The organism is Pseudomonas sp. MF09150, from assembly GCF_059862355.1.
Genome location: NZ_JCBCUS010000008.1, coordinates 1 through 56,939 on the forward strand (window position 1 = coordinate 1; position 56,939 = coordinate 56,939).

The 56,939-nt window shown below is 63.8% G+C and carries 52 protein-coding genes (1 of these 52 running past the window's edge); 24 read left to right on the top strand and 28 right to left on the bottom strand.

All coding sequences use genetic code 11. The features are described 5' to 3' along the window. The first annotated feature begins 69 nt into the window (after nt 1–69). The 8 genes from AC19YX_RS25895 (at nt 70) to AC19YX_RS25930 (ending at nt 6,567) form a co-directional block, all read left to right on the top strand. Nucleotides 70–681 (top strand): hypothetical protein, encoded by a 612-nt coding sequence (locus AC19YX_RS25895; protein ID WP_500607547.1) that lies wholly within the window; start codon nt 70–72, stop codon nt 679–681. A gap of 10 nt (nt 682–691) precedes the next feature. Further along, nucleotides 692–1,117 (top strand): hypothetical protein, encoded by a 426-nt coding sequence (locus tag AC19YX_RS25900; RefSeq protein WP_500607320.1) that lies wholly within the window; start codon nt 692–694, stop codon nt 1,115–1,117. Nucleotides 1,118–1,590: 473 nt separating this feature from the next. Next, nucleotides 1,591–2,574, top strand: coding sequence for a DUF1852 domain-containing protein (locus AC19YX_RS25905; protein WP_500607321.1), 984 nt, complete (start codon nt 1,591–1,593; stop codon nt 2,572–2,574). A 27-nt stretch (nt 2,575–2,601) separates the two neighbouring features. Beyond that, complete coding sequence (locus tag AC19YX_RS25910) at nt 2,602–3,636, top strand: methionine synthase (protein WP_500607322.1); 1,035 nt, start codon at nt 2,602–2,604, stop codon at nt 3,634–3,636. 113 nt (nt 3,637–3,749) lie between these two features. Next, entirely contained in the window at nt 3,750–4,259 is a 510-nt protein-coding gene (locus AC19YX_RS25915) for a flavin reductase family protein (protein WP_078468630.1), read from the top strand. A 62-nt stretch (nt 4,260–4,321) separates the two neighbouring features. Next, complete coding sequence (locus AC19YX_RS25920) at nt 4,322–4,975, top strand: epoxyqueuosine reductase QueH (RefSeq protein WP_500607323.1); 654 nt, start codon at nt 4,322–4,324, stop codon at nt 4,973–4,975. Between the two features lie 477 nt (nt 4,976–5,452). Continuing rightward, on the top strand, nt 5,453–6,097 hold the full coding sequence (locus AC19YX_RS25925) for a BRCT domain-containing protein (RefSeq protein ID WP_201131554.1): 645 nt from the start codon (nt 5,453–5,455) through the stop codon (nt 6,095–6,097). A gap of 143 nt (nt 6,098–6,240) precedes the next feature. Then, nucleotides 6,241–6,567, top strand: coding sequence for a DUF2388 domain-containing protein (locus AC19YX_RS25930; protein WP_201131555.1), 327 nt, complete (start codon nt 6,241–6,243; stop codon nt 6,565–6,567). Between the two features lie 36 nt (nt 6,568–6,603). On the opposite strand, the gene AC19YX_RS25935 is transcribed toward AC19YX_RS25930, so the two are convergent. Next, nucleotides 6,604–7,665 carry an ankyrin repeat domain-containing protein gene (locus AC19YX_RS25935; protein ID WP_500607324.1) on the bottom strand — a complete coding sequence of 354 codons (1,062 nt, stop codon included), beginning with the start codon at nt 7,663–7,665 and terminating at the stop codon, nt 6,604–6,606. A 124-nt stretch (nt 7,666–7,789) separates the two neighbouring features. After that, nucleotides 7,790–8,254 (bottom strand): phospholipase D-like domain-containing protein, encoded by a 465-nt coding sequence (locus AC19YX_RS25940; protein WP_500607325.1) that lies wholly within the window; start codon nt 8,252–8,254, stop codon nt 7,790–7,792. 191 nt (nt 8,255–8,445) lie between these two features. On the opposite strand from AC19YX_RS25940, the gene AC19YX_RS25945 reads away from it, so the two are divergent. After that, nucleotides 8,446–8,685, top strand: a complete 240-nt coding sequence (locus AC19YX_RS25945; RefSeq protein WP_020297345.1) for a hypothetical protein — start codon at nt 8,446–8,448, stop codon at nt 8,683–8,685. A 149-nt stretch (nt 8,686–8,834) separates the two neighbouring features. Here the strand turns inward: AC19YX_RS25945 and AC19YX_RS25950 are convergent, their stop codons facing one another. Together AC19YX_RS25950 and AC19YX_RS25955 are read right to left on the bottom strand one after the other, a co-directional pair. Then, entirely contained in the window at nt 8,835–9,200 is a 366-nt protein-coding gene (locus AC19YX_RS25950) for an outer membrane protein assembly factor BamE (protein WP_078468626.1), read from the bottom strand. 147 nt (nt 9,201–9,347) lie between these two features. Beyond that, on the bottom strand, nt 9,348–9,713 hold the full coding sequence (locus AC19YX_RS25955; RefSeq protein ID WP_500607326.1) for an avidin-fold protein: 366 nt from the start codon (nt 9,711–9,713) through the stop codon (nt 9,348–9,350). A gap of 200 nt (nt 9,714–9,913) precedes the next feature. Here AC19YX_RS25955 and AC19YX_RS25960 point away from each other — a divergent pair, with 200 nt between their 5' ends. Then, a complete protein-coding gene (locus AC19YX_RS25960) occupies nt 9,914–10,153 on the top strand; it encodes a hypothetical protein (RefSeq protein ID WP_153050169.1) in 240 nt (79 codons plus the stop codon). Between the two features lie 17 nt (nt 10,154–10,170). Here the strand turns inward: AC19YX_RS25960 and AC19YX_RS25965 are convergent, their stop codons facing one another. Continuing rightward, a complete protein-coding gene (locus AC19YX_RS25965) occupies nt 10,171–10,893 on the bottom strand; it encodes an ArsR/SmtB family transcription factor (RefSeq protein WP_421549192.1) in 723 nt (240 codons plus the stop codon). A 122-nt stretch (nt 10,894–11,015) separates the two neighbouring features. Between AC19YX_RS25965 and AC19YX_RS25970 the strand changes: the two genes are divergently transcribed. Continuing rightward, the gene (locus tag AC19YX_RS25970; protein WP_500607327.1) at nt 11,016–12,449 is read left to right on the top strand and encodes an MFS transporter; all 1,434 of its coding nucleotides are present in this window, start codon (nt 11,016–11,018) and stop codon (nt 12,447–12,449) included. Between the two features lie 109 nt (nt 12,450–12,558). Further along, entirely contained in the window at nt 12,559–13,131 is a 573-nt protein-coding gene (locus AC19YX_RS25975) for a hypothetical protein (RefSeq protein ID WP_500607328.1), read from the top strand. A gap of 42 nt (nt 13,132–13,173) precedes the next feature. On the opposite strand, the gene AC19YX_RS25980 is transcribed toward AC19YX_RS25975, so the two are convergent. Then, on the bottom strand, nt 13,174–13,623 hold the full coding sequence (locus AC19YX_RS25980; RefSeq protein ID WP_500607329.1) for a YfjT/YkfB family phage-associated protein: 450 nt from the start codon (nt 13,621–13,623) through the stop codon (nt 13,174–13,176). Between the two features lie 88 nt (nt 13,624–13,711). Continuing rightward, nucleotides 13,712–15,283, bottom strand: a complete 1,572-nt coding sequence (locus AC19YX_RS25985; protein ID WP_500607330.1) for a L,D-transpeptidase family protein — start codon at nt 15,281–15,283, stop codon at nt 13,712–13,714. A 168-nt stretch (nt 15,284–15,451) separates the two neighbouring features. On the opposite strand from AC19YX_RS25985, the gene AC19YX_RS25990 reads away from it, so the two are divergent. Beyond that, the gene (locus AC19YX_RS25990) at nt 15,452–16,165 is read left to right on the top strand and encodes a murein L,D-transpeptidase catalytic domain family protein (protein WP_078468618.1); all 714 of its coding nucleotides are present in this window, start codon (nt 15,452–15,454) and stop codon (nt 16,163–16,165) included. 62 nt (nt 16,166–16,227) lie between these two features. On the opposite strand, the gene AC19YX_RS25995 is transcribed toward AC19YX_RS25990, so the two are convergent. After that, nucleotides 16,228–16,962, bottom strand: a complete 735-nt coding sequence (locus AC19YX_RS25995; RefSeq protein ID WP_500607331.1) for an HNH endonuclease — start codon at nt 16,960–16,962, stop codon at nt 16,228–16,230. A 123-nt stretch (nt 16,963–17,085) separates the two neighbouring features. Next, nucleotides 17,086–17,235 carry a type B 50S ribosomal protein L36 gene (gene ykgO, locus AC19YX_RS26000; protein ID WP_020297337.1) on the bottom strand — a complete coding sequence of 50 codons (150 nt, stop codon included), beginning with the start codon at nt 17,233–17,235 and terminating at the stop codon, nt 17,086–17,088. A gap of 232 nt (nt 17,236–17,467) precedes the next feature. Here ykgO and AC19YX_RS26005 point away from each other — a divergent pair, with 232 nt between their 5' ends. Genes AC19YX_RS26005 through AC19YX_RS26015 form a run of 3 tightly spaced genes read left to right on the top strand, consistent with a single transcriptional unit; the run spans nt 17,468 to nt 21,616 of the window. Further along, the gene (locus tag AC19YX_RS26005; protein WP_500607332.1) at nt 17,468–18,931 is read left to right on the top strand and encodes an efflux transporter outer membrane subunit; all 1,464 of its coding nucleotides are present in this window, start codon (nt 17,468–17,470) and stop codon (nt 18,929–18,931) included. Continuing rightward, entirely contained in the window at nt 18,928–20,046 is a 1,119-nt protein-coding gene (locus AC19YX_RS26010; protein ID WP_500607333.1) for an HlyD family secretion protein, read from the top strand. The genes AC19YX_RS26005 and AC19YX_RS26010 overlap by 4 nt, the downstream gene beginning before the upstream one ends. Beyond that, entirely contained in the window at nt 20,039–21,616 is a 1,578-nt protein-coding gene (locus tag AC19YX_RS26015) for a DHA2 family efflux MFS transporter permease subunit (protein WP_078468614.1), read from the top strand. Before AC19YX_RS26010 ends, AC19YX_RS26015 begins: the two co-directional genes overlap by 8 nt. A gap of 3 nt (nt 21,617–21,619) precedes the next feature. Here the strand turns inward: AC19YX_RS26015 and AC19YX_RS26020 are convergent, their stop codons facing one another. Then, nucleotides 21,620–22,387 (bottom strand): AraC family transcriptional regulator, encoded by a 768-nt coding sequence (locus AC19YX_RS26020; protein WP_020300684.1) that lies wholly within the window; start codon nt 22,385–22,387, stop codon nt 21,620–21,622. Between the two features lie 184 nt (nt 22,388–22,571). Between AC19YX_RS26020 and AC19YX_RS26025 the strand changes: the two genes are divergently transcribed. After that, on the top strand, nt 22,572–23,420 hold the full coding sequence (locus AC19YX_RS26025) for an AraC family transcriptional regulator (protein WP_078468613.1): 849 nt from the start codon (nt 22,572–22,574) through the stop codon (nt 23,418–23,420). Between the two features lie 80 nt (nt 23,421–23,500). Then, complete coding sequence (locus AC19YX_RS26030; RefSeq protein WP_500607541.1) at nt 23,501–24,136, top strand: LysE family translocator; 636 nt, start codon at nt 23,501–23,503, stop codon at nt 24,134–24,136. Between the two features lie 17 nt (nt 24,137–24,153). Here the strand turns inward: AC19YX_RS26030 and AC19YX_RS26035 are convergent, their stop codons facing one another. Beyond that, nucleotides 24,154–26,721: a sensor domain-containing protein gene (locus AC19YX_RS26035; protein WP_500607334.1), complete on the bottom strand. Its 2,568-nt coding sequence runs from the start codon at nt 26,719–26,721 to the stop codon at nt 24,154–24,156. Nucleotides 26,722–27,136: 415 nt separating this feature from the next. Between AC19YX_RS26035 and AC19YX_RS26040 the strand changes: the two genes are divergently transcribed. Continuing rightward, nucleotides 27,137–28,195, top strand: coding sequence for a Rieske 2Fe-2S domain-containing protein (locus AC19YX_RS26040; protein WP_201131565.1), 1,059 nt, complete (start codon nt 27,137–27,139; stop codon nt 28,193–28,195). A gap of 113 nt (nt 28,196–28,308) precedes the next feature. Continuing rightward, the gene (locus AC19YX_RS26045; protein WP_421549440.1) at nt 28,309–29,259 is read left to right on the top strand and encodes a PDR/VanB family oxidoreductase; all 951 of its coding nucleotides are present in this window, start codon (nt 28,309–28,311) and stop codon (nt 29,257–29,259) included. A gap of 3 nt (nt 29,260–29,262) precedes the next feature. Here the strand turns inward: AC19YX_RS26045 and AC19YX_RS26050 are convergent, their stop codons facing one another. From AC19YX_RS26050 to mdlC, 6 genes are all read right to left on the bottom strand, one after another. Then, entirely contained in the window at nt 29,263–29,976 is a 714-nt protein-coding gene (locus AC19YX_RS26050; RefSeq protein ID WP_078468608.1) for a GntR family transcriptional regulator, read from the bottom strand. 137 nt (nt 29,977–30,113) lie between these two features. Then, complete coding sequence (locus tag AC19YX_RS26055; protein ID WP_201131567.1) at nt 30,114–31,367, bottom strand: OprD family porin; 1,254 nt, start codon at nt 31,365–31,367, stop codon at nt 30,114–30,116. 118 nt (nt 31,368–31,485) lie between these two features. Continuing rightward, entirely contained in the window at nt 31,486–32,961 is a 1,476-nt protein-coding gene (locus tag AC19YX_RS26060) for an aldehyde dehydrogenase family protein (RefSeq protein WP_201131568.1), read from the bottom strand. 43 nt (nt 32,962–33,004) lie between these two features. Continuing rightward, complete coding sequence (locus AC19YX_RS26065) at nt 33,005–33,940, bottom strand: ketopantoate reductase family protein (protein WP_500607335.1); 936 nt, start codon at nt 33,938–33,940, stop codon at nt 33,005–33,007. A 25-nt stretch (nt 33,941–33,965) separates the two neighbouring features. Then, a complete protein-coding gene (locus tag AC19YX_RS26070; RefSeq protein ID WP_078468604.1) occupies nt 33,966–35,357 on the bottom strand; it encodes an MFS transporter in 1,392 nt (463 codons plus the stop codon). 84 nt (nt 35,358–35,441) lie between these two features. After that, nucleotides 35,442–37,028 (bottom strand): benzoylformate decarboxylase, encoded by a 1,587-nt coding sequence (gene mdlC, locus AC19YX_RS26075; RefSeq protein ID WP_078468603.1) that lies wholly within the window; start codon nt 37,026–37,028, stop codon nt 35,442–35,444. A gap of 126 nt (nt 37,029–37,154) precedes the next feature. Between mdlC and AC19YX_RS26080 the strand changes: the two genes are divergently transcribed. After that, on the top strand, nt 37,155–38,051 hold the full coding sequence (locus AC19YX_RS26080) for a LysR family transcriptional regulator (RefSeq protein ID WP_078468602.1): 897 nt from the start codon (nt 37,155–37,157) through the stop codon (nt 38,049–38,051). Here AC19YX_RS26080 and AC19YX_RS26085 read toward each other — a convergent pair. From AC19YX_RS26085 to AC19YX_RS26110, 6 genes are all read right to left on the bottom strand, one after another. After that, nucleotides 38,048–39,376 (bottom strand): MFS transporter, encoded by a 1,329-nt coding sequence (locus tag AC19YX_RS26085; protein WP_500607336.1) that lies wholly within the window; start codon nt 39,374–39,376, stop codon nt 38,048–38,050. The two genes, AC19YX_RS26080 and AC19YX_RS26085, sit on opposite strands and share 4 nt — an antisense overlap. A gap of 1,323 nt (nt 39,377–40,699) precedes the next feature. Continuing rightward, nucleotides 40,700–42,478, bottom strand: a complete 1,779-nt coding sequence (locus AC19YX_RS26090) for an acyl-CoA dehydrogenase family protein (protein WP_500607337.1) — start codon at nt 42,476–42,478, stop codon at nt 40,700–40,702. A gap of 59 nt (nt 42,479–42,537) precedes the next feature. After that, the gene (locus AC19YX_RS26095; RefSeq protein WP_500607338.1) at nt 42,538–43,779 is read right to left on the bottom strand and encodes a thiolase family protein; all 1,242 of its coding nucleotides are present in this window, start codon (nt 43,777–43,779) and stop codon (nt 42,538–42,540) included. Continuing rightward, the gene (locus AC19YX_RS26100; protein WP_500607339.1) at nt 43,776–45,659 is read right to left on the bottom strand and encodes a feruloyl-CoA synthase; all 1,884 of its coding nucleotides are present in this window, start codon (nt 45,657–45,659) and stop codon (nt 43,776–43,778) included. Before AC19YX_RS26100 ends, AC19YX_RS26095 begins: the two co-directional genes overlap by 4 nt. 149 nt (nt 45,660–45,808) lie before the next feature. After that, nucleotides 45,809–47,257, bottom strand: a complete 1,449-nt coding sequence (locus tag AC19YX_RS26105) for an aldehyde dehydrogenase (protein ID WP_500607340.1) — start codon at nt 47,255–47,257, stop codon at nt 45,809–45,811. Between the two features lie 107 nt (nt 47,258–47,364). Next, on the bottom strand, nt 47,365–48,195 hold the full coding sequence (locus AC19YX_RS26110; protein WP_010567568.1) for a p-hydroxycinnamoyl CoA hydratase/lyase: 831 nt from the start codon (nt 48,193–48,195) through the stop codon (nt 47,365–47,367). A gap of 208 nt (nt 48,196–48,403) precedes the next feature. Between AC19YX_RS26110 and AC19YX_RS26115 the strand changes: the two genes are divergently transcribed. After that, nucleotides 48,404–48,892, top strand: coding sequence for a MarR family winged helix-turn-helix transcriptional regulator (locus AC19YX_RS26115; protein ID WP_078468597.1), 489 nt, complete (start codon nt 48,404–48,406; stop codon nt 48,890–48,892). Nucleotides 48,893–48,943: 51 nt separating this feature from the next. Here AC19YX_RS26115 and AC19YX_RS26120 read toward each other — a convergent pair whose 3' ends face one another. Then, nucleotides 48,944–50,266, bottom strand: a complete 1,323-nt coding sequence (locus tag AC19YX_RS26120) for an OprD family porin (RefSeq protein ID WP_500607341.1) — start codon at nt 50,264–50,266, stop codon at nt 48,944–48,946. 332 nt (nt 50,267–50,598) lie between these two features. On the opposite strand from AC19YX_RS26120, the gene mhpT reads away from it, so the two are divergent. Continuing rightward, a complete protein-coding gene (gene mhpT, locus AC19YX_RS26125; protein ID WP_500607342.1) occupies nt 50,599–51,810 on the top strand; it encodes a 3-(3-hydroxy-phenyl)propionate transporter MhpT in 1,212 nt (403 codons plus the stop codon). Between the two features lie 584 nt (nt 51,811–52,394). After that, a complete protein-coding gene (locus AC19YX_RS26130; protein ID WP_500607343.1) occupies nt 52,395–52,649 on the top strand; it encodes an Imm32 family immunity protein in 255 nt (84 codons plus the stop codon). A 60-nt stretch (nt 52,650–52,709) separates the two neighbouring features. Here the strand turns inward: AC19YX_RS26130 and AC19YX_RS26135 are convergent, their stop codons facing one another. The 4 genes from AC19YX_RS26135 to AC19YX_RS26150 form a co-directional block, all read right to left on the bottom strand. After that, nucleotides 52,710–55,109 (bottom strand): TonB-dependent receptor, encoded by a 2,400-nt coding sequence (locus AC19YX_RS26135; RefSeq protein WP_078468593.1) that lies wholly within the window; start codon nt 55,107–55,109, stop codon nt 52,710–52,712. 66 nt (nt 55,110–55,175) lie between these two features. After that, nucleotides 55,176–56,123: a FecR domain-containing protein gene (locus AC19YX_RS26140; protein ID WP_500607344.1), complete on the bottom strand. Its 948-nt coding sequence runs from the start codon at nt 56,121–56,123 to the stop codon at nt 55,176–55,178. After that, entirely contained in the window at nt 56,120–56,629 is a 510-nt protein-coding gene (locus AC19YX_RS26145; RefSeq protein WP_421549449.1) for a sigma-70 family RNA polymerase sigma factor, read from the bottom strand. The genes AC19YX_RS26140 and AC19YX_RS26145 overlap by 4 nt, the downstream gene beginning before the upstream one ends. A gap of 140 nt (nt 56,630–56,769) precedes the next feature. Further along, a protein-coding gene (locus AC19YX_RS26150; RefSeq protein WP_500607345.1) for an NADPH-dependent F420 reductase crosses the window boundary here: on the bottom strand, nt 56,770–56,939 show its final stretch. Its footprint extends 493 nt past the window's final position; only the last 170 of its 663 coding nucleotides appear in the window; the start codon falls outside the window, past its right edge; the stop codon is at nt 56,770–56,772.

Sequence of the window (56,939 nt, forward strand, 5' to 3'; positions counted from 1 at the left end):
TCCGACCACGCAAGCGATTTAACTGGCTGTGTCCGATCGAGGTATTCACTCAGCTGATGGGCTTGCAACATGAGGCTCCTGCTTCAATTCAATAACCGTGTTGCACTCAGCTCCTGCAACCGCCCATTGAATAAAGGCGTCATAACACTCACATTGCTGCTCACAGCCTCCACTTCAGCGATAGCTGACAAAGCGAATCCCATTGGTGACTGGTGGAGTGTCTTTAGCACAGGCACGGGCAAAAACAACATAGTGTTTGTCGCCGATCTCACTTCCATGACGCCACGAAGTCAAGCGGCGGATGGGTTTCAGTCAGTAGACGTTAACCAGGTTTTCGCCGACCCAGCCAAGCCATTGGCGGATGTCTATTCAGTTGAAGTCCAGTGCTCCAAGCACAGAGCGCGCTTTCTTAAAGGAACATCAATAGAGAGAACGAGTAACGCACGCCGGGATTTGAAGGTTTCCAATGAATGGCATACGTTGGATGACAAGGCGCTTTTATATACATTTGCCTTTGTGTGTAACCCCCAGGATCGAGTCTTCAACGGCATGCTGTCTTTGGGCAAGTTCGATCAGATGAAAATGCTTGGGATGATCACCGAGTTACAAGCACCGCCAAAGAGCCCATTGGAAGAGTTGGAGCAGATGCTAGACAACCCCCCACCCGCAAAGTCCAGATAAGTTAAAAACCATGACAAATAAATGGGTTAAACCGCTTTCTTTAATACTGGCAATATCAAGCATAATGATCAGCAGTGGCTGTTCCGTCATTGCTCAAAATCGTTGGGAAGGTCGCGATGCCCAAGAGGCGCTGAATTTTTTTGGCAGGCCCGATACGATGAAGGCAACGCAAAGTCCTGACGCAGGCACACTTGTCGTAATGACGTGGTACAAATCATCTCAGTGGTCGACCACTGAAGCGGCCGGCACTTCCTTGACACCGGGAGCGAACGGTTTGACCTATACCGAGTATTACGAGAATGTCGGTCATAGTTCCGACTGCACACTTGAAGCGACGGTCAATAAAGCCAGAAAAATAGTGCTTTTCAAAATTCAGAATGGGGAAATATTTCACGGTAAATGCCAAAATATTCCTTATGTTCCCCCAAGCTTTTAGTATCTTTTATAGGTGCTGAAGGGATATCTGATAAATTTCATCCTTGGCTTTCCCGCTAATCCCAATAATGGTCTGGCGGGACGTCAGAAGTCTTTGCCCAGCTTTGACACGGACATGCCAAGCTCCAATAACTGCAACACTTCCAGTTTGTTGACGTTGGGTCAACGACTCTTATCTCCCGAGCTTTTCTCCTTGAGCTAGCGCACGGACAAGCCCGGTGTTCGTGCGCTCAAACAAAGATCCCGCTCAACTCGGCCACTGCCGTGCCACTCCCCATCTGCGTGACAGGGTCTTTTACGACTGGCTGTACAACACATCATGAATATGGCTAACGATTTAGTGAAATCAATTCATTTTCACTCAAGCATTGGCTCAGCATAAAATACGTCCTAATTACAGACAATACAAATATCACTGAGTATAAAGCCATAAAAACCAATGCTTTACCTCAGAAATTAAGGCGTAAGATTATAATGAGCACAGAATTTACATTTACCATTAAAAGCATTTATTTCGACGAGAATTATCACCCCTCCGAAAATACACGCATCACTACCAACTTTGCCAACTTGGCCAGAGGAAAGAGCCGCCAAGAGAATTTACGCAACACCCTGAGGATGATTGACAACCGCTTCAACGCCTTGGCGCATTGGGATAATCCCAAAGGCGATCGTTATACTGTCGAGCTTGAAATCATTTCCGTCGAGATGGATATCGATGTTGAAAGCAGTGGCAACGCCATCCCCCTGATTGAAATATTGAAAACAAACATCGTTGACCGAAAGACCAATGAACGCTTTGAGGGCATCGTAGGCAATAACTTCTCCTCTTATGTGCGAGATTATGACTTTAGCGTGCTGTTGTTGGGACACAACAAGGATCAGCCAGGATTCAGCACTCCGGATAATTTTGGAGATCTGCATGCAAAGCTATTCAAGAGCTTCGTAAACTCAAACACCTACAAAGACCACTTCAATAAACCGCCTGTCATATGCCTGAGCGTTTCGAGCAGCAAGACCTATCACCGGACTGAAAACCAGCATCCTGTATTGGGTATTGAATACCAGCAAGATGAATACTCCTTGACTGATGACTACTTCAAGAAAATGGGCTTGAAGGTTCGCTACTTCATGCCTGCAAACAGTGTCGCGCCTTTGGCCTTTTATTTTTCAGGCGACTTGCTTAGTGATTACACCAATCTTGAGCTAATCAGCACCATCAGCACGATGGACACCTTCCAAAAGATTTACCGCCCTGAGATTTACAATGCGAATTCAGCGGCCGGAAAATCCTATCAGCCCAGCTTGAAACACCAGGATTATTCATTAACGCTGATTGTTTATGATCGAGAAGAACGTAACCGCCTGGCTATTGAGCAGGGCAAGTTTGTTGAGGAAAACTTCATCAAACCCTACCAGACCGTTCTAGAGCAGTGGTCTGCCAATTACGCGCTTTGACTCATTAAAATCACAAGGTCATTTATCATGAAAAAGCTATTGCCCACCTCCACTGCCGGCAGTTTGCCCAAACCCTCTTGGCTTGCACAACCTGAGACACTCTGGTCACCCTGGAAATTGCAAAATGAGGAATTGATCGAGGGCAAACAGGATGCCTTGCGTTTGGCATTGCAAGAACAACAACAAGCCGGCATTGATATTGTCAGTGATGGCGAACAAACCCGCCAACACTTTGTAACTACGTTTATTGAACACCTCAGCGGCGTAGACTTTGAGAAACGCGAGACCGTTAGAATTCGTGATCGCTATGATGCCAGCGTACCGACGGTCGTAGGTGCGGTGACTCGACAAAAGCCCGTTTTTGTTGAAGATGCCAAGTTCCTGCGGCAGCAGACCACGCAACCCATTAAATGGGCGCTGCCAGGCCCCATGACGATGATCGATACGCTTTATGACAACCATTATAAAAGTCGCGAAAAACTGGCTTGGGAGTTTGCCAAAATCCTCAATCAGGAAGCCAGGGAATTAGAGGCTGCCGGTGTTGATATTATCCAATTTGATGAGCCCGCCTTTAACGTGTTCTTTGATGAGGTGAACGACTGGGGGGTGGCCACCCTGGAAAGGGCAATTGAAGGCCTTAAATGTGAGACGGCTGTTCATATTTGCTACGGCTATGGCATCAAAGCCAATACTGATTGGAAAAAGACTCTGGGGTCAGAGTGGCGACAATATGAAGAGGCCTTTCCCAAGCTGCAAAAATCCAGTATCGATATAGTTTCACTGGAATGTCACAACTCTCATGTGCCGATGGATCTCATTGAACTCATTCGGGGTAAAAAAGTGATGGTCGGGGCCATTGATGTGGCATCCAACACCATTGAAACACCCGAAGAAGTAGCCAATACCCTACGTAAAGCGCTTCAGTTTGTAGATGCCGACAAGCTCTATCCTTGCACCAACTGTGGCATGGCTCCCTTATCTCGCCGAGTTGCACGGGGCAAGCTGAGTGCGTTAAGTGCAGGCGCAGAAATTGTTCGCAGAGAACTCTCGAACCCGTACTGAGCCAAAGTCGCAAGGGGGTGTACAGGGGGGATTGATGCGGTATTGAAGAACTACCGAGCTGCTTCAGGCCTTCCTTGGCACTTTCGAGTTGCACCCAATATTTAGGATCTTCCATGTCAGTTCCTGCCCCCCCTATCGAGCCATTGAGCTTTCGCGAAGCGCTCGGGCACTACGCATCCGGTATCACGGTGATTACCTCACACCTTGATGGAGAGCCGATTGGCTTCACTTGCCAGTCGTTCTATAGCGTGTCGATGAGCCCGCCGCTGGTGTCATTCAGCGTCATGTCGAGTTCGGCCAGCTATCCCAAAATCCGCCAGGCAGGTCGATTCGTCGTCAACATCCTGTCGGGTGAGCAGGTCAGGATTTCCAACCAGTTCGCTCGGCGCGGCACGGACAAGTGGCATGGAGTCGAATGGCAGGAATCGCCGCTGGGCAATCCGATCATTGTCGGCAGCCTGCACTGGCTTGATTGCGAAATTCACGCCGAACACGCCGCAGGTGATCACCTGATCGTGATTGGTGAAGTGAAGGCGTTGAACCTGCAGGAAGCTGCTGCTACGCAGCCATTGCTGTATTTCAAAGGACACTATTGCAACATCGCCGCACACCGCGCGGTTTGAGCGCTGACCTGCCCTCCTGGCCGACAGGCTACCGGAGCACTTTATACCCAGGACACACGGTCATGACAGACATCAAAAGGCCTCAACTGAGCCTTCCCGACGGCGCGGACAAGTTGCTGCTGCACTCCTGCTGCGCGCCCTGTTCGGGAGAAGTGATGGAAGCGATCACTGCCTCGGGTATCGACTACAGCATCTTCTTCTATAACCCGAACATTCACCCTGAGCGTGAATACCTATTGCGCAAGGATGAGAACATCCGCTTTGCCGAAGAGCACAAGGTGCCGTTTATCGATGCCGATTACGATAAAGACAATTGGTTTGAACGCGCCAAAGGCATGGAGCATGAACCCGAGCGCGGCGTGCGCTGCACCATGTGCTTCGATATGCGCTTCGAACGCACCGCGCTCTACGCCTATGAAAACGGCTTCAGTGTGATTTCCAGCTCCCTCGGTATCTCGCGCTGGAAAGACATGAAGCAAATCACCGACAGCGGCATCCGCAGCGCGCAAAAGTATCCAGGTGTCACCTATTGGGACTACAACTGGCGCAAGGGGGGCGGCTCGGCGCGGATGATCGAGATCAGCAAGCGCAAACGTTTTTATCAGCAGGAATACTGTGGCTGCATTTACTCCCTGCGCGACACCAACCACCATCGCAAGGACCAGGGGCGGGACATCATCCGCATTGGCGTCAACTACTACGGGGACGATGAATGATCGCTTCGCGACGTGCCCTGGGTTTGTTTGATACAGCGCCTTATGCCGCAGCCTCAGCAGGCATTCTTGACCTACGAGCGCCCTGAAAAAGGTGCTCAACGATCAGTCCTTCGTTGGCGTGGTGGCGTTTGTTTCCAAGCCTTCACTGGAGCGTTTGGCGTCATCTGAAAAAACGCACATGCAGTGGGTGCTTTGAGGGAGAAACATTGGACATGGAGCTACAAAGGAGCACTCTATGGCCCGATGGCCCGCCTCGTACGGAAGAGAGGGTGCGCTGGTCACTGCAGCGGCTCAAACCCCAGCTCGCCCAATGACCAGATAGCCGGTGATCACCCGCCGGCGTTGAACGGTGCAATCGGGTCGACTCGCAAAAGCGTCAATCGCCTGGACCACCACCGGCCCAGGCAGGATAGGCTTCTGTTTTGGCCCTACAGGGATTTTCGTCGCAACGACATGATATTCAGAAAAGGAGTTCACATGACCGACATTCACAACGAATTCGAACGTAGCAAATACTTCCATGGTTCACGGATAGACAGGCGCTCAGCTGACGCCCTCGTCGGCCTGGCAGCAGGTCTTGCCGCTGACGGCGTGGTCTCAACCGCTGAAGGGTTGTTCCTCAGGGACTGGCTTGAAACCAACCTCGTCCACCTCGATGACCCGGTGATCAACCTGCTGTATTCACGGCTCTCCAACATGCTCCTGGACGGCGTGCTGGATGCCGAGGAATCCCTTGAGCTTATCGGGCTGCTGCAGAGCTTTTCCGGCCTGAGTACCGAAAAGCCGAAGGCCAGTGATCAAACCTTCAGCGCCCCCAACGACCTTCCCTTCAATCGTCCCGAACCCGATCTTGCCTGGGATGGAAGAGTGTTCGTGTTCACTGGAATCATGGCCTACGGGCCGCGAAAAGACTGCCAGCTACGGGTGCAGGAGCGTGGCGGCATCATCGGCGGCGCGGTGAGCCAGAAAATTCATTATCTGGTCGTTGGCAGCATTGGCAATGATCAATGGCGCCATAGCAGCTATGGAACAAAGATCATGAAAGCGGTCGAGTTGAGAGAGGCTGGCAGCCCTATCGCCATCATCGGTGAACAACAATGGCAACGCGCTCTTTTTGGCTGACCCCATCGGGCGGGACCGCGTGAAATGGCTCAAGCGCCCCACCGATCAACCAGCCCGGCCATGTGCCGGGCTCCGTGTTTCTGGCCAGCGCCCTACTCTGCTATCGTGGCGCCCCCAACCAGACGACACGGAAGCATCGAGGAATGGACTTATGGAAACCTTTGGCAGTCGCGCTGCTGGCGTCTATCAGCACTCAAGCCCTGTCGGCGGAAAACAATAACCCGTTCCAGGCTGCTCTGATGATCACCACGGTGATTCCGTTCGTGGTGGTCGCAGGCACCACAGCGGCCACCTCGTACATTCCGGAGCTGTTCAAGCCGGCAAAGAGTGACGCCCTCGCGTTCATTGGTTCGGACGGAGAAATCCGTGGGGCGCAGTTTGAACAAGCCTCTCGCTACTATCGCTCGTCCTTCCCGCCGCCCCTGATGTCTGACCGGCAACTGGCTCTTGCCATCGCGACGTCGTTCTAGAATCGCCGCCGAGACCCGACTCCCGCTCGAGCCCCCTTACCTGGTGTAGGCAGGCGCCGCCAACGCCAATGGCTGGGGATTGGCAATCACCCAGTGCACGGCCAACTCACAGAGACGATCGGTCTGCCCAGCGTCATCGTCCCCTCCGCGCAGAGCGGCAGCCAGCGCCCGAGCCTCATCGATTTCGGCAGCAGGCAACGCCACGGCACTGCCCAGGTGTCCCACCAGGGCCGTCAACATCGCCTTGAAATCCGTATCCCAGTTGGCCGAGCCGTTGTGGTGAATCTCTTGGGAAATACGGCCGCTGATGCGGATCACCTCGCCCTGCACTGTCGCCGCCGCGCCGAAGGATGGAATCAGCAGCGCCCACAATTGCTGATGCTGTTCAAACCAGCCAGTGGCCGTTACCACGATGGCAGACTGCCCGTCATGCACCTTGCGCGAGGCGACCGGAGTAACGTCGAACAGGCGATAGAGACTGGCCAGGCCGGCTTGCGTTGCCTCGAGGTAGTCCGGGTTGAAGAAGGCCCGGTGAAACTCGAATTCACGGCCGATGCGCTCCACCTCGGCAAGCATGCTGTCATCGCGTTGCAGGCCTGCCGCCAACAGGATCTCGGCGATTTTCGCGGTGGCCTCGATATCGGCGTTGCGCGCAGTGACCAGGGCGATATGCAGCACGCTGTGCCCCTGCCGGTTCCTGGCCTCGACATTGGCGCCACGGCGGATCAGGGCAGCAATGGCCTCGGCCTTGTGGCTCTTGGCCGCGGCATGCAACGGCGTGTCGCCCTGGTAATCCCGGGCCTCGATATCGGCCCCCAAGTCCAGCAGCAGATCGACGCCACCGATCCAACTCGTACTGCGATGGTGCAGGGGCGTACGTTGGTAAGTGTCACGGGCATCAATAGCTGCGCCCTGCTCCACCAGCCAGCGGGCCAGCGCGTCAGGACAGTTGTAAAAGCCCAGCGCGGTGTTCTTGCTATAGCCGCCGGTGGCTTCAAGCTCGCACCCTTCGAACACGGCAACCAACTCGGCAAGCGAGCCCTGCTCCAGCAACTGATCGAAATCCTTCGGCAGTGTCTTGCGTTTACGCTTGGCCATGGCGGTGGTCATCATCCTGATCAAAAGGCGGTCATCATAAAACCAAATCTTTCATTGGTCACAGCCATCACTTTGGGGGGCAGGCTCGTGCCAAGCCGTTATCGATATGCAGCTATTGGCGTCGTCACGCTGTTGACCCCAATGCGGTCAAGCCCTGGAGATACGCCGCCAGTTGCCTATGGGCATCATCAGTAACCTTTCCGCTCACGCAATAAGAAAGCTCTTCGTTTTTCCATAAGCCACCCGAGGTGATGTTGGCCGAACCGAGAATTGCGCGATACGAGTCGCCGCTTCGACCGTAATAAAGTTTTGTATGAAGATAGGTGGGTCGCGGCACATTGACGTGTTTCAGTCCGGTCAAACTGGCCAGACTCTTGATGCAGGCTCGCTCGGTGTGCTCACGATTGGTGTACACCGTTATATGTCCCCCTCGGCCTATAGCCTCCCTCATGTGCTTCAACAATGGAGACAAACCACAGGCCTTCATCCAGCCTGAGCAAATGACGATTTGCTCAGACGCGGACAACAGCTTCTTCAACTCACACAGGTGCGACTGCGAGTCTTTTTCCACATTGGTAATCAGACGCAAGAGCGGTTCTCCTGTTCAATCGGGTGCCAATACTACGCTCCTGACCTGAAAAACAATCTCCCGCCGCGGTTCGGCGAAGGCACGGCGGACGACGGCGTCATTCCATTCAAACCGCGACATCACCCGGAAAATGGCGCACCGTGTCCCGTATCCACCAACGCATCACAGACCCACCTTTATCCGGACGTCACATGACACCCAACGCAGAGCGCTATAACCCTTCCACCGACTATGCCGACAAGCTGATTTCGCGCATCGGCCAGACCCCTTCATGGATCGCGAAACGTATTGGCGTGACCGACAAGCGCATTCGCTACATCCTGGATGGCGAAAGGACCGTCAAGGGCGAGACCAGTGCCATTCAGATGACGTACACCGAGCAGTTTGCCCTTGAGTGCCTTGCCGCAGAGGCCCAGGCCAAGAAGAAGTAAGCAGGACTGGCGGGGCCTCGAGTCGCGCCAGGCTTTGCTGATGGCAAAGCCTGGCGCAACGCCCGAGGGTAATCTCGGAAGTCACAGGCACCGGCCCTGGATGCAAAAAGCCCAGCGATAAGCTGGGCTTTTTGTTGTGGCGCAAGCTATTACATCCCGGCTGCATCCAACAGCGCGTTGCCCGACTGACCTGGCGTGCCACCGCCCTTGTAGACGTCCAGCAGCACGCCTTTGGACGACCATTCGAAAATGGTGCTCTCGTTGACGTTGGGGGCAAACGGAAGGGCTGCGATTTTGGTGTAGGGATAAGTCCAGATTTCCTTGCCACCCACTTCAGACTTCTTCGGTGGATGGCCAATGGCGGCAGTCACTTGCTGCTGAGTAGTCTTGCCTTTCTGGAACTGGGCAAGTTGCTGCGACGACACCTGCGTTCCGGAGTTGTAGTCCAGGGCGGCGCAGCCGTGCAACAACAGTGAGGCAGAAACGAGCACAGCAAGGGTGATGCACTTTTTCATTTACAGATCCTTGAAGGGGATAGTCTCGACCTTTGAGACTGGCCGGAAGTCTAAGCAGGCTGGCCAGTTGCCCCAATAGCACAAATGTACTACTCCCCGGGTACCCCCTTGTTGCTGACGCCTGAGTGCTCAGGCGTTTTTCAGCCGCTAGGGAAGCAGCTCCACGTAGCTGGACTCCCCTCCTCCCGTCGCGCCCGACAACCAACCCCAGGTGAAGGCCAGCGTGGTGCGCCCGGCCTGATCAACGCCGACCGTCCCCCGGGACCAGCCGGCCAGAATCTCGCCTTCCGTCGTCAGGCAATGAAAGAGAAGCTCAAGGGTATCCGGGCCGGTCACGCGTCCGACCTGATGCCCCAGGTGGATCCGGCCGCCCTGGTAAGTGCTCGAAATGGCGTTGCCCTCGACCAGGTAATGAAACACCGTGCCGGCCCCGGAGAGCCCCTGGGTGTTGTCCGCCACCGAAAACCGGCGGTTGTGCAAACGTTCGCCGAGTTGAGAAAAGGCCTTATCCATAGAAGTCGCGTCCTGTTTTGATCGAGAGGAGTCATTCCAGCGGTCGCTGATCTTAAGCCATTTCCAGGTACAGCTTTGCCCCCTATGAAATGGCGGATCCAGCGTCCACTTTTACCGGCCCGGCCCCTTGGCGGATTCGCAGCAGATCTATACTTAAAACAGGGAATCGACTTCCCTTTCAAGAACCTAGAGGTGATGTGTTGGGCGGGAATCGTGACGATGGCAAGCAATACCAGGGCGCGCTCTTCAAGGTGTTCGTTTCATCCACCGAGGCACTGGAAATAGAGGACTACATCGATTACTTCCTTAGAACCCGCGGCTATGAGCTGTCCGATTCAAACCGAGACATAATCGCCGCAAAACTCGAGAGAATCCCTGACAGGCCTCACCACACCCTCAACGAACTGGATCGCTGGCTCGACTTCCAATTCAGCGAATAAACCCAGCCGGAGCAGGTTCAATCCGCAGGCAGCCGCGGAGTCTCAAGGGATTGTTGATCGACTCCGAACTGCTCCTGCAACCCGACCCAGCCCTCGGGCGTGACCTGGATCGCCCGGGAGGCTTTCACCCGGCGCAGCCAGCCCCTGGCGCACAGCAGGTTCAGCAACTGCACCCCCAGCGGCCCGGCCAGGTGGTGTTCGCGCTCGGTCCAATCCAGGCATTGCAGAGCCAGGCCACGGCGGCTGGCTTTGACCTGCGTGACGTCCAGCCCCAATTCGGCCAACCAGGCCTGGCCTGAAACGGTGATCAGGAACTGCTGGTCTGGCCCAGGTTCGATGACCCCTCGCGCCTGCAGCGCCTGGGTCATGGCGACGCCCAACTGCCCCGCCAGGTGATCGTAGCAACAGCGGGCAAAACCCAGGTCTCGGGCGTGGCGCCCCGGGGCGAGCGAACGGATGTCGCGGACCGGGGTGATCGCCGCCAGGCTTTCCAGGGCGATGGCCACTTCGGGACTGGCCAGGCGAAACAGGCGATGCCGCCCCTGGGTCTCGACCGCCAGCAAACCTCCGCCCAGCAGCTTGGCCAGGTGGCTGCTGGCAGTCTGCGCGGTGATGCCCGCCACATAGGCCAACTCGCCAGCCGGGAGTGCCTGACCACCCACCAACGCCATCAGCATGGCCGCACGGGCCGGGTCGGCCATCAGGAAGGCAGTGGAAGCAAGGGTCGGGTTCACAGGCATGGTCGGTCTCCAGGGGTGGCCATGGTAGCCCGAACCCTGCCCGGACACTTCGATGCGTGACGAAACGTCCGGCAGCCCTGGGTACTTAGACTGCAAGCCGCCCCCCGTACCGGATCCTGCCCATGGTTGCCCCGACTGATACCCCGCTCCTGCACCGCGCGCGCCATACGCCTGCGTCCGCAATACAGACCGCCATCCCCGTGCCTGCCCAGCAGCGCCAGGTGTTGCTGGCCACCAGCCTCAGCTACGCGCTGATCATGCTCGACACCTCGGTGGTCAACGTCGCCCTGCAACGCATGGCGCTCGGGCTCGACGTGACGGTCAGCGGCTTGCAGTGGGTCATCAGTGCCTACACCCTGGCATTCGCCAGCGCCCTGCTGACGGGTGGCGCCCTGGGTGATCGCTGGGGCGCGCGCAAGCTGTACCTGGTCGGGCTGCTGCTATTCACTTGCGCCTCGCTGGCCTGCGGGGTTGCCGCAAGCCCGGGGATGCTGATCGCGGCGCGTGTCGCCCAAGGCCTTGGCGCGGCGCTGCTGGTGCCTTGCTCCCTGAAGTTGATTCATCAAGCCTGCCCCGACCCACAACAACGGGCGCGCGCCATCGGCCTATGGGCCAGTTGCGGCGGTATTGCGATGGCGGCCGGACCGCTGATTGGCGGGGCGCTGACCCAGTGGCTGGGGTGGCGCAGTATTTTCTTCGTCAACCTGCCCCTGGGCATATGTGGCGTGGTACTGGCCTGGCGCCTGCTGGCCGATCCGCAGGCGCCGCAGGACGTGCGCTTCGACTGGCCGGGCCAGCTCGCTGCCAGCGTCGCCCTGGCCGCGCTGATCGGGGTGTTGATCGAAGGCCAGGCGCCGGGCTGGACGTCGCCCCTGATACTCTCGGGCGCGGCCATTGCCCTCGTGGCCGGCCTGGCCTTTGTCTGGATCGAGGCCCGTTCGCCCCATGCCATGCTGCCCCTGGCGCTGTTTCGGCAACCGATATTCGCCGGCTCGACCCTGGTGTCCGCGCTGTCGGCCCTGGTGTTTTACGGCCTGTTCTTTGTCACCAGCCTCGACTTCCAGCAAATCCGGGGCTATTCGCCGCTGCACGCCGGGCTGGCCTTTGTGCCATTGACCGCAATGGTCGCGCTGGCCAGCCTGCTCTCGCACCGCGTCGTTCGGGCCTGCGGTACGCGCTGGCCGATGTGCGCGGCGTTTGTGCTGTATGCCATGGGGGCGCTGGGGTTGATGCAGGGGGGAAGCCTGCTGAACCTGCTCTCGATGATCGCCATCGGCCTGGCCTCGGGCTTCATTTCGCCGGCGGCCACCGCGCCTGCCATGGAGGCCGTGGCGCCCCAGGCGGCCGGCGTGGCAGCCGCGACCTTGAACACTGCGCGGCAAACCGGGGCAGCCCTGGGTGTCGCGATCTTCGGTTCGCTGGTGACGGCTCTTCCATCCTTTACGACCGGCCTGTCGGCGGCACTGTGGGCCGCGGCGGGGCTTTCGCTGTTCGCGGCGCTGGTCTGGGGCAAGGTCATGGCGCGGGCGGCGCAGCCACGCCGACGCCCTCGATAAGAGCGGATGCGTATTTTGTCTTCGGGGGAGCTGACCGAGCCCTCAGGACTCGCGTATCGTCTCGCCTGCTTTTGGCCACCGCCCAGCCCCTCGTCCAGGTACCCGAAAAATGCACAACCGCCCCCCCCGCCTCATGCTTCTCGGCTTGCTACTGGCCTTTGCCGGCCAGGCTCCGGGAGCCGAGTTGCAGGCACCGAACCTCAATGTGCTGGCCTGGCCACGCATGAGTTCCGGCGAATTGGGCTGTTACCTGGAGAAGACCCTGGGCCACCGCGACCCGCGCTTCAATTGCGCCTTGAGCCATTATCAGGCGCCGACCGACCCGTGCCACGACACTGATCGCTACGACGAAGGTCCGGCGTTTCCCGCGCGCCTGGCCAGCAGAGTCCACCCGCTGGCGACGGACGTCGAGCTGACCTGGGAACACGGGGAGTTGCAGCAACTGACCTTGACCCTCAAGGGCACACTCGACGCCGCCCAGGTGCGCCAGGCCTTTGGCTTGCCCGATACCGAAGGCTCCGCACCACCCGAAGGCGGCCTGCCGGAAAACATCATGACCGCGCACATCGAGTCGTCGCCCGCATCGCTCCCGGGTGATGGTTCACCGGGCTCGACCTCGATCACGCTGACGGGTTTCGAGCATATGGGCGCGGGCGATGTCGAGTGCGACGCCGGGCAATAAAAAGCCCCGCACTTAGGCGGGGCTGATCAGCTTCGGGGGGAGTTACCAGGCTCCGGTGCCACATGGGTTTTCTTTCGAGTTGTAGGGTTTGAGCAGTTTGCTCAGGCCTTTGGTCGGCACCGAGCTGGTCAGGGCGCCGGCCTTGAGCTCGATCTTTTTCGCCTTGCGCATGGCCGCCCAGAACTCCGGGAAGTACCCCGAGCACGCATTGCACTCAACGTAGAACGGGTTGCTGTACTCGACGCCGTCGACGATCACGTCGAAACCACCCTTGTCGTTGTGGGAGTAGAACGATTGGCCGGCGATGGTTGCCGAGCCGCTGACCGGGCTCATTTCATCGTCGGCGTCACAGGCAAAGTTCAAGTAACTGGTGCTTTCATCCCCCGCGAAAAACTCTGTTTTGCCCTGACCCCAACCCGATTGCCAATCCCCTGTTGCGGCACTGGCCGACGCGCAGACCAAAAGGAGAAGCGTCGGTGCAAATAATTTCATGTCCGTTTCCTTGCGAAGCGATGAATTGACTGGGTGATGCCAAAACAACATTACACCCGTTATCAACCCCGCTCCGCAAGTTGAGCCTTCAGGGTTTACCGCCCAGGGCCGCCAGCAGCGCCGCATCCCGCCCGTAGATATCCGGGGCATACAGCAGTTGGCCATAGCTGTCGGCCTGCGCCGTCCAATAGGTGAGCAGGATCGGCACCGGCTTGGCCAGGCGGAACTCATGAGTCAGGCCGGTCGCCAGCAACTCATCGGTACGCGCCCGTTCGGCCGGGCTCAGCAGCCAATCACGCAACTGCATGACCTGCTCGACCCGCACACAGCCCGAGCTGAAGGCCCGCGGCCCTTTGCTGAACAGTGCCTGGCTCGGGGTGTCGTGCAAGTACACCGAAAACGGGTTGGGAAAGCGCACCGCCATTTTCCCCAGCGGATTGCGCGGGCCGGCGTCCTGGCGCAAGAGGATATTGCCCGGGTTGTCCCAGTCGATCTGGTCCGCGGCCAGGGGGTGCCCTTCGCTGTCCAGCACTTGCAGGTTCTGCCGGCTGAGGAAGGTCTGGTCACGACGGATCTGCGGCAGCTTGTCTTCACGCAAAATGGTCGGCGGAACGGTCCAGGTCGGGTTCAGGGTCAGGCGCGTAACCCGGGACTTGAGCAGCGGTGTCTGGCGCTCGGCCCGTCCGACCTGGGTCCGGGTCTGCCATACCGGCACGCCATCCTGGTACACGCTCAACTGCGCCGCGGCGACGTTCACCAGCAGGCTGGTGGGCTCCAGGTCCTGGGCCAACCAGCGAAACCGCTCGAGGTTGACCCGCAATTGCCCACGGCGCACGGCCGGGCTGATGTTCAGCTCATTCAAGGTGCCCTGCCCGACCACCCCGTCGGCCTGCAGCGAATGGTTGAGCTGGAAACTCTTGACAGCGTTTACCAGCTCCGGCCCATAGGCGTTATCGTCCGTGGCCAGGGGGCTGCTCAGGTAGCCCTCGCTGAACAGCCGCTGGGCCAACGCGGGAACCCGCGCGTCCTGCATGTCCGGGCGCAACAACGGCCCGCTGGCCAGGGGCTGCCACTGGGGCAGCGGCAGTTGGCGCTGCTCGGCATACAGCTGGCGCAGGCGCTGATAAAGCTCGATGCCCGGGCGCGCCTGCTGGAATGCGCTGGCAAGGTCCGCAAGCCCCGGAGCAGCCAGCGCCAGGAGCTCGGCCTCACGCTCGGCGGGCGCCTGGCTGGCGTGCCACAGCGGCTCGAAACGCGCCTGCGACAAACGGCCGTAGTGCAGGTCCTGCAGGGCCTTGAGATATTGCCGGCTGGTATCGAGTTCGGCACACCACGCGCCGGGGGTCGCCGCATCGGTCGGCAACGGGTAGCTGGCCGGGTCGAGGCCGTCATCGGCCAACTGCTGCAATTGTGCCTGCAAGGCCGCCACGCGTCCGTCGGCGGACCAGATTTCAAGGTCATTGTGTTGCTGGTAAAACGCCTGCAACAGGCTTCGGGTCGGCCCGTCCATCTGCACAGCCAGGGCCGGGCACGCGAGGGATAACTGGGTGAATGCCGACTGCACAGGGCTGGTGGGATCGACTATCGGTTCGTCGGCGGTCGCGACCAATGGCGCAGCGAGCAGGCAAAGGCTCAAGTAACATGCGGTTTTTTTGAACAACTGCTTTACTCCAAATCCATGGCCGTCATAGGACGGATCAACCTCGGCAACCGTTGCCGCGAACCAGCAGGCCAAGCGTAGCAAGCGCTGGCGGGGGAACCACAGAATGTCAGGAGCCAACGCAATGGTAGGGACTCTTTTTACCGACCGCTATACAGACCGCTTCCCATGCTGATTTTTCTGCGCCGCCTGGGCCTGGCAGCGACAACCCTGGGGGCCATCTGCAGCCCCGCGTTCGCCGTCGGCACCCCAAGCCCGATGATGTTCAACAGCCTCGCCCACGCCGCCCCGGAACTCAATCCACAGGCCCTCAAAAGCGCCCTGAGCGCCATGCAGTGCGCGGTCAACAGCGGTGCCCGCCAAGCCCGGCACCTGGCCGTCATCGACTACTCGCAACCGTCCACGGCACGCCGCCTGTGGATCTTCGACCTGCGTAAAAAGACTCTGGTGCTGCGCGACCTGGTGGCCCATGGGCAGAAGTCCGGGGAAAATTTCGCCACGCAGTTTTCCAATCGCCTGGGCAGCTATCAGTCCAGCCTGGGCCTGTTCCGCACCCAGGAAAGCTATGAAGGCAGCCACGGTTATTCGCTGCGCATGGACGGCCTGGAACCGGGGTTCAACGACCGGGCCCGTGATCGCGACATCGTGATTCATGCCGCCGACTACGTGAACCCGCTCTGGAGCCAGCGCCAGGGCCGCATCGGCCGTAGCCAGGGTTGCCCGGCGGTGCGCCCGCAAGTGGCGCGCCAGGTTATCGACAAGCTCAAGGACGGCCAGTTCATGTTTTCCTGGTACCCCGACCAGCGTTGGCTCAAGTCCTCGGCCTACCTCAACTGCCAGCCACGCCAGGTGGCGAGCATCGTCAGTGCCAAAGGCGGTTGAGGCCACCGGCGCGCCCACAAAAAAGCCCTGCAGTGCCAGGGCTTTTTTACGACTGGACGTCCTCAGGGCTTGAATACCTCGCGCCGGTGGTAGGCCAGGTAAACCGCCTGCTGCGGATTGAACGGCGTGGGCGTGAGGTCGCCATGCAAGTGCCAGGCGCCCAGCACTTCAGCGGCCTGGGCCGACACCCGCAACTCGCCGCTGTCTTCGAACGAAATCCAGCCCCGGTCAAATAGCCGGTCGACGTGGGGGGCGAGCATCAGCCCGTTATTGCCGTCGAGACGCTCGGTGTTATTGCAGTCTTTCCAGGGTTTGATATGGCTGGCGATAAGGAAGTTTTTCGCGCTCACCCCGGTCAGCCGGCAGCGCGGCTCGATCTGGAGCGCTCGCTGGCGAAACAGGTCCTGGCCGATGCGGGAGCGGATCAGGCGCTGTTTCTCGGTGGCGCTAAGACGGGGGTCCTGTTCGATCTGACGCTGCTGCTCATCAGCCAGGGCCTGGTCACGGATGTCCTCGGCGGCCGCTGCCTGCTCGGCTTGCTCTGGGCTCGGTATCCGGGGCTGGGCCCGGAAAAACGACACCTCGCGGCGGGTAAAATCCACTCGATCTTTAAGAAAGCCTGCGTCCAGCCATTGCTTGGCCTGGGGCCGCTGAGGGTCATTGATCCAGGCGGTATGGGTCTCGGTGTAGTCCGGCAATTCGAAACCCAGCATGTTTTCGATCTCGGTGAAGGTCAGGGTCACCGAGTCGGTGCGCAGGGCGTTGAAATAATCGCCAAGGGGCTGGTATTTGCTCACGGGAAACCTCCATGTCGGAAACAGCCCGCAAACATACGACAAGCCAGCGCCCCGAGAAAGCAGCCTGTGAGGCATTGAGCAGGGAGCGTTGACCCAGGACGAATGCCTGGGGCCGATCGCGGCTCAGCCTTTGTTCTTGTTTTTCGCCCCGCCCTGGCGCGCCTTGAAGCGCGGGTTGGATTTGCAGATCACATAGATCCGCCCGCGACGCTTGACGATCTGGCAGTCGCGGTGACGATTCTTGGCTTCTTTGAGGGATGAAAGCACTTTCATGGTGATGCTCCTGAGGGGGCTTAAAAATATGTAATAACATATCATAATCAGCAATAAGAATAATTATCAACTCCTGAGTTGCAACCCCCATCAGCCCTACACCTTTGCGTTGGCACGCGCCTCGGCCTTGACCTCAGAATGTCCATTTCAAGATAAATGATTGGAAGTTCACGTTAGACGGTCGATTGACCGGCTCTCTAGAGTGGCCGCACCCCTTACAAGAGTGCGCCCCATGGATCTCTATCGACGGTCGCTGCTGGCCTTGTTTTTTGCGACGCTCAATGGCTGCGCCAGCTGGAGCGAGCCCACAGCCAGCCCTGCCCCCCCTGCCGCCGCCAGCGTCAACAGCCCACTCCCGGACCAGTGGTGGACCCTGTATCGCGACCCGGCGCTGAACGCCGCCGTGGAGCAGGCGCTGATTCACAACCGGGACTTGCAAGTAGCGGCGGCGAACCTGCTGCAAGCCCGCGCATTGCTGCAGGAGGCCGACGCCCAGGGCCAACCGCAAACCGCCTTCAGCGCCGATGCCGGTTATGGCAGCTCGGCGGACGATCAACTGGAAGCGGCACTCAACCAAAGCTCGCACATTCGCACCGGCAGCCGCTATCACCTGGGTCTGGCGGTGGCCTGGGAACTCGACCTTTTCGGCCGTTTGCAATCCTTGAGCCGCGCGGCCCAGGCCGACGCCGAATCCGCCCAGGCCGCCGCCGACGGGCTGCGGGTGCTGGTGGCCGCACAGACCACCGGCGCCTGGCTCGATGCCTGCAACTACGCCCGGCGCGCCAGCATCGCCCGGCACGCCCTGAGCCTGGCCGAACGCAGCCAGGCCCTGGCGTCGAGCCTGCACAGCGCCGGTGCAGGCAGCGCGCTGGAAGTGGCACGGGCCCAGGAGCGGGTCGGCCAGTTGCAAGCCCGCGTACCGGCGCTGGAGGCCGGCCGGCAGCGCGCGCTGGGCGAACTGGCGTTGCTGATGGGCCGCCCGCCTGGCGCGGCGCCTTCCCAGGCGCTGGCCTGTCAGGCCGCACCGACCCTGGCCGCCTCGATGCCAAGCCTGGATGGCCTGGCGGTGCTGCGCCAGCGCCCCGACGTGCGCCAGGCCGAGCGCCAATTCGGCGCCGCCACCGCGCGGATCGGCGTGGCCAGGGCCGACCTCTACCCACGGGTTTCCCTGGGGGCCAACGCGCTCAACTCCGCCCATCACCCCGACGGTTACGGCGACAGCGGGGCCACCGTGTGGAGCCTGGGGCCACTGCTGTCGTGGAGTTTTCCCAACCTGAGCAGCGCCCGAGCCCGCATCGCCCAAGCCAGCGCCATGGAAAACGCCGCCCTGGCACGCTTCGACGGCACGCTGCTGGCGGCCCTCAAGGAGTTGCAGCAGGCCCTGGTCGACTACGACGCCGCGCTGCGCCAGCAACAGGCCTGGCGCCAGGCCGCGCAGTACAGCGCCGAACGCCTGCGCCTGGCAGCCCTGGACCGCGCCGCCGGCGCCAGCACCGCCCAGAAATACCTCAAGGCCCAGCGCCGTGACGTGCAACGCCAGGCCGAACTGGCCGGCGCCGATGCCCAGGTCATGGACGCGCAGTTGCTGCTGTTCAAGGCCATGGGCGGCGGCTGGCGTGAAGCGCCGCCGATCGCCCGTGCCACGCGGCTCGCCCGCCACTCTTCCACCTTGCCTGAAAGCGAGTACCCGCAATGACCGATACCCCCGCTCCCGCTTCGACTGCGGCCCCCGCGCGCGCCATGACCCGGCGCCGCGTGCTGATTTACGCCACATCGGTGCTGGCCGGCCTGCTGCTGGTCGCCTGCTGCGTGCACTGGTGGCGCAACGGACGCTTCCAGATTGAGACCGACGATGCTTACCTGCGGGCCGACATTGTCACGGTCGCCCCGCGGATTTCCGGCTACCTGGCCGAGGTCCGGGTGCAGGACAACCAGGCACTCAAAGCCGGCGACCTGCTGGCCAGCATCGAAGACCCGGATTACCAGGTCCATGTCGATCAGGCCCAGGCGGCCGTCGACGAAGCGCTGGCCGAAACCCGCGCGCAACAGGCGCGCATCGCCAACCTGGCGGCACGCCAGCGCCAGCAGCAAAGCCTGATTGCCGAAGTCGAAGGCCGCGCCCGCGCCGCCGAAGCCGAGTCGCGCCAGGCCAACCAGGAAGACCGCCGGCAGCGACACTTGGCGGCCCAGGAAGTCAGCAGCGCCCAGCAGCTGGAGCGTGCCCAGGCCGATACCCGCAAGGCCGATGCCGCCCTGGCGTCAGCCCGCGCTGCCTTGGCTGCGCGCCGTGCACAAGTGGCGATCATCGACACCGAGCAGCAGTTCGCCCAGGCTCGCCACGACAAGGCGCAAGCGGCGGTGGCCCAGGCCCGGGCGCGGCTGGCACTGGCCCGGATCGACCTGCAACACACGCAAATCCGCAGCCCGATCGACGGCACCGCCGGCCAGCGCAGCCTGCGCATCGGTCAATACGTCGAGGCTGGGGCGCCGCTGCTGGCCGTGGTGCCCGAGGCGGCCTATGTGGTGGCCAACTATAAGGAAACCCAAGTCGACGCCATGCGCCCCGGGCAACCGGCTCACATCGAAGTGGACGCGCTGGGCGGCCTGGAACTCAAGGGCCGGGTCGACAGTTTCGCCCCGGCGTCCGGCGCCCAGTTCGCCCTGCTGCCACCGGACAATGCCACCGGCAACTTCACCAAGATCGTGCAGCGCATGCCTGTGCGCATCCGCCTGGAACCGGGGCAGCCGCGCGCGGCTGAACTGCGCCCCGGCATGTCGGTGATCGTCAGCGTGGACACCCACCATGAGTAACCCTGGACAGCAGACTGGCGAGGCCGCGCCGGCCATTTCCCTGCGCACCTGGGTCGCGGTTCTGGGCAGCGTGGTCGGCTGCTTCATGGCCGGGATGAATGTGCACGTCACCAACGCCTCGCTGCCGGATGTGCGCGGCTCCCTCGGCGCCACCTTCGAGGAAGGCTCGTGGATCACCACCGCCTACCTGGTGGCCGAAATCATCATCATCCCCATGACCGGCTGGCTGGTGTCGGTGTTCTCCATGCGCCGGGTGATGATGGTCGGCACCGCGGGCTTCGTGCTGTTCTCGATTGCCTGCTCCCTGGCGCCGAACATCCAGACCATGATCATCGCCCGCACCCTGCAGGGCGCCTTTGGCGGGGTGCTGATTCCGCTGTCGTTCCAGCTCATCGTCACCGAGCTGCCGGCCGCGCGGCACCCCATGGGCATGGCCCTGTTCGCCGTGGCCAACAATGTCGCCCAGGCCGCCGGGCCGTCCCTGGGGGGCTGGCTGACCGACGCCTACTCCTGGCGCTGGATCTTCTACCTGCAAGTGCCGCCCGGGCTGTTGCTGCTGGCGGCGATCGGCTGGTCGGTGCGGCCGCAGCCGGTGATGCTGCACAAGCTGCGCCAGGGCGACTGGTTCGGTATCGCGACCATGGCCGTGGGACTCTCGGCGTTGCAGATCATGCTCGAGGAAGGCAGTCGCAACGACTGGTTCGCCTCGACCTTCATCGCCAACTGCGCGGCGCTGGCGGTGATCGGGCTGCTGGCGTTTGTCTGCATCGAACTGCGCCGCGAGCACCCGCTGATCAACCTGCGCCTGCTGGGCCGCTACAACTTCGGCCTGGCCAGCCTGATGCAATTCACCTTCGGCGCGGTGGTGTTCGGCGTGGTGTTCCTGGTGCCCAATTACTTCGCCGAGATCCACGGCTACAACGCGCGGCAGATCGGCCTGATGATGATCCCCTACGGCCTGATCCAGTTCGCCATGTCATTCGCCACCCCGCGCCTGATGCGCTGGACCAGCGCCCGCACCATCATCATCCTCGGCTTTGCCATCACCGGCCTGGGCTGCCTGATGAACATCCACCTCAACCCGGATGCCGCGGCCAACGTGATCGTGCCTTCGCTGGTGGTGCGTGGCATCGGCCAGTCGCTGGTGGTGGTGGCCTTGGGGGTGATGGCGATCCAGGGCCTGGAAAAAGACCAGGTGGGTTCGGCCTCAGGCCTGTTCTCGATGGTGCGCAACGTCGGCGGTGCGATTGGCATCGCGCTGTCGAGCCAGATTGTGGTCGAGCGCGAAAAACTTCACGCCCAGCGCATCGGCGAGGCGGTGTCGCCCTTTGCCCAGGCGACCCAGGAACGGCTGGTGGACATGGTGCGCATGCTCAGCCATGTGCCGATGGACTACGCCAGCGCCCTGCACGGCGCTGCCGCCGGCCCCTTGCGCCAGCAAGCCCTGGCGCTGATGGAGCGCCTGGTGCACCGCGACGCGATGCTGATGGCCTACAGCGATGCGTTTTACCTGGCCGGGCTGGCGATGCTGGCCTGTGTGCTGGCCGGGCTGGTGCTGCGCCGGTCGTGACGGTCAACGGTAGAACAGCGACGGCGGCACCCCGAACTGGCGCTTGAAGGCCGCCGCGAAGGCGCTCTGGCTGTCGTAACCGTGCTGCAGCGCCACTTGCACGATCGGCATGCCCTGGGCCAGGCATTCCAGGGACAGCAGCAGCCGCGCCTGCTGCCGCCAGCGGCCGAAAGTGATGCCGGTGGCGCGCTGGAACTGGCGGTGAAAGGTCTTGCCGCTCATCGCCAGGCGGTCGGCCCAGTGTTCGGCGGTGCTGTTGTCGGCGGGGTCGGCGGCCAGGGTCTGGCAGACCCGCAGCATGCGCGGCTCCTGAGGCCAGGGCAGGTTGAACGGCAGCACCGGCAACCAGCGCAGCTCATCGAGTATCAAGCGCATGATCCGCCCTTCGCGGCTGTCACTCTGGTAGTGCTCCTGCACCGCAGTGGCGGCCAGGATCAGCTCGCGCAGCAGCGGCGAAACCTCGATCACACAATCGCCCTGGGGCAGGCCCGCAATCGCATCGAGGTTGATAAACAGGCTGCGCATGCGGGCCGCGCCGCGCATGCGCACGGTGTGATCGACCCCGGCCATCAGCCACACCCCACGGCTGGGCGGCACCACCCAGCGCCCGGCCTGGGTCTCGATCACCAGCACGCCTTCGATCGCATACAGCAGCTGCGCCCGGTCATGGCGGTGGGCCGGGATCACATGGCCATTGGGATAGTCCACCGCAACGCCGGTGACCGGCATCGCCGCGCATTCATAAGAGGAGGCAAACGCCGAATCGGACATGCAGGAAACGCCTCAGGGTTCAGGGAGCGCGACACGAAGGCCACGGCAAAAATGACCAAAACAGAATAACAACCCAGCGTTTCGTGCGATAGCGCCAACCCAGGCGGCGCAAGGCCCCCTGGTACGAGGCCAAAAATATGAGAGCATGCCCCACCGCTCCAACACTTCAGGACCCCCTCCGCGCATGGCTCAACCGGCTCACCTCCCCGCTACGCCCAGGGCCGCGCCCGAGACCGCCATCGCCCAGTTCTGGCGCGACCCGGCGCTGCCCCATGTCGAGAGCCGCCGTGCCTGCCACAGCCGCGCCAACTACAAGCCCCACAGCCATCCGACCTACTCCATAGGCGCGGTGGATCAGGGGGCCAGCCTCTTCACCGGGGCGGCAGATGGCCCAACGCTGATCCGCAGCGCCAGCCTGGTGTTTGTCCCCGCCGGCTGCGTGCACGCTTGCAACCCGCTGCCGGAGACCGCCTGGAGCTATCAGATGCTGCACCTGGATGCGCAGTGGCTGGCAGCCCTCAGGGCCGAAACCCACGCCGGGGACAGCGCCCCCGAACCGGTGCTGATCAGCCACGACCCGGCACTCTACCAGCGCTTTTGCCAACTCAATCGGCTGTTGTTTTCCGCTGCGGGCAGCGCTGAAAAAGACGCCGCGCTGATTGAGTTCATCGGCGATCACGATGGCGCCGCGCAACGGATCGACATCGCCGCCAACCCTGCGCTGGCCAGCGGCGAGCTGAAGCGGCTCATGGCCTTCTTGCAGCACGACAACCACAGCCTGCTGCCCCTGGCCGAACTGGCAGCCATGGCCGGGATGAGCCGCTACCAGTTGATCCGGGCCTTTCGTGCCAGTACCGGGCTGACGCCCCACGCCTATCAGCTCAACCGCTGCATCAACCAGGCGCGCCACTGGCTGCGCGAAGGCCAGGGCATGGCGTCGATTGCCTACCGCCTGGGGTTTGCCGACCAGGCGCATTTCCAGCGCGTGTTCAAGGCCCACGTCGGGGTGACCCCGGGGCTGTATCGCAGCTGAGCCGCGCGCAATTTTCTTCAATACAGGGCTCGGGGCCGCTGCGCACACTGGCGCCCCCTGTCCCTGGAAGTTTGCCCATGTTGCAGCAGTTTCTGATGGTCGCCGCCGCGCATTTCCTGGCGTTGCTGTCCCCCGGCCCGGATTTTTTCCTGGTCGCGCGCCTGTCCATGGCCGCTGGCTGGAAGTCCGCCACCGGTGCCTGCCTGGGTATCGCCCTGGCCAATGGTGTGTTCATTCTTGCGGCATTTGCCGGGGTCTCGGCGCTGCATGCCGACAGCGCGGTGTTTATCACCTTGCAACTGGCCGGCTGTGGCTACCTGCTGTACATGGGCGGGATGTTTATTCGGCACGCCGGCAGCAGCGCCCTGGGCCCGGTCGCCGCCGAGGGTGCGCCGGCAACCCGTGACCGTGGCCAGTGGTGGCGCGGCCTGGGCATGGGCCTGCTGTCAGGCCTGCTGAACCCGAAGAACGCCCTGTTCTACGTGAGCCTGGCGTCCCTGGTCAGTGCCGACACCTCGCCCGGCTGGAAGCTGTTCTACGGCCTGTGGATGTTCGCCGCCGTGCTGTTGTGGGACTTGCTGGTGGCCCTGGCCATCGGCAATCAACGCGTGCTGCGGCGTTTTTCCCAGGTGCTGCCGTGGCTGGAACGCGTGTGCGGGGCGATCCTGATCCTGCTGGCGCTGATCGTTATCGGCGCCCTGGCCCTGCGCCTTTGAACCAGTCGCCGGGCCCCTCAGGCCATGGCCGCGCTCAGCCAGGCCTCCAGCGACTCCGGCGCCAATGGCCGGGCAAACAGGTAACCCTGGGCCACCGAGTAGCCCTGGTCCTTGAGCACCAGGCACTGGCCAGCGGTCTCCACGCCTTCGGCCACCACCGTCAGGTTCAGGCTCTTGCCGATGCCCATGATTGCCGCACTCAAGGCCCGGGCCGCGCTGTCATCTTCAAGGTCGGAGACAAAACTGCGATCGAGCTTGAGCTCGCTCAGGGGCAACCGGCGCAGGTAGCTCAGGCTCGAATAGCCGGTGCCGAAGTCGTCCATCGACAGGCGCACGCCCTGGGCATGCACTTCGTCGATGGTCTTCAGGGTGCTGGGGTTGGTGTCGAGCAGCACGCCTTCGGTGATCTCCAGGGTCAGGTCCCTGGGCACCAGTCCGTGGTGATCCAGGGTGTCAGCAATCATTCGCGGCAGGTCCAGATTGTGGAAACTGGTGGGTGACAGGTTGATCGACACCGAGGGGATTGCCAGCGCCCGCCGCCGCCAGTCACTCAACTGGCGACAGGCCTGGGCCAGTACCCAGCGCCCGAGGTCGGCAATCAGCCCGCACTCCTCGGCCAGGGGAATAAAGCGCGCCGGGGAAATCTCCCCCAGCTGCGGGTGGGTCCAGCGGGCCAGGGCCTCGACCCCACACAGCTGGCCGCTGGCGAGGTCGATCTGCGGCTGGTAATGCAGGCGCAAGCCGTTGTTCTGCAGGGCCTCGCGCAGGGCTGTCTCCAGGGCCAGGCGCTCCTGGGCCAGCAGGTTCAGTTCATGGCTGAAGAAACTCAACTGGCCACGGCCGCCCGACTTGGCCTGGTACATGGCCATGTCGGCGCGGCGCAGCAGGGTCTCCATGTCGCGGCCATCGCCGGGGAACACACTGATGCCGATACTCGCCGAGCAGGCCACGGACACCCCGTCCACCAGGCACGGCGCGCCCAGGGCCAGCAGCAGCTGCTCGGCCTGGGCCGCGACCTGGGTCGAATCGCAATCGGGCAGGATCAATACGAACTCATCCCCCGACAGCCGGCCGACGATGTCCGACTCCCGGGACTCGCGCTCCAGGCGCCCGGCGACGATCCGCAACAGCTCATCTCCCGCCGGGTGGCCCAGGGAATCGTTGACCTTCTTGAAGCGGTCCAGATCGACGAACAGCACCGCCAACTGCGAGCTGTCGCGCCGCGCCGCACTGATCGCCTGGTCGGCCCGGGCTTGCAGCAGGCTGCGGTTGGGCAGGCCGGTCAGGGCATCGTAGAACGCCAGCTGGCGAATCCGTGCCCGCGCGTGTTCCCGCTGCAAGGCCAGGGCACACAGGTGCACGCAGGAATTGACGATCTGCTGGTGAAACAGGTCCGGCACCAGAGCCTCGCGAAAGTAAAAGGCGAAGGTGCCGATCACCCGCCCCTGGCTGGAACGGATCGGTGTCGACCAGCAGCCGACATACCCCAGCTCCAGGGCCAGGTGCTTGTAGTCGGCCCACAGCGGGTCGTTGGCGATATCGGTGACCAGCACCGCGTCGTTGCGAAACGCCGCAGTGCCGCAGGAGCCCACGCTGGGACCGATCGGCACGCCGCACAGCGCCGCGCTGTAGGCCGCCGGCAGGCTCGGCGCGGCCAACGATTGCAGGCAGCCATGTTCGTCGACTTCCAGGATCGAGGCCGCCACTTCCGGTGCGATGCGCTCCACCTCGCGGCAGATCAGCTCCAGTACCTGGGCCAACGGCTGTTCGCTGGCCATGGCTTCCAGGGCGTTGTGCTGCAGCACTTCATACATCTTCGACTGGGTGATATCGGTCAGCACCGAGACCACGCTGACCAGACGCCCGTCCTCCCCCAATACCGGGTTGGCCACCACATTGATCCAGTAGCGCTGGCCGGATTTGCCGACGACGATTTCCTCGCGCCGCACCGAGCGGCCAGCCAGCAGCTCGAGGCGCACATAGTCGATGTAGTGGGCGTTGGCGTTGGCCGCCAGCAATTCGATGGGCGAGCGCTCGGCCAGGTCCTCCTGCTGCCAGCCGAACATGCGGCTGAAGCCGCTGTTGACGTACTGGATCCGCCAGTCCGCGCCGACAATCAGCACCCCGGAGTCAGTGGCCCCGGCCACCAGGGACAGGCGCCGGTTGTGCTCGGCCAGTTCGCTTTCCCGTTGGTGGCGCAGGCTGATATCGGTGGCGACCTTGACCACCCGCTCCACATTGCCGGCTTTATCGAGAATCGCCGTGTAGGTCGCCTCCAGCCAGCAGGTGCTGCCGTCACCGCGACGGCGCTCGCAGATCCCGGAAAACGTCTGGCTGGCCAACAGCCCTGCCCAAAACAGGCGGTACGCCTCGGAGTCGGCATACAGCCCCTTGCAAAAGGACCGGTGATGCAGCCCCAGTGCGTTGTCGCGGCTGTAGCCCAACAGCAGCAGGTAGTTGGGGTTGGCGTTGAGCAAAATACCTTCGGCGGAAAATTCGGCGATCGCCATGGCCCGATCCAGGGCGCCCAACAAAGCGTTGTGGCTGACCGAACTAGCGTCATCGACGTGAACTTGAGACACCATTGCCCTGCTCCTTTTCCTGCAAATCCATTCCGCGCGGCCGAGTTCATGCAGGCGCGACCCACTATTGGGCAGCAGACCGAGCTGGCCCGAACCACGATACACCGGCGCTTTCGCGATGCTGTTCGTTGTCACGGCCAATGGCAAGTGCCCGCCAGGCCCTGACCACGGCGGCAAATCCTGAACCGGCGGCCCTTTACAGTCGATTCGGACAAATTCGAAAAGCGCCTGAGGGTGGGGAACACCCATTTTAGCAGCGGTCAGAAGCACACCTCAGTGGATCCATTAACAACAGCCAAACGTCCGATAATCGCCCAATTAAACCCATGCACAGCCGGCACAGTGATTGACCAGACACTGGCCGCCGATCTTTAATGGATCCATTAAATAAAAACAAGCCGTAGCCTGGAGACCTCCCATGCACCCCAAAAACACCTGGTATGTTGCCTGCACCGCCGATGAAATCACCGACAAGCCCCTGGGCCGACAGATTTGCGGTGAAAAAATGGTTTTTTATCGCGGTCTGGAAGGACAGATCAGCGCGATCGAAGATTTCTGCCCCCATCGCGGCGCGCCACTGTCGCTGGGGTATGTCGAAAACGGCAACCTGGTGTGCGGCTACCACGGTCTGGTGATGGGCTGCGACGGCAAGACGGTGGCCATGCCCGGGCAGCGGGTACGCGGCTTTCCGTGCAACAAGACCTTTGCTGCGGTCGAGCGTTACGGTTTTATCTGGGTCTGGCCCGGTGACCAGGCCCAGGCCGACCCGGCGCTGATCCACCACCTGGAATGGGCGGTCAGCGACGACTGGGCCTACGGCGGCGGCCTGTTTCATATCGGTTGCGACTACCGCCTGATGATCGACAACCTGATGGACCTGACCCACGAAACCTACGTCCACGCCTCCAGCATCGGCCAGAAGGAAATCGACGAAGCGCCGCCGGTGACCACGGTCGAAGGCGATGAAGTGGTGACGGCGCGGCACATGGAAAACATCATGGCCCCGCCGTTCTGGCGCATGGCGCTGCGGGGCAACAACCTGGCCGACGACGTGCCGGTGGACCGCTGGCAGATCTGCCGCTTCACCCCGCCCAGCCACGTGCTGATCGAAGTCGGCGTGGCCCATGCCGGCAAGGGCGGCTACCACGCCGATCCGCAATACAAGGCATCGAGCATCGTCGTCGACTTCATCACCCCCGAGTCCGACACCTCGATCTGGTACTTCTGGGGCATGGCACGCAACTTCAACCCCCAGGACCAGGAGCTGACCGCGAGCATCCGCGAAGGCCAGGGCAAGATCTTCAGCGAAGACCTGGAGATGCTCGAACGCCAGCAGCAGAACCTGCTCGCGCACCCGACGCGCAACCTGCTCAAGCTCAATATCGATGCCGGCGGCGTGCAGTCGCGCCGAGTCCTGGAGCGCCTGATCGCCCAGGAACGCAGCGCCGAACCGCAGCTGATCGCCAGCGCCCAGTAAGCCCTGGGGCGCAGCCTTGCCCGCCGCGCCCGCGCACCCCTGCCTGCAGCGCCGCAGTGACGAATAAACAGAAGTGAGCCCCCTGCCTGGCGGCAACACTCCAAGGACCGAACATGATTGACGTGCTGGTGGTATCCCGCAACAACGAAGCCCTCGACATCTGCAGCTACGAGCTGGCCAGTGTCGACAACAGCCCCCTGCCCGCCTTCAGCGCCGGCGCCCATATCGACGTGCACCTGCCCGATGGCCTGGTGCGCCAGTACTCGCTGTGCAACCACCCTGAAGAACGCCATCGCTACCTGATCGGCGTGCTCAAGGACCCGGCCTCACGGGGCGGCTCGGCCAGCCTGCATGCCCAGGTCCAGGTCGGCAGCCGGTTGCGCATCAGCGAACCGCGCAACCTGTTCCCCCTGGTCCATGAAGCCAGGCGCAGCCTGCTGTTCGCCGGGGGCATCGGCATCACCCCGATCCTGTGCATGGCCGAACGCCTGGCCCACAGCGGCGCCGACTTCGAGCTGCATTACTGCGCCCGCGCCAGCGAGCGCGCGGCATTCGTCCAGCGCCTCAAGGATTCGCCGTTTGCCGAGCGGGTATTCCTGCATTTCGATGAGCAACCGCAGACTGCGCTCGACGCCGCCAAGGTCCTGGCCGGGCCGGCGGAGCATGTGCATCTGTACGTCTGCGGCCCCGGCGGTTTCATGCAATACGTGCTGGACAGCGCCCGCGCCCAGGGTTGGCGCGAAGAGTGCCTGCACCGCGAATACTTTGCCGCGGCGCCCGTGGACAGCAGCAACGATGGAGGTTTTTCGGTGAAGCTCGGCAGCACCGGCCAGGTCTATGAAATACCGGCCGATCGCAGCGTGGTGCAGGTGCTGCAAGCGCATGGGGTGGAGATTGCCATGTCCTGCGAACAGGGCATTTGCGGCACCTGCCTGACCCGAGTGCTGGAAGGTGTGCCGGAGCACCGCGATCTGTTTCTGACCGAGGAGGAACAGGCCCTCAACGACCAGTTCACCCCGTGCTGCTCACGCTCGAAAACCCCGCTGCTAGTGCTGGATATCTGAGCGTCACTGCGTCCGCAGAATGACTTTCATCCGCTCGTCGCTGGTGGCCGCGCCGAACACCTCGGCGTAGCGCAAGGTAGCGTTGGCGTGCTCGCGCATGATCGCCTCGGCCCGCGCACCCTGGCGATTGACCAGGGCATCGAACACCGAATGGTGCTGCATGTGGGCGTAATTGAAGCGCCGGTATTCGCGGCCCAGGTCATTGCGATCCACCGCCAGGGCGGTCACCGAAGCGAACGGCAGATGGTCGTTGCGCGCCAGGGCATCGGCGATGGCCGGGTTGTGGCTGCCTTCGACGATCACCTGGTGAAAGCGCATGTTGAGGTCGTGATAGGCCTCCAGGTCGTCTTCGGTGACATAGCCTTTGTCGAACAGCTGATCGCCCTGGGCCAGGCACAACTCCAAGGTCGCCCGCGCAGACTCAGACAGGCCGCGCTCGGCAGTCTGGCGCGCGGCCAAACCTTCCAGCACACCACGCACCTCGACCGCGCCGGCGATGTCGTCGGCACTCACCGAACGCACCTGGAACCCACGCCCGCCAAAACGCACCAGCAGGCCTTCCTGCTCCAGGGTGCGAAACGCCATGCGCACCGGCATCCGTGATACGCCGAACAGCTCGGCGGTGGGAATCTCCATCAACCGCTCACCCGCCGCCAACTCGCCCGAGGCGATCATCTTGCGCAGCGCAACCAGCACCATTTGACCGGGCTTACTCATCCAGGCACTTCCACAAAAGACGGGCCGCCATAGTAGCGCAAGCCTCGCGCCGGCGGCAGCAAGCGATCACCCGGCGTCCTGCAGCCGCTGCCGCCAGGCCCGAGCCTTCGGCAGCGGCAGCGGCAGCGGCTACAGAGTTAGAAGGACAACGGGTAGCTGACGATCAATCGAGTCTGGTCGAAATCGCTGTTGAAGCTGCGGCGGTTGGTGGCGTTGTTCAGGCGCAGGCTGAGGCTTTTCAGGCTGCCGCTCTGGAAGGTGTAGCCGACTTCGGTGTCGCGCTCCCATTCCTTGCCGTTGCTGCCGACCTTGGTCGTGGCATTCTCGCCATGGCCATAACGCACCATCGCCAGCAACCCGGGCACGCCCACGGCGGCGAAGTTGTAGTCGTAGCGCGCCTGCCACGAGCGCTCGTCGGCGTTGCTGAAGTTGCCGTTGAACATATCGTTGCCCAGGGTCCGGCCACTGCTGCCATAGACCGACATCCACGGGCTGTCGCCACTGACTTTCTGCAGGCCCAGGTACAGGGTGTGGCCACCGGTATTGGCCGAGAACAAGGCATAGGCGGTCCGGCTCTGCACCTCGCCGATGCGCGCGCGGCCGTCGTCCTTGTCGATGAAATACCCCAGGTTCGCCCCCAGCACCCACTCCCCCACCGGCTGCTTGTGCACGAGGTTGAAATAGCTTTGCTGGTAGATGTCTTCCAGCTGTGAATGCCAGGCGCCGATCAGGGTGCGCTGCTGATTGAAGCGATACTCGGCGCCGACATAGTTGAAGGCATCCGAGGTCACCCCCGGTGCGGCCCAGGCCGAGAGGTCCTGCATGTCCGACGAGTTGCGCAGGCTGACCGCCTTGTATTGCCCGGCCTGCAAGCCCAGGCCGCTGATCTCCCGCGAGTCGAGCATGGCCCCGCGAAAGGTCTGCGGCAGCAGGCGGCCGTCGTCGTAGCGCAGCAGCGGGATGTCCGGCAGCAATTCGCCGACCTTCAACTCCGTGGCCGAGATGCGCATCTTCGCCGCCACCCCGGCGCGCCCGAAGTTGTCCGCCGCCTTGCCATCATCATGCACCGGCAACAGCTCGGAACCGCTGACCGCGCGGCTGCTGTCGAGCTTGACGCCGAACATGCCGATGGCGTCCAGGCCAAACCCCACGGTGCCCGGGGTGTAGCCGGAACTGAACTTGAGAATGAAACCCTGGGCCCACTCCTCGACCTGGCTCTTGGGTGCACCCGAGTCACGAAAATCACGGTTGAAGTAGTAATTGCGCAGCAGCAGTTCAGTCTTGGCGTCTTCGAAAAAACCACCGTCTTCGGCTGCCAGTACCGGCAGGCACAGGCCCGAGGTCATGGCCGCCGCCAACAGCGAACGGGTGAAGGTCAATGGGGTGCTCATTCTTATTGTTCTCCGTTTTTCATGGGCGCAGCCGCTCCCCGGCAGGCCGGCGAAGGCCCGCCCGACAGGGCTGCAAAAAGGCCCGGCTGGACCGGGCTTGAATCAGTGGGCTAACGCATCAAAAGGGATACTGACGCGGCTGGTGTTGCACGCTGATCCAGTGATCGCGGGTGAACTCGTCGATGGCCCAGTCGCCGTTGAAGCGCCCCAGGCCCGAGTTCTTTTCCCCGCCGAAGGGCGCGTTGGCCTCATCGTTCACCGGGATGTCGTTGATATGGGTCATGCCCGCGCGGATCTGCCGGGCAAAGCCCACCGCACGCTCCAGGCTGGCGCTGAACACCGCGCTGGACAGCCCGAACTCACTGGCATTGGCCAACTCCAGGGCATGGGCTTCATCCCGCGCGCGCAGCAGCCCCACCAGCGGGCCGAAGATTTCGTTGCGCGCCAGGTCCATGTCCTGCGTGACCTCGCCATACACATGGGGCGCCAGCAGGTTGCCCTGGCCGCCGCCCTCGTACAGCGGCTCGGCACCCTCGGCCCGGGCCAGGCGGATTTTCTCCTGCAGGCCCTGCAACTGACGGGGGTTGATCACCGGGCCGATCACCGTGTCCTGCAGATTCGGATCACCGACCTTGAGCCCCTTGACCCGCTCCACGAAACGCTCGGCAAACGCCGGGTACAGGCTGTCGTCGATGATGATGCGGTTGACCGCCATGCAGATCTGCCCCTGGTGCAGGAACTTGCCAAACACCGCTGCATTCACCGCGTGCTCCAGGTCAGCGTCGGCCAGGACCACGAACGGGCTGTTGCCGCCCAGCTCCAGGGCCACGTGCTTGAGGTGCTCGCCGCCGCTGGCGATGCGGCCGATACCGCGCCCCACCGGGGTCGACCCGGTAAAGGTGATCAGCGACGGCACCGGGTGCTCGACAAAGGCATCGCCAATCTCGCTGCCGGCCCCCACCACCACGCTCAGCACCCCGGCCGGCAATCCGGCCTCTTCGAATATCCGTGCCAGCAACAGGCCGCCGCACACCGGGGTGTCGCTGGCCGGCTTGACCACCACCGCGTTGCCCAGGGCCAGGGCCGGGGCGATGGAGCGCTGGGTCAGGTGCAGCGGGAAGTTCCACGGGCTGATGACCCCCACCACCCCCAGGGCGCTGCGGTAGACCCGGCTTTCCTTGCCCGGCACATCGGACTCGACGATGCGCCCGTGGACCCGCGCCGGAAACGACGCCGACTCCAGGGCAATCGCCCGCGCCGCGCCCCATTCCAACTGGGCCTTGAGCCGGGTGCTGCCGGACTCGCGAATGATCCAGTCGATGATTTCCTCGCGGCGCCGGTCGAACACCGCCACCACCTGATGCAGCACCGCCGCCCGTGCCGACGGCCCGAGCGCTGCCCACTGCGGCTGGACTTCGGCAGCCTTGCGGTAGGCGGCGTCGAGGTCGGCGCGGTTGGCCTGGGGAATCTCCAGCAACAGCGAAGCGTCGTACGGGTTGCTCACCGCCAGGGTTTTACCCCCGGCGCCAGCGCGCCATTGGGCGGCAATGGGTTGCAGGTGCAGATCAGCGTAAACGGCTGGGGAATTGCTCATGTCACGTCTCCTGGAAACAGAATGGGTAAATTCGCTGCGGCGGTCATTCGTGCACGGCGCCCGAGGCTCGCGCCTCGATCAGCCGCACCAGCCCCAGCAGGGTGGCGGTATGGGGCACGGCGACGCCGGCCTGACGGGCCCGGGCCAGCACCTCGCCATTGATCGCGCCGATCTCGGTCGAGCGCCCGGCCAGCACGTCCTGCAACATCGACGGTTGGTGCGTGCGGTGATGGGCGATGGCATAGGCCACGCTCTCCAGGCAGCGCTGGGTATCAGTCGCGACCCCCGCCGACTGCGCGACCGCCAGCACCTCCAGCACGATCGCGCGCGCCAGTTCGACACCTTCAGAGGCACCATCCAACTGGCCCACGGTGCAGCCGGTCACTGCGCAGAGGCTGTTCAAGGCCGCATTGAAGGCGACCTTCTCCCAGATCGAGGTCCACACCTCGGGGTCCGGCGCGCAGTTCAAGCCCGCACCCTCGAGCACCGCCGCCACCTCGGCATTGGCCGGGCGTTCGACGCCATCCGCCGACCACACCCGGACCATGCCCTGGCCATGGGAGCGCACGTGGCCCGGGCCGACCATGTCCGCCGGCCAATTGGTCATGCCGATCAGCACCTGCTCCGGGGCGACGTGGCGGCACAGGGCTTCGGCGTTGCCCAGGCCGTTCTGCACGGTCAGCACCCGGGTCTGGGCGCCGATATGCCCGGCGATGCCGCGCAGCGCGCTGTCGGTGTGCTGGCTCTTGGTGAACACCAGCAACAGATCGGGCTGGCCCGGCGCCTGCTCCGGGCGGCAGGCGACCAGGCCGCTGACGCGCTGGTCGCCGTTGTCGGTCTCCAGGCGCAAACCCTCGCGGCGTATGGCGTGCAGGTGCGCGTCGTTGATGTCCAGCAGGGTGACCTGCTGCCCGCTCCGCGCCAGCAGGCCGCCGAACAGGGAGCCCATGGCCCCCGCCCCGAGAATGGAAATATTCATCGAACCTCCGTTTCAGAATGAGTGGTCATGGCCGGCCCGGCACTCGCCGGGGAATATGCCGGCGCACCAGCAACAGGGCGATCAGCGCCATCACCATCACCGAGCCCAGCAGCGTCAGGTAACCCCCGGCGCCGCCCTGGGTGATGATGGTGGCGCCGGCAAACGCACTGAGGATCGCCCCCATGCGCCCAAAGGCCAGGGCCGATGCGGTGCCGGTGGCACGCACGTTGGTGGGATAGATAAAGGCGCACAGCGCATACAGGGTCGACTGCACGGCGTTCACGAACAGGCCATGCACACCGAAGCCGAAGATCAGCAGGCTGGTGTTCTGATTGATGTCCACCCACTGCATGGCGAAGGCACTGACCGCGCCGCCCGCGCAGCAAATCACCAGCGGCCAGAACGAGCCCCAGCGGGTCATCGCCACGGCACACACCAGGGCCCCGATCACCCCGCCCAGGTTGTAGGCGGTCAGGCCCGAACCGGCGACCGAGGTCGGCAAGCCTTCGGCCATCAGCATGGTCGGCAACCAACTGAAGGCGCTGTAGACCGCGGTCAGGCACATGAAGAACGCCACCCAGACCAACACCGTGTCCCGCCCGTAACCGAGGGCAAACAAGGCGCGGAAGCCGTCGCGTTTTTCGCTGGCCTGCTCCAGGGCATCGGTGTAGCGCACGCCCTCGGCCATCGGCCGCCCCATGCGTCCCAGCAGGGTGTTCAACTCGCCCCAGCGCTGTGGCCGCCGCGCCAGGAAGCGTGGCGACTCCGGCAGCGCCGCCAGCAGCACAAACCCAAGCACGATGGGCAAGCTGCCACCGACGAAAAACAGCGTGCGCCAGCCATAGACCGGCAACACATGGGAGGCGAAAAACCCCGCCAGCATCCCGCCCAGGGGCACGCAGACAATGGTCGCGGTCACCGCCAGCGTGCGCCGGCGTGCCGGGGTGAATTCAGCGGTCACGGTGGTCGCGCTGGGCAGCGCGCCACCGATCCCCAGGCCGGCGACAAAACGCAGGATCGCCACCGTCAGCGCATCCGGCGCCAGGCCGATGGCGCAGGTCGCGGCGCCGAACACGAACACACTCATGATCACCGCCATGCGCCGCCCGAAACGGTCAGCGAACAGACCGGCGCAGGCGCTGCCGATGCCCATGCCGATCAGCCCGGCCGCCACCACCGGGGCAAAGGCCTCGCGGGTAACGCCCCACTCCTTGATCATCATCGGGATCGCGAACCCGATCAGTTGACCGTCGAAACCATCCAGCACGATGGACAGCGCCGCCAGCAGCACCACCAGCTTTTGCATCCGGGTAAAGGGGCCCTCATCGAGCAGGGACCCGATATCGGCATTGCCCGAACCGGCACGCGGCGACCGCGGCACGCTCGTCGTCACGTCAATGACCTCAGTCTTGTTCATAACCACCTCTTTTTTATTGTTGTTGTAGTGCCGCGCCGAGCGCGGCTGGCAACGCCGGGAACGAGCCCGGCGCGGGGTCTTGCCTCAGGGTTCGATGGTCAGCGTCGGCACCTCGATCAACACCGGGCGCTGGCCCGCCAGGGCTTCGCTGAAGGCTGCGGCAAACTCCCCGGCGGTGTTGGCCTGCAGCGAATGCACGCCGTAGCCCCGGCCGATGGCGCAGAAATCCAGGCCCGGTACATCCAGCCCCGGGGCGTCGCTGACCCCCAGCACGTCGGCGAACCAGCGCAAGGCGCCGTAGGTGCCGTTCTTGAGGATGATGAACACCACCGGAATCCCGTATTGCGCGGCGGTCCACAACGCGGTGATGCCGTAGTTGGCCGAGCCGTCGCCGATGATCGCCACCACCCGCCGCTCGGGCGTCGCCAGTTGCACGCCGACCGCGGCCGGCAGGCCGAAGCCCAGGCCACCGGCGGCCGGGAAGAAGTAACTGCCGGGCTCGCGCATCTCGACCCGCTGCCAGAAGGCACCGACGGTGGAGGTGGACTCCTTGACGTAGATCGTGTCCTTGGGCGCCAGTTGATCGATCAGGTCGAACACGGTTTCCGGGCGCAGCAGGCCGCCCTCCTCGACGATCGTCGCCGGCCGCGGCAAGGCCTCGGGCAGCGGCCGCTCGCTCTGGCGAACCACGCCCACCAGGGCTTCGAGGGTCAGGGCGATGTCCGCCACCAGGGCGTCGCCCATGGGCGCCCGTGCTGCTTCGCCGGGGTCGCAGGTGATGTGCACCAGCTCGGCGCCGGCCGGCAGGTAGGCGCCGGGAGCGAACTGGTGATAACGGAACACCGGGGCCCCCACCACCAGGATCAGATCATGCTCAGCCAGGCTGCGGCTGATGCCGGCGATCGCTGCCGGCAACACCCCACGGAAACAGGGGTGGCGGGTCGGGAACGGACAACGGGAAGCCGAGGGCGCAACCCAGGCCGGCATCCGCAGCTTTTCCGCGAGCTGCACCGCCAGACCGTTGCTGCGGCTGCCATCGACATCCGGCCCCAGCACCAGCACCGGGTTGCGCGCCGTCGACAGCCGCTCGCCCAGTTGCTGCAACTGCGCCGGCGACGGCAGGCCGGCGCTGAGCACCTGGCGGCGCGCCAGGTGCTCGACCCCGGCCGGGGCTTCACAGGCCCAATCGTCATAGGGAATCGACACATACACCGGCCCCCGTGGCGCCAGGCTGGCCATGTGGATCGCCTGGCTCAGGGTGCGCGGCACGTCCTGGGCCGAGGCCGGTTCGTGGCTCCACTTGACCAGGGGTTTGGGCAACTGCGCGGCATCGACATTGGCCAGCATCGCCTCGACGCCAATCATCGAGCGCACCTGCTGGCCGGCAGTGATCACCAGCGGGCTGTGGGAGTACCAGGCGTTGGTCAGCGCGCCCATGCCGTTGCCGGTGCCGGCGGCGGCATGCAGGTTGACGAAGGTGGGCTGGCCGGTGGCCAGGGCAAAGCCGTCGGCCATGCCCACCACCGCGCCTTCGTGCAGGCCGAGGATGTAGCGAAAGTCCTCGGGGAAGCCCTTGAGGAACGGCAGTTCATTGGAACCGGGATTGCCGAAAATGGTGGTCAGGCCTTGCTCGCGAAGAATGTCGTAGGACGCAGAGTGAACGGTTTTCATAGGGACCCTTGCCGCTGGTTTTTAGATTTTGAGTTACTCTTGCAGCCGCCACGCAATTGATCAAATCGATACTATCTCTATCTAAAATAAGAACGGTCTATATCCAGATCGACAGTCCGAGGCACCATGAGCCACATCGACCTGAACCTGATCCGCACCTTCGTCACCCTCTACGAAGCCCGCAGCGTGACCCTGGCCGCCGAGCGCCTGTTCGTCACCCAACCCTCGGTCAGCTACGGCCTGGCCCGCCTGCGCGAACTGCTCGACGACAAACTGTTCAGCCGCACCCGCGACGGCATCCAGCCGACCTTTGTCGCCGAACAGCTGTACCCCAATCTGCGGGACTGCCTGACCCGCATCGAAAGCGCGGTGCAAAGCACCCGCCAGTTCGACCCGGCCAGCACCGAACGGCGCTTTCGCATCGCCCTCTCCGACCTCGGCGAAATGGGCTTTCTGCCCTTGATCCTGGCGCGCCTGAACCGGGACGCGCCCCTGGCCGAAGTCGAGGTGCTGCCATTGCAGGTGGACCAGGTCGGCGAGTGGCTGGCCAGCGGCAAGATCGACGCCGCCATCTGCCGCCACCCGGTGCCCGGCACCCGCAGCCAGGTGCTGATGCACGAACGCTACGCCTGCCTGCTCAGCGCCAGCCACCCGCGCATCGGCCGGCACTTGAGCCTGGAGCAGTTCCTTGGCGAACGGCACGTCACCGTGACCCGCACCACCGGTCACGGCAGTGTTGAAGACGTGCTGAAAAACATGAACGTGGAGCGCCGGATCAGCCTGCATGTGCCGCACTTTTCAGTGCTGCCCAAGATCATCCCCGGCACCGACCTGCTGGCCGTGCTTCCGGCGCAGATCGCCCGCCTGTTCATTCACGAGGGCGGCCTGCAGATGCTTGAATTGCCGTTCCAGGTGGCCGAGTTCGATGTCTCGCTGCACTGGCACACCAACAGCGACAGCTCGGCCGCCCTGCGCTGGTTCTGCGCGACCATCGCCGAGGCGATCATCAGCGGCCAGGCCTAGGCAGCGACTGGCGCGGGGCTGGGTTGCGCCCCGGGCTTGAGCAGCAACAGGCACCCGGCAGCCAGAACAAACACGCTGGCGAACACCCCGTACAGGTGCAGCGGCTGCCAGCCGCCATCGAGCAGGAAGCCGGCCACGGTCGGCGACAGGATCGCGCCAATGCGCCCAATGCCGATGCCCCAACCCACCCCCGTGGCGCGCACCGAGGCGTCATACACCACCGGCGACAGCGCGTAGAGCCCGGCTACGCAGCCATTGGAAAACAGCCCGATCAACAACCCCAGGCCCAGGGCCGCGGCGATCGACGAGCCGCTGCCGACAAACAGCACCAGCAACCCGGCGGTGATCAGCATAAACAGCGACAGCACCCGGGTCAGGGGCCAGCGCGAGGCCAGGCCGCCGATCAGCGCCGCACCGAAGATCCCGCCGACGCTGAGCAGCACCCCGCCAGTGATCCCCTGTTGCGCCGAGAGCCCGGCAGCCACCAGCAGTTTCGGGGTCCAGCTCATGACGAAGTAGAAACCGAACATCACCAGGAAAAACAGCAGCCAGATCAGCAAGGTGGTGCGGCGCATGGCCGGGGCCAGCAACTGGCCGAAACCGCTGCGGGCCCCGGCCTCCTTGAGCACCGGCGCCGGCAGTTGGGTCAGCGGCGCCTGGTCCAGGCGCTGGGCCAGACGGTTGATGCGTGCCAGGGCATTGGCCGGGCGCCGCGCCAGCAGGAAGTCCAGGGATTCGGGCAGCCACAGCAGCACCAGCGGGATCATCAGCCAGGTCACCGCGCCGCCAAACAGGAACACCGAACGCCAGCCGAAATGGGTCAGCAACCACACCGCCAGCAGCCCGCCCAGGGTCGCGCCCAGGGCGTAACCGGTGGACTGCAGGCTCACCGACAACCCGCGCCAGCGCTTGCTTGAGTACTCACTGGCAATCACGTTGCTGCTGGCCAGGATGCCGCCGATGCCGAGCCCCGTGAGGCCGCGCAGCAGTGCCAGTTGCAACGGGGTCTGGCTCAAGGCCGAAAGCAGCATGCCCAGCCCCGACAGCGCCAGGCAGAACAGAATCAGCGGGCGCCGCCCAAAGCGGTCGGCCCAGGGCGCGATAAACAACGAACCGGCGGCCATGCCAAACAGCCCGGCACTCAGCAGAAAGCCGATTTGCGCGCCATTGAGCCCCCACTCGGCCGAGACCGAGGCCGCGGTAAAGGCCATCACCAGCACATCGAAGCCGTCGATCATGTTCAGCACAATGCAGATGCCGATGGCCAGGCATTGGAAGCGGCTCATGGGGCCGTTATCGACCCGCTGTTTCAGATCGAGGCTCATGGACGCACCTCCAGACCGGCCGCGACCCGAGGCGAAATAACAGGCAGACGTTTGCACACAGACAACAGGCGCACGCAACCCAGGCCGTTGCGCGCCATTGATAAGCCATTCATGACGAAACCCTTTTTGTAGTTTTTATCGCGGACGGTCAGGAGGGCTCCTGCCATCGCCAGGCCGCTAATAAAACCGTTAATGGATCCATTAACAAGAGTTGGGTTGAATGGAAAGGCCGGTCACAGGCACTTGAATCAGCCACAAAAAAACTTAATTTATATATAAATCAATCAGTTATGGATTTACGAGCGCACCTGCATTAACGGGCGATTATCGGCCATGGCTGCTGAGCCCCCAGTGGCCAGGGGGTCTATGCCTGGCGATGAATCCCGATATGCCGCGGGCGTTTGTGGCTAGGGAGCTTGCTCCCGCTGGGTGGCGCAGCCGCCCCAATGGCCAAAACCTCATTCCTACAGATAGATCGCGGACTCAGGTTTTGCGGCCGCTACGCGGCCGAGCGGGAGCAAGCTCCCTCACCACAGGGGGTCTATGCCTGGCGATGAATCCCGATATGTCGCGGGCTTTTGTGGCTAGGGAGCTTGCTCCCGCTGGGTGGCGTAGCCGCCCCAATGGCTGCAACTTCATTTCTACCGATCGATCGCGGGCTCTGGATTTGCGGCCGCTGCGCGGCCGAGCGGGAGCAAGCTCCCTCGCCACAGGGGGTTTATGCCTGGCGATGAATCTCGATATGCCGAGCGCTTTTGTGGCGAGCGAGCTTGCTCGCGCTGGGTGGCGTAGCCGCCCCAATGGCCAAAACCTCATTCCTACAGATAGATCGCGGACCCAGGTTTTGCGGCCGCTGCGCGGCCGAGCGGGAGCAAGCTCCCTCACCACAGGGTTACGCACCACGGCAGCGGCTCCAGGAAACCAGGCCGGCCGGAGGGCCGCCTCGCTCTTGATTTTGATCTGGGCGCCCCGTTAAACCACGCTGGCCGAGCGCAGGCAGTGAGCCGTGGGCAACCCGGCAGGACGCCGGGTTAGCCGCGCTGGGCCAAGGATGGCCCATCGCGGCGACCCACGGATCAATGCCGGAGTGAGGGCATGCCGAGCCTAAGCGAGGCACCGAGTGGTTGGGCAAGAGCGCTTTGGTTACTTTCGCGCTTTTCGAAAGTGACCCGCCGTAAGGGCGGAACCTATATCCACTACCCCCGCAACAACGGATATGTCCCCCCAAGAATCCGAGGCGGCAGGTTTTAGGGCCGCTACGCGACCCAGCGGGAGCAAGCTCCCTCACCACAGTAAAAGTGGCGCCCAATGGATCCAATAGCCTCAGATAAACGCCAACGCCGCCCGCGCCCCACGCACAGCCGTTATCCGCTGCTCCGCCTGGGGCAAGAGGTAGCTGAAAAAGAACCCAGCCGTCTCCAGCTTAGCCACGCGCAACGGATCGCTTTCAGGCAAACCCCGCGAGACCCGCGCTGCCCGAGCCCAGGCCAATGCCAACAAACTCAAGCCGCACAGCTGAAGAAAATCCCCAGCTGCGCGATACGGATATTCGACATCCTCCAACGCCCATTCACACACCTCGTCCACCAACCCTTCAAGCGCCTGACCCAAGCTGGCCAACTGCCCGGCAAAGCCAGCGCACTCGGCCACAGTGGCACCCTGCCCGGCTTCGGCATGCAGTTGCGCCAGCAACAGGCCGAACGCCTGCCCCCGATCCCCCAGCACCTTGCGCAGCAGCAGGTCGTTGGCCTGAATCTCGTTGCTACCTTCGTAGATCATGGCGATGCGGCTGTCGCGCAGGGTCTGCTCGATGGCGAACTCGGTGACATAGCCGTAGCCGCCGAAGACCTGCAAGGCGTTACTGGCCTGGCGAAAGCCCTGCTCGGTGAAGTAGGCCTTGATGATCGGCGTCAGCAGTTGCGCCAGCTGTTCGGCCTGCTGCCGGGCCAGGGGATCGGGGTGCTGCTCGGCCTGGTCCAGCAGGTGCGCGGCCCAGTAACCGATGGCGCGCAGGCCTTCGCTGGTGGCGCGCAATTCCAGCAGGACGCGGCGCATGGCCGGGTGATAGCGGATCGGGTCGGCGGCCTGGGCGGCAACGCCGGCGGGCCGCAGCGGCGCCCGCATCTGCTGGCGTTCGCCGGCGTAGTCGCGAGCGTTCTGCCAGGCCGCTTCGACATGCCCCAGGCCTTGCAGGCCCACGTGCAGCCGCGCCGAATTCATCATCACGAACATCGCCGCCAGGCCGCGATTAGCCTCCCCCACCAGCCACCCTTGAGCCGCCTCGAACACCAGGGAACAGGTGGCGCTGCCCTTGATCCCCATCTTGTGTTCGATACCGTCGCAGCACACGCCGTTGCCCTCGCCTCTGCCCTCGCTGCTGCGCTCGCCCTGTTCCAGGTATTTGGGCACCAGGAACAGCGATATGCCCCGGCTGCCCTCGGGTGCGCCCGGCAGCCGGGCCAGCACCAGGTGCAGGATGTTGTCGGTGAGGTCGTGCTCGCCGCCGGAGATAAACAACTTGCTGCCACTCAGGCGATAACTGCCGTCGGCCTGGGGTTCGGCACGACAGCGCAACAGGCCGACATCACTGCCGGCCTGGGGCTCGGTCAGGCACATGGTGGGCAGGCTCTCGCCGCTGATGATCCCCGGCAGGTAACGCTCCTGCAGCCAGGTCTCGCCGTGGGTCTTGAGACACAGGTAGGCGCCGTGGGCGATGCCGGTGTACATGGCCCAGGCATGGTTGCTGGCGTAGAGCATCTCTTGCAGCGCGGCGTCCAGCAGCTGCGGCAGGCCCTGGCCACCCAGGGCTTCGGCGCAGGCCAGGGCCGGCCAGCCCCCCTCGACATAGGCCCGATAGGCCTCGGCAAAACCGTCCGGGGTGCTGACCTGCCCGTCCGCCCACTGGCAGCCCTGGCGATCGCCGCTGGCGTTCAGCGGGGCCAGCACGCCCTGACTGAAACGCGCGGCCTGTTCCAGCACCTGCACCGCCAGGGGCAGGTCCAGCGCTTCGAACGCCGGGCTGTGGCGCCACGCCTCGGGCGCCTCCAGCCAGTGTTCAAGGACAAATTGCATATCGCGCAGGGGCGCCTGGTAGCTCCACATGGGGACACCTCATCGGGTAGAAAAAGAGTGGCCCGCCAGGGTCGGCGGGCCGGTCGGCCTCAGGCGCGCCAGGTCGGGTTTTCGATCAGCAGCGCCATGCCCTGGCCGCCCCCGACGCAGGCGGCGGCGATCCCGTAGCGCAGGTTGTGCTCGCGCAGTTGCCGGGCCAGGGTCAGCACCAGGCGCAGGCCGCTGGCGGCCAGGGGATGGCCCAGGGCCAGGGAGCCGCCCTGGACATTGAGGCGCTCGCCGTCCAGCTCCAGCTCCCGGGCCACGGCCAGCACCTGGGCCGCCTGGGCCTCGTTGATTTCAATGCGGCCGATCTGCTCGAGGCTCAGGCCGCTGCGCTGGAGTAGCAGGTGAATCGCCGGGGCCGGGCCGATGCCCATGAACTCCGGCGCCACCCCGACCACCGCACTGGCCAGCAACAGCGCCAGGGGCGTAGTGCTGCACGCCGACGCCCGCCCGACCAGGGCCGCTGCCGCGCCATCGACCACTGCGCAACTGTTGCCGGCGGTCTGCACCCCACCCTCGTGGATGGCCCGCAGCCGGGCCAGGGCCGCCTGTTCGCTGGGGCGCGGATGGCTGTCCTGACTGACCGAGTCGACACCCCGCGGCAGCCGAATGCTGCGCGGCTGATAGCCGTCGAGCTCAAAGGTCTGGTTGCGCACGGCGACGATTTCCGGCTCGAACCAGCCCGCCTGCTGGGCCGCCAGGGCCCGCTGGTGGCTGGCGCAGGCGTAGGCATCCACGGTTTCACGGGTCAGGCCATAGCGCCGCGCCAGGTTGTCGGCGGTGGCAATCATGTCCAGTCCCGGCGCCGGGTCGTACAGCGCTTCCCATAAAAAGTCCTTGAACTGCACCGCCGCCCCCAGGCGGAAACCGCCGCGATGGGTGTAGGCGGCAATCGGGTTGCGCGACATCGATTCACTGGCCACGCACAACGCCAGTTGCACCTCGTCCCGCAGCTGCTCGGCCGCCTGGCGCAGCAGCTCGAAACCAGTGGCACAGATGCGCTGCACGCCGAGGGCCGGCACCGCCTGCCCGACGCCGCTGTAGAGGCCGATATGCCGGGGCAGCAGGTAGGCGTCGAAACTGGCCTGGGCCATGGACCCGGCCAGCACGCTGTCCACCGCCCGCGGATCGATGCCGGCGCGAGCCAGAACCTCGCGCCCGACCTTGATCCCCAGGTCGATCGGCGAGACCTCGGCCAGGTCGCCACCGAGGTCGACCCAGGGCGTGCGCAGCGCGTCGTAGATCGCCACATCGGCAAACCCGGCGTACTGCCCGTTGCCACTCATGGCTTGGGCCCGGCGCGCAGAATCGACGGCTCCAGGCCGCGATACAGGGCCTCGACCTGCTCGGCGCGCCACTGCAACACCGCGCGCTGATTGATCGAACCCTTGTCGGTGATTTCCCCACGGTCGATGGACGCCGGCTCCACCTGCAGAGCGATCCACTCCAGGCGGCTGGCATTGCCGCTGGCCTCACGGTTCAGGCGCTGCAACCAGTCGCCGAACCACTGACGCACCGGCGCGCTGGCCAGCACCTGGGCGTCGCTGGCATCGGCGGCCAGCCCGGCCAGCCGGCGGCATTCATACAGCCGTGGGAACACCAAAGCCCCCAGGCATTCGCGGTCCGGCGCTGCCACCACCAGGTCCTGGACATAGGGCGAGCCTTCGAGCACCGCGCGGTTGCGCAGTGGGCCGACGCTGACAAACACCCCGGACGACAACTTGAAATCCTCGGCGATGCGCCCGTCGAACATCAGCCCCAGTTGCGGGTCATGGGCGTCGGCGAGCTTGAGCGCATCCCCCGAGCAGTAGTAGCCCTGGGCGTCGAACACCTCGGCGGTCTGCTGCGCTGCGCGCCAGTAGCCGGGCATGATGTGCGGTCCGCGAAAACGCCCTTCGAGCTTGCCGTCCACCGGCACCAGGCGCACTTCGCACCCCGGCGCCGGCAGGCCGATGTAGCCGGCCATGGACAAGGGCCCGGTGGTAAAGGTGCAGGACGGCGAAGCCTCGGTCATGCCCAGCCCGGCCATCATCCGGATGCGTTCGCCGCAGTGCTGCTCGGCGACCCGGTCGAGGCGGTCCCAGACACTTTGCGAGAGCCCGGCGGCGGCGAAGAAGAACAGGCTCATGCGCTTGAAAAAACACTCACGCAACTCCCCATCCTGTTCCAGGGCATTGACCAGTTCTTCCCAGCCCTTGGGCACGGTCAGGTAGGCGGTGGGCGAGACTTCCTTGAGGTTGCGCAAGGTTTCGGCGAAGCCCTGGGCCGTGGGCTTGCCGTCGTCCAGGTAAAAACTGCCGCCGTTGTAGAGCACGATGCCGACGTTATGGCTGCCACCGAAGGTGTGGTTCCACGGCAGCCAGTCCACCAGCACCGGCGGCTCTTCACCGAACACCGGGAAGGTTTGCAACAGCATCTGCTGGTTGGCGCAGAGCATGCGTTGCGTGGTGATCACCGCCTTGGGCAATTTGGTCGAGCCCGAGGTGAAGAGAAACTTGGCGATCCTGTCCGGGCCGGTGGCGGCAAAGGCCGCATCGGCCTCGGCGCCACCGGGCTCTGCAAGCAGGCTGGCAAAGCTCGCCTGACGCCGCCCCGGCACCTGGCCACGCACGCTGATCAGCGGTGTTTCGGGCGGCAGCACGGCGTCGATGGCGCGCTGGTAAGCGCCGGCATCGCTGACAAACACCAGCCCCGGCTGCAACAGGTCGCAGACGTGACGCAGTTTGGCAAAGTCCTGGGACAGCAGCGAATAGGCCGGCGACACCGGGCAATAGGGAATCCCGGCGTACATCGCGCCCAGGGCCAGTTGCAGGTGTTCGATGTCATTGCCCGAGAGCAGCGCCAGCGGCTTGTCGGCCGACAGCCCGTAACTCAGCAGGCCCTGGGCGATGGCCCGCACACTGTCGAGCATCTGCGCATAGCTGACCCGGCGCCAGTCGCCGCCCGCCTCGCGCGCGGCAATAAAGGTCTGCTCGGGGCGTACCCGGGCCCAGTGCACCAGGCGATCGAGCAACCGATCCGGCAACGGGGCCAGGGGTTCCAGGGAGCGCATATGCAGCACGCCCTGCTCTTCACTGACCGCAACCGCCGGCCGGCCAATGGACACCTGGCGGTAACGCGGCGGGTTGGCCGCGGGTGGGGATGGCGCTCTGAATTCGGAACTCACGTACATGTCCTCCATCAAGGCACGCCTGCGCCGCGCACGCAGGGCGACAGCTGGCAAGCATGGCAGCCGGTGGCTGCGGCCTTGTTATTGTTATGCCTGGCCTGCACACGGGCGGCGGGCGCAATCGCGCCGCGGCCCGTGGCGACGGATCAGATCGGGTAGTGCCGTGGGCCGTTCTGCAAGGTGACCCAGCGCAATTGGGTGAAGTGCTCGATCGAGGCCTTGCCGCCAAAGCTGCCGTAGCCGCTGGACTTGACGCCGCCAAACGGCATTTGCGCTTCGTCGTGCACGGTGGGGCCGTTGATATGGCAGATGCCCGACTCAACCCGCTGCGCCAGGGCCAGGGCGCGCCCGGTATCGCGGCTGAAAATCGCCGCCGACAGGCCGAACTCGGAATCGTTGGCCAGGCGCAACAGCTCTTGATCACCGCTGCCGCGCAGCAACACCGCCACTGGGCCGAAGGACTCCTCGCGGTACAGGCGCATCTGCTCGGTGACGCCGTCGAGCAGGGTCGGCTGCAGGATGCTGCCGTCCAGTTGCCCGCCGACCACCAGCCGCGCGCCCTTGCCCAGGGCATCGTCGATCAGGGCCTTGATCCGTGTGCCGGAACTGGCATCCACCAGGGAGCCGAGCACCGAATCTTCGGCCGCCGGGTCGCCGGCACGCAGGGTCCCGACCTTGGCCGCCAGCTTGGCGACAAAGGCATCGGCGACCTTGGCATCGACGATCAGGCGCTCGGTGGACATGCAGATCTGCCCCTGATTGAAGTAGGCGCCAAAGGCGGCGGCTTCGACGGCCGCGTCCAGGTCGGCGTCATCCAGCACCAGCAGCGGCGCCTTGCCTCCCAGTTCCAGCAGGGCCGGCTTGAGGTGGCGCGCCGAAAGCTCGCCGACAATCCGCCCGACATGGGTCGAGCCAGTGAAGTTGACCCGCCGCACCGCCGGGTTGGCGATCAGGCGCTCGACAATGGCTGCGGCATCCGCCGGGGCATTGCTGATGACGTTGACCACGCCATCGCCCAGACCGGCATCCTGCAGCACCTGGCCGATCAGGCGGTGCACCGCCGGGCTCAGTTCGGAAGCCTTGAGCACCACGGTGTTGCCGCAGGCCAGAGGCATGGCGATGGCCCGGGTGGCGAGAATCACCGGGGCGTTCCATGGCGCGATGCCCAGCACCACGCCGCAGGGTTGGCGCAGGGCCATGGCGAAACTGCCGGGGACATCCGAGGGGATGACTTCGCCATTGATCTGGGTGGTCATCGACGCCGCTTCACGCAGCATGTTGGCCGCCAGGCGCACGTTGAAGCCGTACCAGTTGGCCATGGCCCCGGTCTCGCCGGCGGCGGCAATGAATTCGCCACTGCGCGCCTGCAATTGCTCGGCGGCCTTGAGCAGGCGGCTGCGTCGCTCATTGGGGGCCAGGGCCGCCCAGGTGGGGAATGCAGCCTGGGCCGCCGCCACGGCGGCATCGGCATCTTCCAGGGTCGCGGCGGCCACGCGCGAAACCACAGCGCCGGTCACCGGGTTGCGGCGTTCGAAGGTTCGACCGTCGCCGGCGGGGCGCGACTGGCCACCAATCAGCAGGGGCACGTCCAGCATGGTGATTCCTCTTTTTGTCTTTGTCGGGAATGCAGCGCAGCGGTGTAACAGTAGCGCCAGGGCGGCGCAGCGAACAGCGGGATGCGCCCGCTATTCGCCTGCCGGGCTCAGCGTTTGTACGCCTGCAGGCCGGGCTTGATGCTCTTGTCGTCGAGGAACTGCTTCATGCCCTGCTCGCGCCCACCTTCGGTGTCCAGCAGCCGCGACTGGTCGAGCTTGGCGTACAGGTAATCTTCGTTCTGCTCCCAGGTCAGCTCGCGGCAACGCTTGAAGCCATGCTTGGCTGCGCGCAGCACCACCGGGTTTTTCTCCAGCAGGTTGCGCGCCAGTTCGATCGTGACTTCGCGCAATTGGGCCAGGGGCACGCTTTCGTTGACCAGGCCCATCTCGGCGGCTTTCTGCCCGCCAAAGGTCTTGCCGGTCATGATGTAGTACAGCGACTGGCGATGGCCCACGGTGTCGGCCATGGCCTTGCTCACCAGGTTGCCCGGCGGGATGCCCCAGTTGATTTCCGAGAGGCCGAAGGTCGCTTCGTCGGCGCAGATCGCCAGATCGCAGGCCACCAGCGGGCTGAAGCCGCCACCGAAGCACCAGCCGTTGACCATGGCGATGGTCGGCTTGGCGTACATGCGCAGCAGTTTCCACTGCCATTGGGAGGCTTCACGGCGGATTTTTTCCTGGAGGATTTCCGGGCCGGCATCCACTTCGCGAAAGTATTCCTTGAGGTCCATGCCCGCGGTCCAGGCTTCGCCGGCACCGGTCAGTACCAGCACGCCGGCGGCCGGATCCTGCTCCAGGGTTTCCAGCACGTCGATCATTTCCCGGTTCAGGGTCGGGCTCATGGCGTTGCGTTTTTCCGGGCGATTGAGAATGACCCAGGCGATGCCTTCTTCGATTTCGACCTTGACCGTTGTCCAGCGACCTTCGTAATTGCTCATGGCGATGCTCTCTTGTTCTGGGCTTGAAGATGATTCGAAATTAAACCGCAAATATAGTTATGTCAATTAACTATTAATTGAATTAACCAATTTTCTCTCCCCTAGATAAAAACCTTCTGCAGAGACTGCTCATCCAGGCAACCGTAGCTATCAGCCGCCAACCCCGGCAAACTAGATAGCCTTGTTAACCGCCCAGGATGTTTTTGCCATGGCCAAGCCCTCTCCCCTCGCCGACCTGCGCGAGGCCCCACCCGCCAACGCCGAGGTTCAGGCGCCGCTGGATTCGGCACTGGACGAACTGATTGGCTACGCCATGCGCCGCGCCCAGCTCAAGTTGTTCCAGAACCTGATCGGCCGGCTTTCGGCCCATGATCTGCGCCCGGCGCAATTCTCGGCCCTGGCGATCATCGACCAGAACCCGGGGCTGATGCAGGCGGACCTGGCTCGCGCCCTGGCCATCGAACCGCCGCAAGTGGTGCCGTTGCTCAATAAGCTGGAAAGCCGCGCGCTGGCGGTGCGGGTGCGCTGCAAACCGGACAAGCGCTCCTACGGGATCTTCCTGAGCAAGACCGGCGAAACCCTGCTCAAGGAGCTCAAGCAGATCGCCGCGCAAAGCGACCTCGACTCCACCTCGGCCCTGAGCGGCGAGGAACGCGAAGAGCTGCTGCGCCTGCTGAAGAAGGTGTATCAGGACTGAACGCAAGGTGCCGGCACACGGCCGGCACATTGCTGCAGCTCGCTTGAGGGCTTACCAGATCGGCAAGGTGTAGAGCACCAGGAAGCGGGTCTGGTTTTCATCGCGGAACGCCGCACCCGCCGGGAAATCATTGCGGTAGATCGACTTGCGCGCCATCAGCCCGACGTTTTTCAGCGGGCCGCTCTGTACCACGTACCCCAGCTCCATCTGGAACTCGCGCTCCTTGCGCTCCTCGGCATTGAAGGCCGCGAGCTCGATGTTGTCGCCGCGCACGTAACGCAGCCGACTCTTGAGCCCGGGCAAGCCGGACGCCGCGAAGTCATAGTCGTAGATGGCTTGCCAGGTACGCTCCTTGGCGTTGAGAAAGTCCGAACTCATGGTCAGCTCGCTCATGCCCATCAACTCGGTGCCGGAGATGTAGGGCGTGGCCGTATCGCCGGTGGAATGCATGTAGCCCAGGCTCACGCGGTGCCCACCGAACTTGTAACCGAACAACGCCGAGAGGTTGCGGTTGTCGACCTCGCCGGCCTTGGCACTGCCGTCTTCACGGCTGAAAAAACTGCGCAGGTCGCTGGTCAGCACGCCATTGCCCAGGGGCAGATTGTGCAGCAGGGCCAGGGTGTCCTGCTGGTAGAGGTCGGCCACTTCAGCGTGATAGGCGCGCAGGCTCAAGTCCGGGTTGACCTGGTAATCGCCCCCCAGGTACGCCAGGTGCGAGGTGGTGGCAGTGGCATTGAAACGCCGGTTGGGCGAGGCAATGGTCATGGCCTGGTAGTCGGTGGAGTCGCGCTTGTTGATGCGGTCGATGTAGCCGGTGTTGAGGGTCAGGCCGTCGATGTCCTTGGAGCTCAGGGTGGTGCCGCGAAAGGTCTGCGGCAGCAGGCGCGACGGGCTGGCAAAGGCGAACGGCAGGAAGATCGAGACATCGCCGGTCTTCACCGTGGTCTGGGCAAACCGCAGTTTGGCGGTGGGCGCCAGCCGCGAGTAGTCATCCGCGGCGCGCTTGTCGCTGGCCGACACCGGCAGCAGTTCGGTGCCGCTGCGGTCCGGCGAGGAATCGAGCTTGACCCCCAGCAGCCCGCGCACATCCAGACCAAAGCCGACGGTGCCTTCGGTGAATCCCGACTCCATGTTCATGATGAAACCCTGGGCCCATTCCCGCGCGGCGGTCTTCGCGCCGTCGTCCTTGTAGTCGCGATCCAGGTAGTAATTGCGCAGGGTCAAGGTGCCGTGGCTGTCTTCGACAAAACCCGCGGCCCAGAGGTGGCCGGGCAACAGGCTCGCACCCAGCAAGGCCAGGGCCAGGCCCGGATGGAGACTGGACACACGGGAAGCTGACGCAGCCGCAACGGCGTCGGTGGGGAGTTTTGGCATGTTCAATGTCCATTTTTTGTTGTTGTTTTAGGTGTTGAGCGAGGGCCTTGCAGCCAACGTCGCGGACAGAGAATGGAAACAGCCGGGGGCTCTCGTCAATCGTCAATGACCGATAATCGAACATTAATAATATTATCTATTTTTTAGTTGCATCTGGATTGATAGGTTAATCATTTGATTCATATGAGTTTATTTGTATTTTTTGCCTGACATCATGACGCTATTCATTTTTTAGTTATCTTTGTTATCTTAATCGCCAGCCAGCAACGCCGATGCATTCAGTGCCGACGCCTGGCTTGCCACCACAACAAAAACAACAATGAGGTTTGCCCATGGACAGTCCATCGCGTCGTTCGACGCTGACCATCGCTTTGTGCTTTATCGTTGCGCTGATCGAGGGGTTCGATCTGCAGGCGGCCGGCACCGCCGCCGCCGGATTGCGCCAGAGCTTTGCCCTGGACCCGAAGATGATGGGCTGGGTGTTCAGTGCCGGGATCATCGGCCTGCTGCCCGGTGCGTTCTTCGGCGGTTGGGTCGCCGACCGTATCGGACGCAAGAAAATCCTGGTCGGCGCCGTGCTGCTGTTCGGCCTATTCTCGCTGTGCACGGCGTACGTCGAGAGCTATTCAAGCCTGCTGCTGGTGCGCTTCATGACCGGCCTCGGCCTGGGCGCGGCGCTGCCCAACCTGATCGCCCTGTGCGCCGAAGCGGTAAGCGAACGCCGCCGGGGCACGGCCATCAGCGTCATGTACTGCGGCGTGCCCCTGGGCGGTGCGCTGGCAGCGGTGGTGGCGATGTTCTCCAGTGAACATTGGCAGACCACCTTCATCATCGGCGGCCTGGTGCCGCTGCTGGTGGTGCCGCTGATGGCCTGGTTGCTGCCGGAATCCAATGCCTTCCGCCAACAGACCGCCAGCGCCGGCAACAGCCGAGCCTCCACAGCCCAGGCGCTGTTCGGCGAAGGTCGCGCGCGCACCACCCTGGCCTTGTGGCTGAGTTACTTCTTCACCCTGACCGTGATGTACATGCTGCTCAACTGGCTGCCGTCGCTGCTGCTCGAACAAGGCTTCAGCAAACCCCAGGCGGGCCTGGTGCAGATGCTGTTCAACATCGGCGGCGCCCTCGGCTCGCTGCTTGGCGGCCTGCTGCTGGACCGCTGCAACGGGCTCAAGGTGGTGCTGTTTGTATACGCCGGGTTGCTGGCGGCGCTGGCCGGAGTGGGGCTGTCGGTGGGCATCGTGCCGATGGCGATTGCCGGGTTTGCCGCCGGGCTGTTTGTGATGGCCGCGCAACTGGTGCTCTACGCCCTGGCCCCGCCCTCCTACCCCACCTCCGTGCGCGCCACCGGCGTCGGCGCGGCCGTGGCCATCGGCCGCCTGGGCTCAGTCGCCGGCCCCCTGGCCGCCGGCCAGATCCTCGCCGCCGGCGCCGGCACCACCGGCGTCCTCCTGGCAACCTCCCCCGGCCTGGTCATCGCCGCCCTGTCGATCCTCACCGTCATCACCCGCGCCAACGCCACTGCCCAGCTCAAACCGGCACATTGAACCCTCCCCCGATGGCGGCTACAGGATGCGCATCCTGTAGCCGCTGCCGCAGGCTCGGCAGCGGACGCTGACCATCAGCATCGATATAAATACACCTGACACTCCACGGCGCCAGTGCCGCCTCCCAGACTCGGCAGCGGCTACAGAGCCCGGCACCAGGCCGGCCGGAAGGCCGCCATCTTGCTCTTGATGTTGATCTGCAGCGCCCCGTTAACCACGATGGCCGAGCGCAGGCAGTGAGCCGTGGGCAACCCGGCAGGACGCCGGGTTAGCCGCGCTGGGCCAGGGATGGCCCATCGCGGCGGCCCACGGCTCACTGCCGGAGCGAGGGCATGCCGAGCCTAGGCGAGGCACCCAGTGGTGGGGCAAGAGCCCTTTGGTTACTTTGGGGCTGTTCCAAAGTGACCCGCTGTAAGAGCGGAACCCATACCCGCCACACCCGCAGCAATGGATATGCACACCCATAAACCCGAGGCGTCAGGTCTTGGGGCCACTACGCGGCCCAGCGGGAGCAAGCTCCCTCGCCACAGGTGGTGTTTCCTCAGGTATAACTGCCACCCCCCGCGGACCAATGAAGGATAACAATGCTCACCGAATTCACCGTCCATGGCACCCCAATCGGAACCACCACCAGCCTCCAGCTGGACGAAATCTCCCTACTCGCCACCCCACAAACCCTGAGAGAACTGGGCCAGTTCCTGATCCACGCATCGGAACAAATGACCACCCACGGCCTGGAGCACCTGCACCTACAGGACGCCCTGAAGGATTTCTCCCCCCTGCAGCACGTGGATTTCATCGCCCTCAACAAAGACCGAATAACCCCCACAAAAACCTGACCAGCCAACGAACCAGGCACACAGCCCCCGAGGCTGCACGCCCTACTCAACCTGCCCGCCCTAGAACCCCACAGTGGCCGACACCAACCAGGTGCGCGGCGTCGACAACGTCAGCCCCGCCGCACTGTCGGACGAAGTGGCAGCCGAGGCCCAGTAGGTTTTATCCAGCACGTTCTCAACAGTGGCGCGCAGGGTAATCGGGCTTTCACCCAGTTCGAAGGCATAGCGCGCACCCAGGTCATAGCGCTCCCAGCCATCGATTTTCTGCTGGTTGGCCGGGTCCAGGTACTGCGAGCTGGTGTGGATCGCGCGGGCAGTCAGGGTCAAGCCGCGCAGGCTGTCGATATCCCATTCGGCGCCGAGGTTGGCGTTGACCACCGGCGAGCCGGTGCCACGATTGCCGTCATACAGGCCCTTGCCGGTTTCGGTCTGCACGCTGTCGAGCAGCATCAGCCCGCCCAACAGGCGCACACCTTCATGGGGTTCGCCGAATACATTCAGCTCCAGGCCCTGGTTGCGCAACTGGCCATCGGGCTTGAAGTTGTTGTTCTCGTCGTAGACATAAGACGGCTGCTGGATGCGAAACAGGCTGGCACTCATGCCGAAGCTGCCCAGGTCGTACTTGGCGCCGACTTCCACCTGTTTGCTGCGATACGGCGCGAACACTTCGTTGGCATTGGTGGCGGTGGTCGGAGCGGTTTCGCCCTGGCTCAGGCCCTCCATGTAGTTGCTGTACAGCGACAGGTGATCGGTGACCTTGACCACCAGACCCAGGGCCGGGGACAGGGCTTTTTCGTCATTCACCGGCTCGTCGCGCACGCCGTTGCTCCAGGAGGTGACCTGAACCCGCTGCAAACGCGCGCCCAGGGTCAGCAGCACCTGGTCCTCGGCAAAACTCAGGGTGTCGGCCAGGGCCAGGCTGGTGAAACGGTTTTCGGTGTGGGTGCTGGTGTCGATGCGGTTCGGGCGCCCCGGCAGCGGCAGTTCCACTGGGCGGTAGAGGTTGCTGACACCGCGCAGGTAACGCTCGCCGGCGTTGTCGAAATCCATATTGAAGCGGTTCAGGCTCAGGTTCACCGTGTGCCCGACCGCTCCGGTGTTGAACCCGCTGCGCAGGCCGATGGTGGCGGTCTTGACGTCTTCATCACGGCGAAAGGTGCGCGGGGTGACGGTGAAATCACCATTGCTGTTGGTCACCTGCACCGCGTGCCGCAGGAAGTCGTAGTTGCCTTTGCGTGCGCCAAAGGCGGCGTACACCATCAGCGAGTCGCTGAGGTCATACTCGCCGCGCACCGCGCCGAAGCTGTCCTTGGAATGGGCGTAGGTCCAGGACTGGGCGATGTTGCGCTTGATGTCTTCGGCCTTGGGCATTTTCGCCGCAGCCGCCACTTCGACCCGCTCGATCGGCGCATCGGCGTGGCGTTCCTGGTGCCCCAGGTCCAGGGACAGGCGCAGCCGCTCATCACGCAGGTCGAGGCCGATGACCCCGGTCTCGCGCTTGATCTGCTGGTGGTCCCACTCGGTGTCGCCGGACTGGCGCACGCCATTGAAGCGCAGGCCAAAACGGTCGCCCTCGCCAAAGCGGCGACCGATGTCCACGGCGCCGCCGGTCTGCCCGGCAGAGGCGTAGTTGGCGGTGAATTCGGTCAGGGGGGTGTCCTGGGCGCGTTTGGGCTCGATGTTGATGCCGCCGCCCACGCTGCCCCGGGGCGGAATACCGCTGAGCAGCATGCCCGGCCCCTTGAGCACATCCAGGCGGCCGACCATTTCCATGTCGATGGCGTAGGTGGGCAGGATCCCGTACAGGCCGCCGTAGGACACATCACTGTTGAACAGGCTGAAGCCGCGCACCGAAAACTGCTCGAAACGCCCACTGGCCGGGTTGGTGGTGCGCACCGACGGGTCGCTGGCCACGGCGTCGCCCAGGGTCCGCGCCTGCTGGTTTTTCAGGGCCTCGGCGGTGTAGGACGTGAGGTTGAACGGGGTGTCCATAAAGTCGCGGTCGCCGAGCAGGCCCTGGCCGCCCTTGCGATCCACCTGGCCACCGGCATAGGGCTCACCGCTGCTAGGTATGCTGGCGCCGAGAATCGAGGTACTGGGCAGCTCCAGGCTACCCGCCTCGGGAGCCGGCGCCAGGGTGTAGGCCTGCTCGCCCACGGCTTGCAGTTGCAAACCCGACCCCTGCAGCAACCGGGCAAAGCCCTCCTCCACCGCGAACTCACCGGAAAGCCCGGCGCTGTTGCGCCCACTGACCAGGCCCGGATCCACCGACAGGTCGACCCCGGCCAGCCCGGCAAAGCGGGTCAGGGCCGCGCCCAGGCTGCCGGCCGGCACCTGGTAGCTGCGGCGGCCGGCATCCTCGGCCCAGCTCACGGGGACCAGCAACGGGCTGGCACTCAGGCTCAGCAACAGACTCAGGCGCAGCAAGGGACGCACAGAACTAGGCATTACGAGGGGCATTGAAGAGGCTCTCTTTTTCGTTCACTTACCTGCAATGACAGGCACCTCGAAAAAAGGGGACAGCCCTCAAGCAACTTTTTTACGCGGCAGCAGCGTGACCCAGAAACGGGTCCGCGACTGCACCTCCAGCGGCAGGCTGGCGGCCAGCAGGGCCAATACCCGGTCGGTGTCCTCGACCCGAAAACTGCCGGTGACCCGCAGCGCTTCCAACTCCGGTTCCCAGCGCAACACGCCACTGCGGTAGCGACTCAACTCCCGCAGGAAATCGCCCAGGGGCTGGTCCTGGGCCATCAACACCCCTTCGCGCCAGCCCGGCATCGCGCTGTCGAAGGCCTGCGGCAGCCCGGCCCCGGACGCCTGCAGACGGACCTGCTGCCCGGCGCGCAAGGTCAGGGCCGGACCCTGCAGGGGCTGCACCTGCACCGTGCCACTGACAACCGAAACCCGACAGCCGAGGCTGTCCTGGCGCACGCAGACTTCGCTCTGGCTGACCCGCACCCGGCCGAAGTGGGTGTGCAGGGTCAGGGCCGCGCTGCCCGGCACCTTGAGCGCCATCTCGCCCTGGACCAGGGTCAGGCGGCGCGCGGCCAGGTCCACATCCACCGCCGTGGCGGTATTGAGTTGCAGGGAACTGCCGTCGGCCAGGGGCACCTGTTTGCGCTCGCCGGTGGCGGTGTGCAGATCGGCGCGCCAGACCTCCAGGGGCAATTGCCGGCTCAGCAACCAGGCCGTTGGCACCAGCACCGCCACACCCAGGCCGCGCTTGAGCAGCGCACGGCGTCCCGCTTGCGGGCGGTCGAGGCTGGCCAGGGCCAGGGCCGAGGGCAATTCGGCGAAGCGTTGGCGCAGCATCTGGGCTTTCTGCCAGGCCTGTTCGTGACTGGCGCAGCGCTCGCGCCATTGTTGCAGACCCTGCTGGTCGCCCTCGCTGGCGGTGCCCGACTCCAGCAACGCCAGCCACTGGGCGGCGGCACGGGCGACCTGCCGCGGGTCGCTGGCGGGTGCCGGGTTCACAGGTCCACCAGCAGGCAGTGTTCGTAGGCGTGGGCCATGTAGCGCTTGACCGTGCGTTCGCTCACCCGCAGGCGCTCGGCAATCTCGCGGTAACCCAGGCCTTCCAGCTGGCTCCAGAGAAACGCGCGGCGCACCCCGCTCGGCAGACCGTCGAGCAGTTCATCCAGGGCTTGCAGGGTTTCCAGGAGAATCCAGCGCTGTTCAGGCGAGGGCACGCAGGTATCGGGCAGGGTTGCCAGGGCGTTGAGGTAGGCCTGCTCGAGGCTGCGCCGCTGGTGGAAGTTGATCAGCAGGCGTTTGCCCACGGTCAGCAGATAGGCCCGTGGCTCCTGCAACTGGGTCAGGGGCTGGGCGCTGCCAAGCACGCGCAAGAACGTGTCCTGGCTCAGGTCGGCGGCATCCCAGGCGTTGCCCAGGCGCCGCCGCAGCCAGCTTTCAAGCCAGCTGCGGTGGTCACGGTACAGGTTGTCGAGGGTGTGCTCCGTTGGCAGTACGGCATCATTCATGGCAAGGGCACCCGGCGTGGCACGTTAAATCAAATGAGACTCATTCTATTTAATATCGCTCGCGGGCACACCTTCTTTCGTCGCCTTTACCGGACCGCCCTCCTCCCTGTTCGCTATCGCTGTCGATTGCCCAGGCTCCCTCAGCGCCGCCAAGACCCCAGCGGCAACTCGACCTCACGCTCGGCCGCCGCCAGGGCAGCGCTCAGCCCCGGCTGGTCCAGCGGCACGCAGTACGCCGGCTTGGCCCGCTCGAAGCGCCAACTCTGATCCAGGCCACCGCCATCGACGGCGTCGAAACCGACCTGGTCCA

What these genes read in the sequence shown, in the direction of transcription:
- AC19YX_RS26015 (WP_078468614.1), top strand. Translation starts at nt 20,039, where the DNA reads ATGAGTAACCCTGGACAGCAGACTGGCGAGGCCGCGCCGGCCATTTCC.
- AC19YX_RS25910 (WP_500607322.1), top strand. Translation starts at nt 2,602, where the DNA reads ATGAAAAAGCTATTGCCCACCTCCACTGCCGGCAGTTTGCCCAAACCC.
- AC19YX_RS25965 (WP_421549192.1), bottom strand. Translation starts at nt 10,893, where the DNA reads ATGCCTGTGAACCCGACCCTTGCTTCCACTGCCTTCCTGATGGCCGAC.
- AC19YX_RS25945 (WP_020297345.1), top strand. Translation starts at nt 8,446, where the DNA reads ATGACACCCAACGCAGAGCGCTATAACCCTTCCACCGACTATGCCGAC.
- AC19YX_RS25970 (WP_500607327.1), top strand. Translation starts at nt 11,016, where the DNA reads ATGGTTGCCCCGACTGATACCCCGCTCCTGCACCGCGCGCGCCATACG.
- AC19YX_RS26145 (WP_421549449.1), bottom strand. Translation starts at nt 56,629, where the DNA reads ATGAATGATGCCGTACTGCCAACGGAGCACACCCTCGACAACCTGTAC.
- AC19YX_RS26085 (WP_500607336.1), bottom strand. Translation starts at nt 39,376, where the DNA reads ATGAGCCTCGATCTGAAACAGCGGGTCGATAACGGCCCCATGAGCCGC.
- ykgO (WP_020297337.1), bottom strand. Translation starts at nt 17,235, where the DNA reads ATGAAAGTGCTTTCATCCCTCAAAGAAGCCAAGAATCGTCACCGCGAC.
- AC19YX_RS26035 (WP_500607334.1), bottom strand. Translation starts at nt 26,721, where the DNA reads ATGGTGTCTCAAGTTCACGTCGATGACGCTAGTTCGGTCAGCCACAAC.
- AC19YX_RS26120 (WP_500607341.1), bottom strand. Translation starts at nt 50,266, where the DNA reads ATGCCAAAACTCCCCACCGACGCCGTTGCGGCTGCGTCAGCTTCCCGT.
- AC19YX_RS26065 (WP_500607335.1), bottom strand. Translation starts at nt 33,940, where the DNA reads ATGAATATTTCCATTCTCGGGGCGGGGGCCATGGGCTCCCTGTTCGGC.
- AC19YX_RS26130 (WP_500607343.1), top strand. Translation starts at nt 52,395, where the DNA reads ATGCTCACCGAATTCACCGTCCATGGCACCCCAATCGGAACCACCACC.
- AC19YX_RS25915 (WP_078468630.1), top strand. Translation starts at nt 3,750, where the DNA reads ATGTCAGTTCCTGCCCCCCCTATCGAGCCATTGAGCTTTCGCGAAGCG.
- AC19YX_RS25925 (WP_201131554.1), top strand. Translation starts at nt 5,453, where the DNA reads ATGACCGACATTCACAACGAATTCGAACGTAGCAAATACTTCCATGGT.
- AC19YX_RS25935 (WP_500607324.1), bottom strand. Translation starts at nt 7,665, where the DNA reads ATGGCCAAGCGTAAACGCAAGACACTGCCGAAGGATTTCGATCAGTTG.
- AC19YX_RS26080 (WP_078468602.1), top strand. Translation starts at nt 37,155, where the DNA reads ATGAGCCACATCGACCTGAACCTGATCCGCACCTTCGTCACCCTCTAC.
- AC19YX_RS25990 (WP_078468618.1), top strand. Translation starts at nt 15,452, where the DNA reads ATGCTGATTTTTCTGCGCCGCCTGGGCCTGGCAGCGACAACCCTGGGG.
- AC19YX_RS26105 (WP_500607340.1), bottom strand. Translation starts at nt 47,257, where the DNA reads ATGCTGGACGTGCCCCTGCTGATTGGTGGCCAGTCGCGCCCCGCCGGC.
- AC19YX_RS26005 (WP_500607332.1), top strand. Translation starts at nt 17,468, where the DNA reads ATGGATCTCTATCGACGGTCGCTGCTGGCCTTGTTTTTTGCGACGCTC.
- AC19YX_RS26050 (WP_078468608.1), bottom strand. Translation starts at nt 29,976, where the DNA reads ATGAGTAAGCCCGGTCAAATGGTGCTGGTTGCGCTGCGCAAGATGATC.
- AC19YX_RS25895 (WP_500607547.1), top strand. Translation starts at nt 70, where the DNA reads ATGAGGCTCCTGCTTCAATTCAATAACCGTGTTGCACTCAGCTCCTGC.
- AC19YX_RS26025 (WP_078468613.1), top strand. Translation starts at nt 22,572, where the DNA reads ATGGCTCAACCGGCTCACCTCCCCGCTACGCCCAGGGCCGCGCCCGAG.
- AC19YX_RS25920 (WP_500607323.1), top strand. Translation starts at nt 4,322, where the DNA reads ATGACAGACATCAAAAGGCCTCAACTGAGCCTTCCCGACGGCGCGGAC.
- AC19YX_RS26020 (WP_020300684.1), bottom strand. Translation starts at nt 22,387, where the DNA reads ATGTCCGATTCGGCGTTTGCCTCCTCTTATGAATGCGCGGCGATGCCG.
- AC19YX_RS25950 (WP_078468626.1), bottom strand. Translation starts at nt 9,200, where the DNA reads ATGAAAAAGTGCATCACCCTTGCTGTGCTCGTTTCTGCCTCACTGTTG.
- AC19YX_RS26045 (WP_421549440.1), top strand. Translation starts at nt 28,309, where the DNA reads ATGATTGACGTGCTGGTGGTATCCCGCAACAACGAAGCCCTCGACATC.
- AC19YX_RS25905 (WP_500607321.1), top strand. Translation starts at nt 1,591, where the DNA reads ATGAGCACAGAATTTACATTTACCATTAAAAGCATTTATTTCGACGAG.
- AC19YX_RS25980 (WP_500607329.1), bottom strand. Translation starts at nt 13,623, where the DNA reads ATGAAATTATTTGCACCGACGCTTCTCCTTTTGGTCTGCGCGTCGGCC.
- AC19YX_RS25930 (WP_201131555.1), top strand. Translation starts at nt 6,241, where the DNA reads ATGGACTTATGGAAACCTTTGGCAGTCGCGCTGCTGGCGTCTATCAGC.
- AC19YX_RS26070 (WP_078468604.1), bottom strand. Translation starts at nt 35,357, where the DNA reads ATGAACAAGACTGAGGTCATTGACGTGACGACGAGCGTGCCGCGGTCG.
- mdlC (WP_078468603.1), bottom strand. Translation starts at nt 37,028, where the DNA reads ATGAAAACCGTTCACTCTGCGTCCTACGACATTCTTCGCGAGCAAGGC.
- AC19YX_RS26110 (WP_010567568.1), bottom strand. Translation starts at nt 48,195, where the DNA reads ATGAGCAATTACGAAGGTCGCTGGACAACGGTCAAGGTCGAAATCGAA.
- AC19YX_RS25900 (WP_500607320.1), top strand. Translation starts at nt 692, where the DNA reads ATGACAAATAAATGGGTTAAACCGCTTTCTTTAATACTGGCAATATCA.
- AC19YX_RS26095 (WP_500607338.1), bottom strand. Translation starts at nt 43,779, where the DNA reads ATGAGTGGCAACGGGCAGTACGCCGGGTTTGCCGATGTGGCGATCTAC.
- AC19YX_RS26090 (WP_500607337.1), bottom strand. Translation starts at nt 42,478, where the DNA reads ATGTGGAGCTACCAGGCGCCCCTGCGCGATATGCAATTTGTCCTTGAA.
- AC19YX_RS25975 (WP_500607328.1), top strand. Translation starts at nt 12,559, where the DNA reads ATGCACAACCGCCCCCCCCGCCTCATGCTTCTCGGCTTGCTACTGGCC.
- AC19YX_RS26115 (WP_078468597.1), top strand. Translation starts at nt 48,404, where the DNA reads ATGGCCAAGCCCTCTCCCCTCGCCGACCTGCGCGAGGCCCCACCCGCC.
- AC19YX_RS26135 (WP_078468593.1), bottom strand. Translation starts at nt 55,109, where the DNA reads ATGCCCCTCGTAATGCCTAGTTCTGTGCGTCCCTTGCTGCGCCTGAGT.
- AC19YX_RS26040 (WP_201131565.1), top strand. Translation starts at nt 27,137, where the DNA reads ATGCACCCCAAAAACACCTGGTATGTTGCCTGCACCGCCGATGAAATC.
- AC19YX_RS25955 (WP_500607326.1), bottom strand. Translation starts at nt 9,713, where the DNA reads ATGGATAAGGCCTTTTCTCAACTCGGCGAACGTTTGCACAACCGCCGG.
- AC19YX_RS26010 (WP_500607333.1), top strand. Translation starts at nt 18,928, where the DNA reads ATGACCGATACCCCCGCTCCCGCTTCGACTGCGGCCCCCGCGCGCGCC.
- mhpT (WP_500607342.1), top strand. Translation starts at nt 50,599, where the DNA reads ATGGACAGTCCATCGCGTCGTTCGACGCTGACCATCGCTTTGTGCTTT.
- AC19YX_RS26055 (WP_201131567.1), bottom strand. Translation starts at nt 31,367, where the DNA reads ATGAGCACCCCATTGACCTTCACCCGTTCGCTGTTGGCGGCGGCCATG.
- AC19YX_RS26060 (WP_201131568.1), bottom strand. Translation starts at nt 32,961, where the DNA reads ATGAGCAATTCCCCAGCCGTTTACGCTGATCTGCACCTGCAACCCATT.